Consider the following 57,671-nt stretch of genomic DNA (forward strand, 5'->3'; position numbering starts at 1 on the left):
GCCGCGCGCCCGGCAGGTGATCGCAGGCCGTGGTCGGCGGCCTGCCCGGGCCGGGGCGGTGGCGCGGAGCGTAGCGGCACGGCAGCGGGAGAACAATGGCCCGCGCGGGCGTGCGAACCCGCATGGAAGGATGGCCGGAAACACCACAAGTGACCCACTCGTCGTACCCGAGGAGATGACCGCGTGCCCGGCACCAATCTGACCCGCGAAGAGGCGCAGCAGAGGGCGAAGCTGCTGACCGTTGACTCGTACGAGATCGAGCTCGATCTCTCCGGAGCACAGGAGGGCGGCACCTTTCGGTCCGTGACCACGGTGCGCTTCGACTCCGCGGAGGGCGGCGCGGAGACCTTCATCGACCTGGTGGCCCCCGCGGTCCACGAGGTCGTCCTGAACGGCCACGCGCTGGACGTGGCCGCGGTGTTCCGCGACTCGCGCATCGCGCTGAGGCACCTGGCGGCGGGCCCCAACGAACTGAAGGTCGTCGCCGACTGCGAGTACACCAACACCGGTGAGGGCCTGCACCGCTTCGTCGACCCGGTCGACCAGCAGGCCTACCTCTACACGCAGTTCGAGGTGCCCGACGCGCGCCGCGTCTTCGCGAGCTTCGAGCAGCCGGACCTGAAGGCGACGTTCCGGTTCACGGTGAAGGCGCCGAGCGGCTGGACGGTCATCTCCAACTCGCCGACGCCCGAGCCCAAGGACGACGTCTGGTTCTTCGAGCCGACGCCGCGCATCTCCTCGTACATCACGGCCCTGATCGTCGGCCCGTACCACTCGGTGCACTCCTCGTACGAGGGCCCGAACGGCCAGTCGGTGCCGCTCGGCATCTACTGCCGGCCCTCGCTCGCCGAGTTCCTCGACTCGGACGCGATCTTCGAGGTGACGCGGCAGGGCTTCGACTGGTTCCAGGAGAAGTTCGACTACGCGTACCCCTTCGCGAAGTACGACCAGCTCTTCGTGCCGGAGTTCAACGCGGGCGCGATGGAGAACGCGGGCGCGGTGACCATCCGCGACCAGTACGTGTTCCGTTCGAAGGTGACGGACGCGGCGTACGAGACGCGCGCGGAGACCATCCTCCACGAGCTGGCCCACATGTGGTTCGGCGACCTGGTGACGATGGAGTGGTGGAACGACCTCTGGCTGAACGAGTCGTTCGCGACGTACACGTCGATCGCCTGCCAGGCGTACGCGGAGGGCTCGCGCTGGCCGCACTCCTGGACGACGTTCGCCAACTCGATGAAGACGTGGGCGTACCGCCAGGACCAGCTGCCGTCCACGCACCCGATCATGGCGGACATCCGCGACCTGGACGACGTCCTCGTCAACTTCGACGGCATCACGTACGCGAAGGGCGCGAGCGTCCTCAAGCAGCTGGTCGCCTACGTCGGCATGGACGAGTTCTTCCGGGGCGTGCAGGCGTACTTCAAGGCGCACGCGTTCGGCAACACGCGCCTGTCGGACCTCCTCGGCGCCCTGGAGGAGACCAGTGGGCGCGACCTGAAGACGTGGTCGAAGAAGTGGCTGGAGACGGCGGGCATCAACGTGCTGCGCCCGGTCGTGGACGTCGACACGAAGGGCGTCATCACGTCCTTCGCCGTCAAGCAGGAGGCCCCCGCGCTTCCCGCGGGCGCGAAGGGCGAGTCGACGCTGCGGCCGCACCGGATCGCGATCGGCCTCTACGACCTGGACGAGGCGTCCGGCAAGCTGGTGCGCACGGACCGCGTGGAGCTGGACGTCGACGGTGAACTGACGGCGGTGGACGCGCTGGTGGGCAAGGCCCGCCCGGCGGTGATCCTGCTGAACGACGACGACCTCTCGTACGCGAAGGTCCGCCTGGACACCGAGTCCCTGGCGTTCGTCACGGAGCACATCGGCGACTTCGAGGCGTCGCTGCCGCGCGCCCTGTGCTGGGCCTCCGCCTGGGACATGACGCGCGACGCGGAGCTGCCGACGCGGGACTACCTCTCCCTGGTCCTGTCCGGCATCGGGAAGGAGTCCGACATCGGCGTCGTGCAGTCGCTGCACCGCCAGGTGAAGCTGGCGCTCGACCTGTACGCGGCGCCGGCCCGCCGCGAGGAGGCGCTGACCCGCTGGACGGAGGCGACCCTCACCCACCTCCGCTCGGCCGAGCCGGGCAGCGACCACCAGCTGGCGTGGGCGCGGGCCTTCGCGGCGACGGCCCGCACGGACGCCGAACTCTCGCTCCTCGAACGCCTGCTTGACGGCTCGGAGTCGATCGAGGGCCTGGCCGTGGACACCGAGCTGCGCTGGGCGTTCGTGGGCCGACTGGCGGCGACGGGGCGTCTCGACGAGGCGGGGATCGCGGCGGAGCTGGAGCGGGACAGGACGGCCGCGGGCGAGCGCCACGCGGCGTCGGCGCGGGCGGCGCGGCCGACCGCGGAGGCCAAGGCCGCGGCGTGGGCCTCGGTCGTCGAGTCCGACACCCTGCCCAACGCGGTCCAGGAGGCGGTGATCGGCGGCTTCGTCCAGACGGACCAGCGGGAGCTGCTCGCCCCCTACACGGAGAAGTTCTTCGCCTCGGTCAAGGAGGCGTGGGACTCCCGCTCCCACGAGATGGCCCAGCAGATCGCCCTCGGCCTCTACCCGTCCCTCCAGGTCTCCCGGGCCACGCTGGACGCCACGGACGCCTGGCTCGCCTCGACGAACCCGTCGGCGGCCCTGCGCCGCCTGATCACGGAGTCGCGGGCGGGCGTGGAGCGGGCGCTGCGGGCGCGGGACGCCGACGCGTAGCCCTCGGGCCGGGCGGGGGGCGGGCGTCTGGGCCCCCTGCCGGGCGGGGCGGGCCTCGCCGGCCTGGCGGGGGCCCGCCTGCCCGGCGGGGGCCCGCCTGCCCGGCGGGGGCCCGCCTGCCCGGCGGGGGCCCGCCTGCCCGGCGGGGGTCTCGCCGTCGTCGCCTGCGGGCCGTCCCCGCATGTCCGCCGCTTCGCGGCGGGTACCCCCACCCACCCACCCGTATACCCCGCGTCTCCCACACAACGGGCCAGCCCCGTCAGGCCCCGCCCGGGCGGGGGTCTCGCCTGCCCGGCGGGGTCTCGCCGTCGTCGCCCGCCGCGCGTCCCCGTATGCCCGCCGCTTCGCGGCGGGGCCCCCCACCCACCCACCCGTTCACCAGCCCCGTCAGGCCCCGCCCGGGACCGAGTCCCGGAGGGCGCCCAGGACTCGCGAGACCGCTGCCCCGCCTGCCGCACCCCTGCGGACCGCCGCCACCACATGCCGCCGAGGCTGGTCCGCCGTGAGTTCTCGCATGACGACGCCGTCACGGCGTACCGCCGCCATCCGCGGGACCAGCGCCACCCCCATCCCCGCCTCCACCATCGCGAGGATCGCCGTCCAGCCGGACGCGGAATGCGCCTGCTCGGGCGTGAATCCGGCGCCCTCGCACGCCGCCCGGGTGATCTCCGACCACGGTCCGCTGCCGCCGAAGATCCACGGCTCCCCCGCCAGGTCGGCGAGGCGCAGTCCCTCCATCGTCGCCAGCGGGTGGTCGACGGGCAGCGCCACGTCCAGGGGGTCCGCGACGAGGGACTCCCTGGTGAAGCGCGTGTCCGCGTCGGGCGAGGCGGGCGCCTGCACCGCGAGGGACAGGGCGAGGTCCACCTCCCCGGCGGCGAGGAGTTCGTACGCCTTCGCCGCCTCGGTCTCCCGGACGCGTACGAGGATGCCGGGCGCCGCCTCCCGCAGGGCCCGCACCGCCGGCACGACGAGCGCGGGCACGGCGGTGGAGAACGCCCCGACCCGCACCTCCCCGGCCTCGCCCTGCGCATACGCGGCCAACTCGGCGTCCGCCTGCTCCAGTTGGGCGAAGACGGCTTCCGCGTGCCGCAGCACGAGATGTGCCGCGTCGGTCAGCCGCACCCGGCGGCCGTGCGCCTCCAGGAGCGGTACGCCCAGCTGCTTGGCGAGGTTGGACAGCTGCTGCGACACGGCCGACGGCGTCATCCGCAAAGCCCCCGCCGTCGCCGTGACGGTCCCCCGCTCGCTCAACGTACGCAGGATCGTCAGCTTCTTGATGTCCCACTCGCTCATGGCATCAACGTACCGAGTGACCTGCACCCCTACCTCGCGCGGGCCGCGCCGAGCACGAGCCCGCCGAGGATCAGCCCCATGCACAGGACCCGCAACCATCCCATCGCCTCGCCGAGAAGCGCGAAGGAGAGCAGGGCCACGCAGACCGGCTGGAGGTAGTAGACGACTCCGGCACGGGCGGCGCCGATGATCGAGACGGCCTTGTTCCAGGCGAAGAAGGCGACCGCCGACGAGACCACACCCACGTACAGGAGCGGGGAGACCGTGCCGGCGGTCGGCTCGAAGCCGCCCTGCACCGCGTAGCTGACGACGAACACCGGCAGCAGCATCAGGGCGCCGAGCACGAACGTCGAGAAGAGGAAGGGGAGTCCGCCGATCCCGGCGGGCTTGCGCTTGAGGAGTGCGCTGTAGGAGCCGAAGGAGAGCGCGGCCGCGATCACCCACAGGTCACCGACCGCGAGGTCCATGGTGAGGGAGCCCTTGCTGACCAGGAGCAGGACGCCCGCGCAGGCGACGAGCATGCCCGTCACGCGGCGCGCGCCGAGCCGGGTGCCGCCGACGCGTTCGCAGACGGCCATCAGGACGGGCGAGGCGGCCATGATCATGCCCATGTTGCCCGCGGTGGTCGTCATGCCCGCCTGGTTCACCAGGGTGTTGTAGAGGGTGACGCCGAGCAGGGCGGCGAGGAGCAGGAACCGCAGGTGCGCGCGGAGCGCTTTCCGCTGCCGCCAGGTCTCCCGTGCCGCGAAGGGCGCCACCGCGGCGATCGCGATGATCCAGCGCCAGAAGGCGTGCTGGACGGGCGGAACGGCGTCGTGCAGGGCGCGGGAGGTGACGAAGCTGCCGGACCAGACGACCGTGGCGAGGAGCGCGAGGGCGAGCCCGACGCCGAGGGGCCGGGCGGCGCTCGCCGGGGCGGGCGGCGCGCCGCGGGTGGGGGTGGGGGTCCGGTCGAGGACTGTCACGAGGTATCCCTTGACTCTCTCCCCGGCTCGGCGGGGGGTCGCTGCCGTGCGATCTCTGTCGTGTGCGGGACAACCGTGACACCCCCTCACCCATCACGTCCATCGAATCTTTCCGGCGTTACTTTAAAGCTGAGCTGAACGTTCCAGCGCCGCCGTCACCGTCGCCGCGTCCGCCTCCTCCGCCGCCCACGCCACGTACCCGTCGGGCCTGACCAGGAGCGTCGTACGCCGGTCGCTCGACCAGTGCGCGACCACCGCCCGTCCCGCCTCACGCTGCACACCGTCCGGCGCGACGAGGACGAACTCGCCCGCCCGCAGGGCCTCGTAGAGGCGCCCCTCCTTGAGCGCCACATCGGGGGCCCGGCGCCCCACCAGGGGGTGGGCACCTCTCGGGGCGGGGTAGGCGAAGCCGATTCCGGTGATCTGGCCGACCGCCTTCTTCCGCACCGGGCCCACGCGGTTCACGACGGCGGCGAGCCCCGCCCGCGCGGCCAGTGTCCACGGGCGCTTGGCCATCGCGAGCCTGACGAGCCCGCCGCTGCTGCGCAGGACCGCCTTGCCGACCGGGTGCCGCTCGGTCTGATACGTGTCCAACAGGCCTTGCGGAGCACGGCCGTTGACGGCGGCCGCCAGTTTCCAGCTCAGGTTCGCGGCGTCCTGGAGACCCGTGTTCATGCCCTGACCGCCCGCCGGGGAGTGGACGTGGGCCGCGTCCCCGGCCAGGAAGACCCGGCCCACGCGGTACGCGGGCACCTGCCGTTCGTCGCTGTGGAAGCGGGACATCCAGCGGGCGTCACGCATCCCGAAGTCGCGGCCGAGCGCCTGCCGGACGATGTCCTTGACCTCGTCGAGGGCGAGCGGCTCGCTGTCGGGGACGTCGCGGGTGCGGTCCCAGCCGATGACGCGGTAGTAGCCGTCGGCGAAGGGCGCGATGAAGGCGAAGGCGTCACCGACGGCGTCGACGGTGAGCAGGGTCGGGGGCTTCTCCGCGAGCCTGACGTCGGCGAGGACGAGCGAGCGGATGACGGACCTGCCGGGGAAGGGCAGCCCGACCGCCTCGCGCACGCCGCTGCGCAGGCCGTCCGCGCCGACGACGTAGGCGGCGCGGAGGGTACCCGGCTCGCCGCCCGGCCCTCGCACCGCGAGCGTCACGCCGTCCGCGTCCTGGGTGAGCCCCGCGACCTCGGTCTCGTACGCGAAACGCACCCCGGCACCGGCCGCCCGCCGCTCCAGGACCCGCTCGACCTCGTACTGCGGCAGCACGAGCACGTGGCGGAAGCGGGAGGGCAGGTCCGCGAGGTCGAGTGAGAGGCGGTCGTACAGGCGGAGCTTGTCCAGTGGCTCCCCCTTGGCCTCCAGCTCGTCGGCGAGACCCCGCGCGTCGAGCTGCTCCAGCGTGCGGGCGTGCACGACCATCGCGCGGGAGAGGTTGCTGATGCCGGGCGCCCGCTTCTCGACGAGGGTGACGGGGACGCCGGCGGCGGCGAGGTCCCCGGCGAGCAGCAGGCCGGTGGGTCCGGCACCGACGACCACGACGCCGCGGTCGTACGTGCCCTCGGTGATGCCGTCGTACTCGGCGGTCGTACCGTTCATGGTCGCCTCCTGATGCCAACGCCTGTTGGTCAACGCTTGTTGGCAAACGTAGGGCTGCCGCTATGGACTGTCAACAGGTGTTGGCCTACGTTTGTTGGCATGACCGAGAACGCCCTCCCGTCCCCCGCGTCCACCGCGCCCCTGCCGTCCCCCGCGTCCCCCGCGTCCGGCTCGTCGCCCCGCCGCTCCGACGCCACCCGCGCCGGCATCCTCGCGGCGGCCCGCGAGCGGTTCGCGACCGACGGGTACGAGCGCGCCACGATCCGCGCCATCGCCAGGGACGCGAACATCGACCCGTCGATGGTCATGCGCTACTACGGCAACAAGGAGGGCCTCTTCGCGGCCGCCACCTCGGTGGACCTGCGGATCCCGGATTTCGGGCCGGTGGCGCGCGAGGACGTGGGACGGGTGCTCGTGGCGCACTTCCTGGACATGTGGGAGGACGCGGACGCGCTCACCGCGCTGCTCCGCATGGGCATGACCCATCAGGCGGGTGCCGAGCGCATGCGGGAGGTGTTCGCCGAGCAGGTGCTGCCGGTCGCGCGGGCGGTCTGTCCGGACCCGGCCGAGGCGCCGACGCGTGCCGCGCTCTGCGCCGCACAGCTGCTGGGCCTCGCGCTGACCCGGTACGTGCTGCGGTTCCCGCCGTCGGCCGCGCTGACGCGGGAGGAGATCACCCGCTGGCTGGCGCCGACCGTCCAGCGCTATCTGACGGCCGAGCGGCCGTGAAGGCTCCCGAACGCACGCCGAGGGCTCGGTTCACCCGCATACGCGTGACGTGCGTACGGCAGTGAACCGAGCCCTCGGATGAAGCCGACGGGGCCGCGGAAAGTCCGCGTCAGCCCTGCTTCTGCTGCTTGCGGGACTTGTCGCCGACCATCACGAGGCCCGCGATCACCAGGAACAGCACGATGGGCGCGGCGACATAGAGGCCGAGCGTGTCGATGACACTCAGGCCGGGGCCCGGGTCGTCGCCGTCGTCGCGCGTGAGCGCGAGCGCGGGGGACGACATGAGCAGCATCATCAGCGTCGTGCCGGAGGCCAGGGCGCCGGCGCGCAGAGCGTTCTTCTTGTCCACGGTGCAAACGTAGCGAACTCCTAAACGGGGTGCGCGCCCGGGGGTGCCGTACGAGCCGTGTCGCCCTTCTCGCCGGTCCGCGCACCGGCCTGCCGGAAGACCGCCATGAGCGCGTGCAGGCGCGGGGAGGCGGCGAGGTCCTCCAGGGTGACGGGGCGTCCGGTGGCGTCGGCGATCGGCAGGCGCCAGTTGGGGTACTGGTCCCAGGTGCCGGGGAGGTTCTGCGGGCGGCGGTCGCCGACCGTGTCCGGGAGCCAGATGCCGAGCATGCGGGCCGGCGTGGCGAGCAGGAAGCGGTGCACGGCGCGGATCTCGTCCTCCTCGCAGCCCATGCCACCGGGCAGCATGCCGAGCCGCGAGAGCAGGCCGAGCCACTCGCGTACGTCGGCGGCGGCCGCGGACCTCTCCTCGGCCAGGGGGCGGGTCAACAGGCCGAGGTCGTGACGGAGTCGGACGTGTTCGCCGGTGAGGCGGGCGGCGGTCGGCGGCAGGTCGTGCGTGGTCGCGGTGGCCACACAGTCCGCGCGCCAGTGCGCGGCGGGCAGGGGGCGGCCCGTGCCCGCCCAGTCCCGTTCGAACCAGAGGACGGAGGTGCCGAGCACGCCGTGCTCGCGCAGCTTCTCGCGCACGCCGGGCTCCACGGTGCCGAGGTCCTCGCCGATGACGAGGGCGTCCGCGCGGTGCGCCTCCAGGGCGAGGACGGCGAGCATGGCCTCGGCGTCGTAGTGGACGTACGTCCCCTCGGTCGGCTCGCGGCCCTCGGGGACCCACCAGAGGCGGAACAGGCCCATGACGTGGTCGATGCGCAGGGCGCCCGCGTGCCGGAGCAGGCCGCGGACGAGGGCGCGGTAGGGGGCGTAGCCGGACTCGGCGAGGCGGTCGGGGCGCCAGGGCGGCAGGCCCCAGTCCTGGCCGCGCGCGTTGAACGCGTCCGGCGGGGCGCCGACGGTCATGCGCGCCGCGAAGTGCCGCCGCTGGGCCCAGGCGTCGGCGCCACCGGGGTGCACGCCGACCGCGAGGTCGTGCACCAGGCCGATGTCCATGCCCGCCTCGCGGGCGGTGCGCTGGGCGGCGGCCAGCTGGGTGTCGGTGAGCCAGGCGAGGCGGCAGTGGAAGTCGACGCGGTCCATCAGCTCGCGCCGGGCGCGGGCGGTCGCGGGCGAGGACGGGTCGCGCAGGGGGGCGGGCCAGGAGTTCCAGTCGGGGCCGTAGGACTCGGCGAGGGCGTACCAGGTGGCGTGGTCCTCCAGGGCGGGGCCCTGTTCGGCGAGGAAGGCGCTGTAGGCGGCGCGGCGGCCAGGGCCGAGGGGGACCTCGTGGAGCAGTTCGAGTGCCTCGCGCTTCAGGGCCCAGACGGCGTCGCGGTCGATCAACTCGCCCTCGTGGAGGACCCCTTCGCGCAGCCGGTCGGCATCGCGGCGCAGCGCTTCGACGCGGTCGCGGGCCTCGCCCGTCAGATGGGCGAACTCCGGGACGGCCTCGATGCGCAGGTGTACGGGGTCGGGGAAGCGGCGGGAGGAGGGGCGGTACGGGGAGGGGTCGCCGCCGGGGCTTCCCGGCGGGCTCGGTACGGCGGCGTGCAGGGGGTTGACCTGGATGAACCCGGCGTCCAGGGCGTGCCCGGACCAGGCGGCCAGCTCGGCCAGGTCACCGAGGTCGCCCATACCCCAGGAGTGGCGGGAGAGGAGGGAGTAGAGCTGGACGAGGAAGCCGTGGCCGCGGTGGGCCGGGGTCTTGACCCGGCGGGGGGCGGCGATGAGGTGGGCCTCTGCGGTTTTGCCCTCGGGGCTGCGTACGAGGATCTTGTGGATGCCGGTGGGGGGCTCCGCCCGGGGTTGCGGCTCGGTCTCCCCTGGGCCCGCGTCCGGCGGCGGGGCCGCTTTCCGCTCGGCCGGGCTCTGGCCCGCGTCCGGCGGCGGGGTCTCTTTCCGCTCGGTCGTTCCGCCGCTCCGCGGCGGGGTCTCCCACCCACCCACCCGTTCACCCCGCGACAGGGGCGTTCTCCACTCGATCGACCCGCCCCCCTCCAGCTCCACCCGCACCCACGTCCCCCGCGGCAGGCCCGCGAGAGGCGCCGCGGCGGACAGGGGGGTGTCCGTCCAGGCCACCACCGTGGGGGGCAGCAGGCGTTCGGCCAGGTGGGCCTCGCGCGCGGCGAGGGCGGCGCGGGCCGCGTCGGGGGTGCTCGCGTCGACGCCCAGCGCGGCGAGGGCCGCGACGACCGCGGTGTCGGAGGCCGGGAGGGTGCGCCCCGGCGACGGGGAGTAGGAGGTGGCGACCCCGTACGAGGCTGCCAGCCGGGAAAGGGCCATCAGACCCCCGCGGAGTCCAGGCCCGAGGCCATACCGGCGGAGGTGGGCTCGCTGGTGAGCGGGGCGGCGTCGGCGAGGGGCGGCTCGCTGGTGAGCGGCGCGGCGTCGGCGAGCGGGGGCTCGCTGGTCAGGGGCGGCTCCAGGCAGCCGCAGGAGCAGGAGCCGTCGAGGCCCGAGTCGGGGCTTGAGACCTGTCCGGGGTAGCGCACGGGTGCGGGGACCCGCGCGGAGAGGGCGGGCGTCTCCTCGGCGAGGGCGGGGACCTGTTTGGAGAGGGCGGAGAGCAGAAGGTTCGCGGAAGCGGCCACGTGGGGGCTCCTTGTCAGGGGGCGGGTCACGGCAGCCCTACCCACTGCGCGGGGCCGCAGACGTATAGGTTGCCTCAACGTGACCCTGGTCACAATCGGTTCGCCCGGGGCGCAGTTGTTCTCCCGGGGGGCCGCGCGCCCCGGAGGATCCGGCTCCACCCCGCTGCCACCCGGGAAGATGTCCGCCGCCCCTCCCGCGCGAAATAACCCGGATCCCCTCCTCTCCGCGCAGGTTCGGCGAAGAATCACCCGCCTCTCCCTTACTCCCGTTGACACCCCCGCCACCTCAGTGGTGGGCTCACTGCCACACGTGGCGTCAGGGTGACGTCCGGGGCCCCAGGGGCGCGGAGAACAAGGAGAGGGCGGCGTGCAGTTGCGGCGCAGGAAGGGCGCGGTCGCCATCGCCGTCGCCGTCATCGCGGGCTCCCTCGGCGGAGCGCCCGGTGCCCTCGCGGCCCCGGGTGCGCCCGGCAGGCCCGGTGTTCCCGCCACGTCCCCGGACGCCGACGCCCGTGACGACCGCGGGAGCGACTCCGCCCTGCCGTCCGTCTGGCCGCGCCCCCAGTCGATGGACACCGGCGGGACCGCCGTCACCGTCGGAGACGACGTCGTCCTCGTGACGGCACGTGAGGCCAACGGCAGCAGCGGAAGCGGCGAGGACGGGGACTTCGACCCGTATGCCCTGGACGCCCTGCGCGCCGTACTCCGTGACGCCGGGGCCCGTCGCGTCACCGAGGTGCGCGAGGGCGACCCGCTGCCCGCCGGAAGCACCCTCGTCGTCCGGGCCGGCGGGCCCGGCGCCGACCGGACCCTCGCCGCCCTCGGCGCCCGCGAGCACGGCGACCTGCCCGCGGGCGGGTACCGCCTGGCCGTCGGCCGCGTCGGCGGGCGGGACACCGTCGCCCTCGCGGGAGCCGGCGCGGACGGCCTCTTCCACGGGGTGCAGACCCTGCGGCAGCTCACCGAGGCGGGCAGAACGGGTGCGGGCAGGGCGAACGGCTCCCGCACCCTCCCCGGCGTACGCGTCCGCGACTGGCCCGGCACCGCCGTGCGCGGCCTGACCGAGGGGTTCTACGGCACTCCCTGGACCCGCGCACAGCGCCTGGCGCAGCTGGACTTCATGGGCCGCACCAAGCAGAACCGCTACCTCTACGCCCCCGGCGACGACCTCTACCGCCAGGCGCGCTGGCGCGAGCCCTACCCGGCGGACCAGCGCGCCGGATTCCGCGCGCTGGCCGCCCGCGCGAAGGCCAACCACATCACGCTGGCCTGGGCCGTCTCCCCCGGCCAGGCCATGTGCATGTCCTCCGACAAGGACCTCAGGGACCTCACCCGCAAGATCGACGCGATGTGGGCGCTGGGCGTGCGCGCCTTCCAGTTGCAGTTCCAGGACGTCAGCTACAGCGAGTGGCACTGCGAGCGGGACGCCGAGACCTTCGGCAGGGGCCCGAAGGCCGCCGCGAAGGCGCAGGCCGAGGTGGCGAACGCCGTGGCCACCCACCTGGCGGGGCGCCACCCGGACGCGGGGCCGCTCTCCTTGATGCCGACCGAGTACTTCCAGGACGGCACGACCGCGTACCGCGCGGCCCTCTCCGATGCGCTGGACCACCGCGTCGAGGTGGCCTGGACGGGCGTGGGCGTGGTCCCCAAGACCATCACCGGGCGCGAACTGGCGGGCGCCCGCGCGGCGTTCGGCCCGCACCCGCTGGTCACGATGGACAACTACCCCGTCAACGACTTCGCGCAGGACCGCATCTTCCTCGGCCCCTACACCGGCCGCCAGCCCGCCGTCGCCACCGGCTCCGCCGCCCTCCTCGGCAATGCCATGGAGCAGCCCGCCGCCTCCCGCATCCCGCTGTTCACCGCCGCGGACTACGCCTGGAACCCCCGCGCGTACCGCCCGCACGAGTCGTGGCTCGCCGCGATCGACGACCTCGCGGCCGGTGACACGCAGGCGCGGGGCGCGCTGCGGGCCCTCGCGGGCAATGACGCCTCGTCCGTGCTCGGCGCCGACGAATCGGCGTATCTGCGGCCGCTCATGAACGACTTCTGGCGCGCGCGTACGACGACGGACCGGGCGGGGGCCGACCGTGCGGCGAAGCGGCTGCGCGCGGCGTTCGGCGTGATGCGGGAGGCGCCGCGGCGACTGGCCGGCAGCGCGCTCGACGACGAGGTGCGCCCCTGGATCGAGAAGCTCGCGCTGTACGGCGAGGCCGGTGAGACCGCCGTCGACATGCTGCGCGCGCAGTCGCTCGGCGACGGCGCCGCCGCCTGGCGGGCCTCGCGCGAGCTGACGCGCCTTGGCGAGGAGCTGGGGAAGAGCGGTGTCACCGTCGGAGAAGGCGTGCTCGACCCGTTCCTGACGCGCGCGCGAAAGGCGTACGCGACCTGGGCGGGGACCGGCACCGAGCGGGCGTCGGACCGCGCGACGGCCCGCTTCGGCCGCGACCGCGCGCTCGCGGCCGTCACCGCGCTGACCGACCCCGGCACCGAGGGCAGCGTCGAGGTGCACGTGCCGGGCAAGGGCTGGCGGCGCGTCGGCGCGCTCTCGCGGAGCGGCTTCACGGAACTCGGCCTCACCGCACCGGCCCCCAAGAACCCCGAGAACCCCGAGAACCCCAAGAACCCCAAGAACACGGAGAAGGGCACGCGCGCCGAGAAGGGCATGCGCGCCGACGCCGTCCGTGTCGCCCTCACCGACGGCACGCTCCGCCATCTCGTCCCCTGGTTCGCCGACTCCCCCGCCGCCCGCCTCTCGCTGGCCCGCACCGAGGCCGACGCGGAGATCGGCGGCGGGCCGCGGCGGGTCACGGCGAAGCTGCGTTCCCTGCGCCCGGACCATGTGCGCGGGGCGCTCAAGGTGAAGGCCCCCAAGGGCATCGAGGTGCGGGTGCCCGCGTCGACGACGCTGCCGCGCGGCACGGAGGTCGAGGTGCCGCTCGACATCACCGTTTCGGCGGGCACGCCTTCGGGGACGTACGAGATCCCCGTCACCTTCGGCGACGAGACCCGCACGGTGGCGGTCCGCGCCTTCCCGCGCACGGCGGGCCCGGATCTGGCGCGCGGCGCAAAGGCCTCGTCGTCGGGCGACGAGACGAAGGACTTCCCGGCGTCGGCCGCGAACGACGGTGATCCCTCGACCCGCTGGTCCTCACCCGCCGAGGACGGCGCGTGGTGGCAGGTGGAGCTGGCGAAGCCGGTCAGGCTGGGCCAGGTCGTGCTGCGCTGGCAGGACGCGTACGCCGCCGGGTACCGCGTGCAGACGTCTGCCGACGGCAGGAACTGGCGCACGGCGGCGACCGTGAAGGACGGCAGGGGCGGCCGCGAGGCGATCCGCATGGACGCGCGTGAGACGCGTTACCTCCGCGTCCAGGGCGATAAGCGGGCCACGCGCTTCGGGTACTCGCTCTGGTCGGTCCAGGCGTACGCGGTCGCCGAGGACTGAGGCCCGTCGGCGACCGCGTACGACACCCGGTGCGCGTCGTTCGTACGCACGTACAACAAAGGCCCGGATCGATTGCTAGGCGGAAATGCCATCGATCCGAGCCATCGCGTCGTCCGCGCCGAACGGCTGCAAATAGGGCAGCCAGCGCGGATCCCTATGGCCGGTCCCGATGATGCGCCACGCGAGGCCCGAGGGCGGCGCGGGCTTGTGCCGCAGCCGCCAGCCCAGCTCCATGAGGTGCCGGTCGGCCTTGACGTGGTTGCAGCGGCGGCAGGACGCCACCACGTTGTCCCAGGCGTGCCGGCCGCCCCGGCTCTTGGGGATGACGTGGTCGACGCTGGTTGCGACGCCACCGCAGTACATGCACCGACCGCCGTCGCGGGCGAAGAGCGCCCGTCTGGTCAGAGGAACGGGCCCCCGGTAAGGGACCCGGACGAACCGCTTGAGGCGGACCACGCTGGGTGCGGGGACGGTGCACTTCTCGCTGTGCATGAAGGCGCCGGATTCCTCGAGGCAGAGAGCCTTGTTCTCCAGGACGAGGACGAGCGCGCGGCGGAGCGGTACGACGCCAAGGGGCTCGTACGACGCGTTGAGGACCAGGACGTGCGGCACGGATGCCTCCTTGTACGCCGGCGGCGCGTGGCTCGCGCCGGGACGATCTGTTGCCAGTCTCCCCTCATGCCTGGTCGTAGCGCCAGCATGTACCGGTAACGGGCTCGAAGTGTTTTCGACCACAGCGGAGCGGCACCCCCGCGTCACCTGCTACTTGCCCAGGTGAGCACCGTCTCTCCCTCGAACATGACAACGATCCACACACAATGCCCCGTTAGTGTGGTGAGTCTGCCCGGTCCCCCCGTCCCCGCGTCGATGAAGACGCACGACATCTCTTCCGCCGGGCAGGCCGCGATACCTGGAGGTACCTGCCGTGTTCCTGTCCGTCCTTTCGGCCGCCGGAACGGACCCGGACGACACGCCGAAGCCGACGCCGAAACCGCCCACGTTCGAGGACGCCCAGGAGAGCGCCGGGAACGCGGCGAGCTGGGTCGAGCAGAACTGGTCCACGTGGCTCGGCATCGGCCTGCGCATCATGCTGATCCTCGCGATCGCGATCGTCCTGCGCATCCTGGTCCGGCGCGCCATCACCAAGCTCATAGACCGCATGAACCGCACGGCGAACGCCGTGGACGGCACGGCGCTCGGCGGGCTGCTGGTGAACGTGGAGCGCCGCCGTCAGCGCTCTCAGGCCATCGGGTCCGTGCTCCGCTCGGTGGCGTCGTTCCTGATCCTCGGCACGGCGGCCCTGATGATCCTCGGCGCCTTCGAGATCAACCTCGCTCCGCTGCTCGCCTCGGCGGGTGTGGCGGGCGTCGCGATCGGTTTCGGCGCCCGCAACCTCGTCACGGACTTCCTCTCCGGTGTCTTCATGATCCTGGAGGACCAGTACGGGGTGGGGGACTCGATCGACGCGGGCGTGGCCTCCGGTGAGGTGATAGAGGTCGGTCTGCGCGTCACCAAGCTGCGCGGCGACAACGGCGAGATCTGGTACGTCCGCAACGGCGAGGTCAAGCGCATCGGCAACCTCTCCCAGGGCTGGTCCACGGCGGGCGTCGACGTGACGGTCCGTCCGGACGAGGACCTGGACAAGGTGAAGGCGACCCTGGCCGAGGTCGGCGAGGCCATGGCCAAGGACGAGCCGTGGAACGAGCGCCTGTGGGGCCCGGTGGAGATCCTCGGCCTGGACAGTGTCCTGCTGGACTCCATGGTGATCCGCGTCTCGGCGAAGACGATGCCGGGCCAGTCCCTGGGCGTCGAGCGGGAGCTGCGCTGGCGCATCAAGCGGGCGTTCGACGAGGCGGGCATCCGCATCGTGGGCGGCCTGCCGCTCCAGCCGGCGGAGGAGGCGGGCGCCGACCCCGCGGCGGGCGTGGCGGCCCCGTCGGCGTACGCCTCGACGACGTCCCCCCAGTCGCTGGCGACGGCACCGATAACCCCGCCGCCGAACCTCTCGAAGTAGGCCCGGCGAGCGCCCCTCACGCCACACCGCCCCCGCAGGTAACGACTTGGTTGCCGCGGGGGCGTCCGCTATTGACGGCCCATTCACGCCAGCCTTACGGTCCTCACGAATTGGAAAGTTTCCTAACAGTTAGCGGCCGCTGAAGGGCAGGTGCCGTCATGGCAGCAGGGAGTACTCCGGGGGCCCCGGGGACCCCGGGCACGCCGCGCGTCCTGCGGGCCATGAACGACCGGGCGGTCCTGGATCTCCTCGTCGCCCACGGGCCCCTCACCCGCACCCGCATCGGCGAGCTGACGGGCCTGTCCAAGCCCACCACCTCGCAGCTCCTCGGGCGCCTCGAAGCCGCCGGGCTCGTGCACACCACCGGGAGCCTCAGCGGGCGCCCGGGGCCCAACGCCCTGCTGTACGAGATCGACCCGGGCGCCGGGCACGTGGCGGCGCTGTCCGCCGATCCGACCGGCATCACCGCCCTCGTCGCCGACATCACCGGTACCGTCCTCGGCCGCGAGCGCGTGGAGGCCGAAGCCGTCGCGGAGGACGTCCGCCACCGCACCGCCCAGCTCGTCGCGGAGGCCGTCGACGGGGCGCTGCGCCGGGCGGGCCTCGCCCACGACGACCTGCGGGCCGCGGTGATCGGCACCCCCGGCGCCATCGACCCGCACACCGGCCAGCTGCGCTACGCCCCGCACCTGCCCGGCTGGCACTCCCGCACCCTGCGCGACGACCTCGCCGCGGTGCTCGGCACACCGGTCGACATCGAGAACGACGTGAATCTGGCCGCGGTCGCCGAGCAGTACGAAGGCGCCGCCCAGGACCACGACAACTACGTGCTGACCTGGCTCGACGAAGGCGTCGGAGCCGCCATCGTGCTGGGCGGCACCCTGCTGCGCGGCGCCACCGGCGGCGCGGGCGAGATCGGTTACATGCCGCTGCCGGGCGCCCCGCTGGCCAAGGACGGCCCCGACGGCGACGGCGGCTTCGAGAGCCTGGTCGCCGCCGCGGTCGTCCGCGACCTCGCGGGCCCCGGCGCGACGCTCGCCGACGCCCTCGCCGACGGCGCCGTCCTCGCCGAGGTCGCCCGCCGCATCGCCACCGGCATCGCCGCGGTCGTCGCCGTGGTGGATCCGGAACTTGTCGTGCTCTCCGGCGCGGTGGCCCAGGCGGGCGGCGACAAGCTGCGGGTCCACGTCGAGGAGGAGCTGACCGGGCTCGCCCTGCCCCGCCCCCAGATCCGCATCAGTGAACTCGACGGCGACCCGATCCTCACCGGCGCGCTCCGCTCGGCGCTCACCCAGGCCCGCGACCAGGTCTTCGACACGGCCTGAGCCCGGCGCTCCCCGCACACAGCCACCCCACCCACCTCCCCTCCCCGTAAAGGAAGTCCGCCATGCCGCGATGGCGCCTGCCCACCTGCGCGTCCGCGGCGCTCGCCGCAGCCGGCCTGTTGCTCTCCGGCTGCGCCAATCCGAGCGTCGGCAGCGCGAACGACGACCCGACCAAGCCGGTCACCCTGAAGTTCTGGCACGGCTGGGCCGCGCCCGGCGAGGTCGAGGCCGTCAACGCGAGCATCGAGCGGTTCGAGCGGCTGCACCCCCACATCGAGGTGGAGTCCACCGGTAACGTCACGGACGCCACCATCAACCAGGCTCTGCGCGCGGGCGGCGACAAGGCCCCGGACGTGGTGTCCTCCTTCACCACCAACAACGTAGGGCAGTACTGCGACTCCGGGATGTGGGTCGACCTCGACCCGTTCCTGAGGAAGACGGGCATCGACAAGCGCGAGGTCTTCCCCAAGACACTGCTGGACTACACCAGCTACCAGGGCAACCAGTGCGCCCTGCCCCTCCTCGCCGACGCCTACGGCATGTACTACAACAAGGACGCCTTCAAGGAGGCGGGCATCGAACGCCCGCCGCGCACCATGTCCGAGTTCAAGCGGGCGGCGAAGAAGCTGACCGTGCGCAGCGGCAAGGACTCGTACGAGCGGGTGGGCTACATGCCCAACTTCCGGCTCTACCAGGGCAGCCCGGACCGGCTCTTCGCGCAGTGGGGCCCCCGGTACTTCGACGCCGACGGCCATGCGCGCCTCGCCGAGGAGCCCGCGACGTACGACTTCCTGAAGACCTCCCGCCAACTCGCCGACGCCCAGGGCGGCTTCGACGACCTGGAGAAGTTCCGGCTCACCTTCGGCGACGAGATGTCCAACCAGAACGCCTTCCTGACCGGGAAGCTCGCCATGCACCTGGACGGCGAGTGGCGCGGACTGATGCTCGACGAGGCGAAGGCCGACTTCGACTGGGGCGTCGCGCCGCTGCCCGTCCCCGACGACCAGAAGGACACCTACGGGCGCGGCTTCATCACCGGCACGGTCGCCGGCATCGCGCACAGCAGCAAGCACCAGAACGCCGCGTGGGAGCTGGTGAAATTCCTGACCACGAACACCAACCAGGTCGTGGACTTCGCCAACGACATCCACAACGTGCCGTCCACGTACGCGGCGCTGAAGTCGCCGCGCCTGGACGCCGATCCAAGGTTCCGCACCTTCTTCCGGATCCTGGAGAGCAAGCACAGCAAGGCCCTGCCGCCCTCCACGAACGGCGGCGCGTACGTCGTCTCGCTCCAGGACTTCTCGTACTCCTTCGAGGCCGGGCACGTGAGCGACCTGCGCGCCGGACTGAGGAAGCTCGACGACCAGATCGACGCCGACACGCTCCAGTCGAAGAGCTGAGGAGCCCCCGACCCATGGCACTTTCCCTCTCCAGATCCCTCTCGAATCCGGCGCGCCGCAGGCTCCGCACGCTCGGCTTCCTCTCCCCCTGGCTGGTCGGCTTCAGCGTCTTCTTCGCGTATCCGCTGATCGCGACCGTCTACTTCTCGTTCATGCACTACAACCAGATCAAGGAGCCCACCTTCGTGGGGCTCAGGAACTGGACGTACGTGTTCGACCAGATGCCGCTGTTCGGGCCCGCCCTGTGGAACACCCTGTGGCTGGTCGTGATCATGGTGGCCGTGCGGGTGGTCTTCGGGCTCTCGCTCGGGCTGCTCATCACGAAGATCAAGACGGGCGCCGGGTTCTTCCGCACCGCCTTCTACCTCCCCTACCTCGCCCCGCCGGTGGCCGCCACCGTCGCCTTCGTCTTCCTGCTCAACCCGGGCACGGGCCCCGTCAACGAGATGCTCGGCGCGATCGGCATCTCCGGGCCCAACTGGTTCAACGACCCGGACACCGCCAAGCCCTCGCTGGTACTGCTCTCCCTGTGGGGCATCGGCGACCTGATGGTGATCTTCATGGCCGCGCTGCTCGACGTGCCCAAGGAGCAGTACGAGGCCGCGGAGCTGGACGGCGCCGGGGCGTGGGCCAGGTTCCGGTACGTCACCTGGCCCTCGATCACGCCGATCGTGATGTTCGCGGTGGTCACGGGCGTCGTACAGACCATGCAGTACTACACGCAGGCCCTGGTGGCGGGGAAGGTCGCCTCCGGGGTCAACATCGGCCCGGGTTCGGTGATCCAGCCCGGCTACCCGGAGCACTCCACCCTGACGGTCCCCCAGCTCGTCTACTCGATGGGCTTCCAGAACTTCAACACCGGCGCGGCGTGCGTGCTCTCGCTCGTGCTCTTCGCCATCGCCATGGCCGTGACGACGCTCCTGATGCGCAAGCGCTCCGGACTGCTCGCGGCGGAGGACTGAGGACTGATGACGACCACGACTCTCCGCGCGCCCGCCGCACCCGAACGGACCGCCCCGCTCCGGGGCCCCGCGGCCGCCCGCGCCCGCCGCAAGCGGATCCTGCACTGGATCGCCGTCCACAGCGTCGCCCTCGCGGTCGCGCTGCTGTTCGTCCTGCCGTTCGTCTTCGTCTTCCTGACGTCGGTGATGAGCGACTCCCAGGCGATGAGCGGCGAGCTGTGGCCCGACTCCTGGAACTGGTCGAACTACAAGACGGTGTTCGACACCCCGGGCTTCCTGGAGTGGTGGCGCAACTCCCTGCTGTACGCGGGCCTCGGCACGCTCCTCACGGTCTGCTCGGCGATACCCGTGGCGTACGCGCTCGCCAAGTTCCGCTTCCGCGGCCGGCGCACCGCGATGCTGCTGGTCATCTCGACGATGATGCTGCCGCCGCAGGTCATCGTGATCCCGATGTACCTGGTCTGGGCGCAGCAGCTGCACCTGTCGGGCACGCTGTGGCCGCTGATCATCCCGATGGCGTTCGGCGACGCGTACTCGATCTTCCTCCTGCGGCAGTTCCTGCTGACCATCCCGAAGGAGTACATCGAGTCGGCGAAGGTGGACGGCTGCGGCGAGTTCCGTACGCTCGTCAAGATCGTCGTACCGATGGCCAAGCCGGGCATCGCCGCCATCGCGCTCTTCCAGTTCTTCTACTGCTGGAACGACTACTTCGGGCCGCAGATCTACGCGGCCCAGAACCCGGGCGCGTGGACACTGAGTTACGGCCTCGAATCGTTCAAGAGCGCCCACAGCGTCAACTGGAACCTGACGATGGCCGCGACGCTGCTCGTGATGGCGCCGGTCATCCTCGTCTTCTTCTTCGCACAAAAGGCCTTCGTCGAAGGCGTCACCCTCACCGGAGTAAAGGGCTGAGACACGTAATGAAGCTCGCAGTGGTCGGCGGAGGGTCGACCTACACACCCGAACTCATCGACGGATTCGCGCGGTTGAGGGACACCCTGCCGATCGAGGAACTGGTCCTGGTCGACCCGGCCGCCGACCGTCTGGAACTGGTGGGCGGCCTCGCGCGGCGCATCTTCGCCAAGCAGGGCCACCCGGGCCGCATCGTCACCACCTCCGACGTGGACGCGGGCGTCGCGGACGCCGACGCGGTCCTGCTGCAACTGCGCGTCGGCGGGCAGGCGGCCCGGCAGCAGGACGAGACCTGGCCGCTGGAGTGCGGCTGCGTCGGCCAGGAGACGACCGGCGCGGGCGGCCTCGCGAAGGCGCTGCGCACGGTCCCGGTCGTCCTGGACATCGCTGAGCGCGTACGCCGCACCAACCCGAACGCCTGGATCATCGACTTCACCAACCCGGTGGGCATCGTCACGCGGGCGCTGCTCCAGGCCGGGCACAAGGCGGTCGGGCTGTGCAACGTGGCGATCGGCTTCCAGCGGAAGTTCGCGAGGCTGCTCGACGTCGCGCCGGGCGAGGTGCACCTCGATCACGTGGGGCTCAACCACCTGACGTGGGAGACGGGCGTACGCATCGGGGGGCCCGGTGGCGACGACGTGCTGCCGAAGCTCTTGGAGCAGCACGGGGACGCCGTCGCCGAGGACCTTCACATGCCGCGCGAGCTGGTCGACCGGCTCGGCGTCGTGCCCTCGTACTACCTGCGCTACTACTACCAGCACGACGCGGTCGTCGAGGAGCTGCGGACGAAGCCGTCACGCGCCGCCGAAGTAGCCGCGATGGAGCGGGAGTTGCTGGCAATGTACGGCGACCCGGCACTCGACGAGAAGCCGGAGCTGCTCGCCGGGCGCGGTGGCGCGTTCTACTCCGAGGCGGCCGTGGACCTCGCGGCTTCGCTGCTGGGCAACGGCGGCAGCCCGTACCAGGTGGTGAACACCGTCAACAACGGCACGCTGCCCTTCCTCCCCGACGACGCGGTCGTCGAGGTCCAGGCGGCCGTGGACGGCTCGGGCGCCAAGCCCCTGGCCGTGCCCGCCCTCGACCCGCTGTACTCGGGCCTGATCGCGAACGTCACGGCGTACGAGGACCTGGCGCTGGACGCGGCCCTGCGCGGCGGCCGCGACCGCGTCTTCAAGGCGCTGCTCGCCCACCCGCTGGTCGGCCAGTACGCGTACGCGGAGAGGCTCACCGACAGCCTCCTCGCGCACAACCGGGAGCACCTGGCGTGGGCGTAGGCACGAGCGTGCTCGCGATCGACGCGGGCAACAGCAAGACCGACGTCGCGGTGATCGATACCGAAGGACGGATCACCGGCACGGCACGCGGCGGCGGGTTCCAGCCACCTCTCGTCGGCGTCGAGCCCGCGGTGGACGTGCTCGCGGAGGCGGTGGCGCGGGCGCTCGCCGAGGCGGGCGCCGACTCCGTGGGCCATGTGTCCGCCTGCCTGGCCAACGCCGATCTTCCGGTCGAGGAGAGGCAGTTGGCGGAGGCGCTGCGCCGGCGCGGCTGGGGCGCCTCCGTCGAGGTGCGCAACGACACCTTCGCCGTGCTGCGCGCCGGGCTCCTGGAGGACGCGGAGCCGCGGGGCGTGGCCGTGGTGTGCGGAGCGGGCATCAACTGCGTGGGCATGCTGCCGGACGGCCGCACCGCCCGCTTCCCCGCGATCGGCAGGATCTCCGGCGACTGGGGCGGGGGCGGCGGCCTCGCCGAGGAGGCGCTGTGGCACGCGGCACGGGCCGAGGACGGCCGCGGCGGGCCGACCGCGCTGCGCGAGACGCTGCCCGCGCACTTCGGCCTGCCGTCCATGTACGCGCTGATCGAGGCGCTGCACCTGGGGCGCCTCTCCCCCGCCAGGCGGCATGAGTTGACGCCGGTCCTCTTCGCCACCGCCGCCGCGGGTGACGCGGTGGCGCGCTCGCTGGTGGACCGGATGGCCGACGAGGTCGTCGCGATGTCGACCGTGGCCCTGGACCGCCTGGGCCTGCTCGGCGAGGAGGCCCCTGTCGTGCTCGGCGGCAGCGTCCTTGCGGCCCGCCATCCCCAACTGGACGACCGCGTCAGGGCGTTGCTCTCCGAGCGGGCTCCCAAGGCGGAGCCCCGGGTGGTCACGGCCCGGCCGGTCCTGGGCGCGGCCCTGCTCGGCCTCGACCAGGTGGGCGCGCCCGCGCAGGTGCACGCACGCGTGCGGGCGCATTACGAATCCGGCGTGCACCGGCGCTGACGCGCGCCCCGTCCGTCTGCCGCCCGCCCTCGTGCGCTCCCGCCCGCGCCGCGCACGCGGGCGGGAACCGAAGGCCCCTCAATCTCGTGTTCAAGGAGGGGGATCCGCGCAAGATCGGGACAAGAGCTGTGCGGATGTCCGTCCCTGGCGCAATACTTGCGGCCGTGTGTACTTCGTCCCGCGCCGCACGCGTCGGGCGGAGGTGACCGTCCGATGACCGAGGGGGAGGTCGAGGTCCAGGTGACATATCCGCCGAACGGCCGCGCGGCGCCGCCGGGCCCGCCCGGGCCGCCGGGGCCTGCCCCCGGACAGCCCGCGCCGGCGATGCCCGCCGTCCCGCCGCAGGGTCCTGGCACCCCGCCCGCGGGGCGGCAGCCGCCCCAGCAGGCCACCACCGCCCCGCGCCGCACCGCCTGGGCCGAGGGCACGGACCGGCTGCGCGCCGCGGCGACCACCGAGCCGGGCCGGCTGCGGATCATCGGCGCCGTCCTCGCGCTGCTCGTCGTCGCGTTCGGCGCGGTCACCACCTGGCAGATGACGGAGCGCTCGGCCGCCGCGGACGACGTGCTGCACCGCAGCCAGCCGCTGAGCGCCGACGCCGCGGCCATCTACCGCTCGCTGGCGGACGCCAACACCGCCGCGTCCAGCGGCTTCCTGGCGGGCGGCCAGGAGCCCGCCGCCGTCCGCGACCGCTACGAACGGGACATCGAGCGGGCCTCCCAGAAGCTCGCCACGGCCGCGTCGAACGCGGGCTCGGATGCCTCGTCGGCGGCCGCCGTCGGCAAGCTGAACAAACTGCTTCCCCAGTACACGGGCCTGATCGAGCGCGCCCGCGCCAACAACCGCCAGGGCCTGCCGCTCGGCGGCGCCTATCTGCGCTACGCCAACGACAAGATGCAGACGCAGATGCTCCCGGCCGCCGAGAAGCTCTACAAGGCGGAGAACGAACGGCTCGGCTCCGACTACGGCAAGGCGAAGCCGTACCCCTGGCTCGCCATCGCCCTCGGCGTCCTCGCGCTCGCCGCCCTCGCCTGGGCCCAGCGCCGCAACTACCGCAGGACCAACCGGGTGTTCAACCACGGACTGCTCGCCGCGACCGCCGCCACGGCCGTCGTCCTGCTCTGGCTCGTCGCCGGCCACACCTTCGCCCGCTCGGGGCTGAACGAGTCGTACGACCACGGGGTCCGTTCCCTGAACGTCCTCAACGACGCCCGCCTCAGCTCCCTGAAGGCCCGCGGCAACGAGAACCTGACACTGGTCAGCCGCGGCGCGGAGACCACCGAGGTGAACGGCGAGACCGAGGACAAGTTCGACGTCTCCTACCGCGCGCAGATGAAGCAGCTCGGCGACGGCGACAGCGGACTGCTCGGCAAGGCGGTCGCCCTCGCCGACGACCTGGCCGGGAAGCGGCCGGTCAAGCAGGCGGTCGCCAATGTGGGCGTCTGGAAGGACCGCCACAAGGAGGCCCGCTCCAGCGACGACTCCGGTGACTACCAAGGCGCCCTCGACAAGGTCATCGGCGACAAGGACGACAAGAACGCCGAGCCGACCGGCGAGTGCTTCGACAACGTGGACGCCGCCCTGGACCGGGCCCTGGCGCACGAACAGCGTGAGTTCAAGCAGGCCGCCAGGGACGGCAGGGGCGCCATGAGCGGGCTGCCGGTCGGCGCCGCCGTGCTCGCGCTCGTCGCCGCGGCGGGCGCCGTGCTCGGCATCGGCCGCAGGCTTTCGGAGTACCGGTGATGGAGTCAGAGGTGGAAGGGGGCGCGCAGACCATGCGGACACGACGTGGCACGAGGAGGCTGCGCGGCTGGGGCGGGGTCGGCGCGATGGGCGCGGCCTGCGCCCTGACGGGGGCGCTCGTGCTGGCCCTTCCCTCGCAGCAGAGCGGTGGCCGGACAGGGAGCGGCGGCTCGGGCGTGACGGTGGCCGCACCCGCGCGGGCGGACGCCGACGACTGCAACGACCAGAGCCTGCGCCCGTCCGACAAGGACGGCCCGACGATCGACGCCATCAAGAACCGCGAGGTCAAGAAGCTCATCGTCGGCGTCGACCAGAACAGCTACCGCTGGGGCTACCGCGATCCGAACAAGAAGGGCGGGGAGCTGGAAGGATTCGACATCGACCTCGCGCGGGAGATCGCCGAGGAGATCTTCGGCGACCGTGACGCCATCGTCTTCCGCGCCATACCGACCAACCAGCGCATCCCCGCGATCAAGAGCGGCCAGGTCGACATGGTCGTACGCACCATGACGGTCAACTGCGAGCGTCTGAAGGACGTCGACTTCTCCACCGGATACTTCGAGACGGGGCAGCAGGTGCTCGCCCCCAAGAAGTCCGACGACATCACGGGCTACAACGCATCGCTCAAGGGCAAGAAGGTCTGTTCCGCGGCGGGCTCCATCGCCCTGGAGGAGCTGGAGAAGGAGGACTTCGGCGCCGACATCTCCACCACCGTGCCCAACCAGCTCGACTGCCTCGTACGGCTCCAGCTCGGCGAGGTGGACGCCGTGGTGACCGACAGCGCGCTCGCCGCGGGCCAGGCCGCGCAGGACCCCACGGTCGAACTCAAGGGCGAGGAGCCCTTCACCACGGAGCACTACGGCGTGGCGATGAAGAAGGGCTCGGACGACCTGGTCCGCCGGGTCAACAAGGTCCTCGACGACTACCGCGAGGACAAGAAGAACGGCTGGCGGAAGTCGTACGACAAGTGGCTCAAGGGGGGCCTCGGCAAGGTGTCGGGCCCGCCGGACCCGGAGTACCGCGACTGACCGGCCGACCGGCCCGGTACCACTGAAGTGTCGCGGCAACGCAGAGCGGAGAGGTGATCGATGAGCGTCACGGGACCCCCTGGTCCGGTGATGGACCGGGACGAGGTGGACCGTGCGCTGGCGCGGCTCGACGCCGAGCACGAGGCGATCGAGACCTCGCTGCTCGCCCTCCAGGACCACGCGGGCCGCCGTCTCCTCGAAGGCGCCCGGCTCACCGGCGTCACCGAGGAGCGCTGGAGCGCCACGGAACAGCGCATCACGCTGCTCTGGGCCTACTTCGACGCCTACGCCGGTGCACTGAACGCCGCCCGCGAGCTGCGCGCCCGCAGGCACTGGCTCAGCCACGACGACCTGGCCGAGCTGACGGAGCTGCTGCGCGGCGAGTCCGTGACCGTCGCGGGCTCCACGTCCGGCACCTCCCCGTCGGTCATGGGGCCCGCCAAGCTCACCGAGCGCTTCACGCTCGAAGAGCTGGTGAGCCGGATGAACGACCTGTACGCGCACTCCCTCGACATGGTCGTCGCCGCCGACGCCGTGTGGTCGGCGCTGCCCGCCCGCATCGATCTGCTCGCCGCCGAACTGGCCCGCACCCGCCACCTCGCGCACTCCGTGGGCGTACGCCCCGGGGAGCATCCCGCGGGCGACGACCTGGAGCGCATCACCCGCGCCCTGACCGCCCTGCGCGAGCAGGTGATCAGCGACCCGCTCGCCTTCTGGCAGCGCGCGGAGGGCAGTTCGGCGCCCGGCGGCGGCCGCGCGCACACCGACCGGTACGACCGTGAGGCACGCGCCCTGGAGGAGGTGCGCCGCGAGATCGAGGCGGTGCTCACCGTCCGCCAGGACGCGGAGGCCCGCCTCGGCAGGCTGCGGGACGTGCTCTCCCGCGCGGACCGCACCCTCGCGGAGGCCAGGAGCGCCCGCGGCGAGGTCCTCGCGAAGATCGCCGCCTCCGAGGTGCCCGCGGTCAGCGGCCCCTCGACCGCCCTCCAGGAGCAGCTGGCGATGGCGTCGGACTTCCGCAGGCGCGCCCAGTGGCACCGCCTCTCCCCGCTCCTGGAGTCCCTGGAGGAGAAGGCCGAGGACGAACTGCTGCGCGCCCGCGAGTCGTTGACCGCCGTCACGGCGCCGCTGGCGGTCCGCGCGGAGCTGCGCGGCCGCCTGGACGCGTACAAGGCGAAGGTGGCCCGGCACGGCCACGCCGAGGACCCGCTCCTGATCGAGCGGTACGACGCGGCGCGCCGGATGCTGTGGAGCGCGCCCTGCGATCTGCGCGTGGCCGAGCAGGCGGTGCTGCGCTATCAGCAGGCGGCCGCCGAGGTGCTCGCGCCGAGGGTCCCGCAGCAGGGCGGGCCCACTGACCGGAGGGGGGACGCGTGAGCCAGCGGCAGTGTCAGCGGCCCGGGTGCACGGGGGCGTACGAGGACGTCGGCGGCGGCGAGCTGTACTGCGACACGTGCGGTCTCGCCCCGGTCGTGGCGCCGAACGGCCTGGTCGGATCGGAGCCGACCGGCATCACGGGCGGCGGCAGGGGGGCGCGGGGCTCCAGCAGTTCCAGCGCACGCTCGTCGTCGCGGTCGTCCCGTTCCTCGCGCTCGCAGTCCTCACGGAGGTCGGTGTCGGGTCGGCTCTCCCGTTCCCTGTCCGGCCGTTCGACGTCCCGTTCGGTGTCGGTGCGCAGCTCGGGCTCGTCGACCGGTTCGTCGGCGCGCGGGCGGCTCGGCGTCGGGCTCGTCACCGTGCCGGACGTGCCGCGTCCCGATCCGCGCGGGGCGGTGCAGGAGAAGCCGGAGGTTCCCGAGCGGAAGCGGTTCTGCTCGCGCTCGGACTGCGGGGCGCCGGTGGGCCGCGCGCGCGGCGACCGGCCGGGCCGCACCGAGGGCTTCTGCACCAAGTGCGGCCACCCGTACTCGTTCGTGCCGAAGCTGAACCCCGGCGACATCGTGCACGGCCAGTACGAGGTCGTGGGCTGTCTGGCGCACGGCGGCCTCGGCTGGGTCTATCTCGCCATCGACCGGGCGGTGTCCGACCGCTGGGTGGTCCTCAAGGGCCTGCTCGACACGGGCGACCAGGACGCGATGGCCGCCGCGATCTCCGAGCGCCGCTTCCTCGCCGAGATCGAGCACTCCAACATCGTGCGGATCTACAACTTCGTCGAGCACCTGGACCAGCGCACGGGCTCCATGGACGGCTACATCGTCATGGAGTACGTGGGCGGCAAGTCCCTGAAGGAGATCGCCAACGGCCGTCGTACGGCCGACGGCAAGCGCGACCCGCTGCCGGTCGAGCAGGCGTGCGCGTACGGCATCGAGGCGCTGGAGGCACTCGGCCACCTGCACAGCCGCAATCTGCTGTACTGCGACTTCAAGGTCGACAACGCCATCCAGACCGAGGGCCAGCTCAAGGTCATCGACATGGGCGCGGTCCGCAGGATGGACGACGACGAGTCCGCGATCTACGGCACGGTCGGCTACCAGGCCCCCGAAGTCGCCGAGGTGGGGCCCTCGGTGGCCTCCGACCTCTACACGGTCGCGCGCACGCTCGCCGTCCTGACGTTCGACTTCCAGGGCTATACGAACGTGTTCGTGGACTCCCTGCCCGACCCCGACAACATCGAAGTCTTCCGCCAGTACGAGTCGTTCTACCGGCTCCTCGTACGCGCCACCGACCCCGACCCGGCCCGCCGCTTCGCGTCCGCGCAGGAGATGGCCGAGCAGCTCACGGGCGTCCTGCGGGAGGTCGTGGCCCTCCAGACGGGCAAGCCGCGCCCCTCGCTCTCCACACTGTTCGGACCCGAGGTGAAGGTCACGGACACGGAGCTGTTCGCCGAACTCACGGGTGACGTGTCGGTACTCGGGGCGCGCCCGCTCGCACCGCAGGGCTCGAGCGGCCACCGGGAACCCCCGTCCGCGCCGCCCGCCGCACCGCCCGCCGCGCTCGTCCGGCCGCTGGACCCCGCCGCGACCGCGCTGGCGCTGCCGGTGCCGCGCGTCGACCCGGGCGACCCGAACGCGGGCTTCCTCGCCGGCCTGATGGCCTCCGCGCCCGCCGAGCTGATCGCCGCGCTCAAGACGGCGCCCGCCGACTCCGTGGAACTCCAGCTCCGCGCCCTGCGCGCGCGGCTCTCCATGGGGGAGTCGGCCCCCGCCGCCGAGGCCCTCGCCGACCTGGAGCGCCGTCATCCGGATGACTGGCGCGTGGTCTGGTACCGCGGCGTGGCGGCCCTGGCGAGCGGGGACTTCGAGAGCGCCGCGCTGTCCTTCGACGCGGTCTACGACGCGTTTCCCGGCGAGGCCGCGCCGAAGCTGGCGCTCGCCGTGTGCGCGGAGGTCCTCGGCCAGCTGGACAACGCCGCCGAGTACTACCGCCTGGTGTGGACTACCGACCCGAGCTATGTGAGCGCCGCGTTCGGCCTGGCCAGGGTGCAGCTCGCCGCCGACGACCGGGCCGGCGCGGTGCGCACCCTGGAGTCGGTGCCGGAGTCCTCCATCCACTACACCGCGGCCCGGGTCGCGGCGGTGCGGGCGCGCCTGCGCCGCCGTCTGGACTCGCCGACGGCCTCGCCCGGTTCCGCGTTCCTGGACGACCTGATGGCGTCCGCGGGACAGCTGGAGGCGCTCGCGGGCTTCGGTCTCGACGCGGTGCGCAGGGAACGCCTGTCGACCGAGGTACTGGGGACGGCGCTCGACTGGGTACTCTCCGGTAGGCACTCTGGTCACGTCTCCGCGCCACCGGCCACCGCCGGGACGCGGACCGTGCTGCTCGGCAGTGACCTGGACGAGCGCGGTCTCCGGTTCGGTCTGGAGCGTTCGTACCGGACGCTGGCCCGGCTCGCACAGGGTGGCGAGGAGAGGATCGAACTGGTGGAGCGGGCCAACCGCTTCCGCCCCCGGACGTGGGTGTGAGTGATGTCGCAGATGCCCCAACTGTCTGCCTGCCCCAGCTGTGAGGAGCCGCTGGAGTCGGGTGACCTGTTCTGTGGTGCGTGCGGGTACGACCTGTCGGCGGTGCCGGCCCGTCCGGCCGTCTCCCCCAACGGGTCCGCCCCGGCGGCGGGCCGACCCGCGGAGTGGCCCGTCGCGCCCGAGGCGGACAGCTCCGACACCCCGGCGCCCACCCATCTGCCCACCGACCTGCCGGGGACGGACTCCGGGGGGACGGAGCTTTCCGGAGGGGCGGGACTTCCCGGGGGGACGGAGTCGAGGGAGCCGGACGAGTACCCGCTGCCCGCGCCGGCCCCCGCCCCCGCCCCCGCCGAGGCCCCCGCGCCCGCTGACGCCGCGTCGCCCGCCGGTGTTACGCCGCCCGTTGGTGCCGCCGACGCCCCCGGGCCCGCCGACCCGCGGACCAGCGCGCCCGAACCCACCCCGCCCCCGGGCACCAAGCTCTGCGTGGCCTGCCGCTCCGGCCGCGTCGACCCGGACGGCTACTGCGAGAACTGCGGGCACGCCCAGCCGCGCGAGCGCGACCACATGGAGGAGGAGCTGGACGCGGTCGCCGCGGTCAGCGACCGGGGCCTGCGCCACCACCGCAACGAGGACGCGTTCGCGATCTCCGCCGCCGCGCTGCCCGACGGCTCCCCCGCCGTCGTCGCGATCGTCTGCGACGGCGTCTCCTCGGCGACCCGCCCCGACGAGGCCTCGCTCGCCGCCTCCCGCGCCGCCAACGAATCGCTACAGGGCTCACTGCCGCGCGGCACACACCCGCAGCAGGCCATGCACGAGGCCATCCTGTCGGCCGCCGACGCCGTCAACTCCCTGGCCACCGAGCCCGCTGCCGAGCGCGAGCACAGCCCGCACCAGAACGCGCCCGCCTGCACCCTGGTCGGCACGGTCGTCGCCGGGGGCCTGCTCGTCGTCGGCTGGGTCGGCGACAGCCGCGCGTACTGGGTCCCCGACGACCGCAGCGGCCCCGCCGTCCGTCTCACCGAGGACGACTCGTGGGCCGCGCAGATGGTCGCGGCGGGACTGATGAACGAGGCCGAGGCGTACGCCGACGACCGCGCCCACGCCATCACGGGCTGGCTCGGCGCGGACGCGTACGAACTGGAGCCGCACACCGCTTCCTTCAAACCGGACCGCGCGGGGGTCGTGGTGGTGTGCACGGACGGACTGTGGAACTACGCCGAAGCGGTCGAGGACATGGCGCGGGCCGTGCCCGCCGACGCCGCGGACCGGCCGCTGCACAGCGCCCAGGTCCTGGTCGGCCACGCGCTCGACGGCGGGGGCCACGACAACGTAACAGTGGCGGTCGTCCCGTTCCCCTACGCGCCGCAAGGGGCAGGATCGGCCTAGAGCCGGGCGGGGGGCCGTACCGGATCGTGAGGTTTTCAGGATCTGAGGGGGAGCAGTTCCATGGCCAATTTCTCGAAGTCGACCGTGCCGCAGTTCTCGGTCGACGTCTACCAGAACGAGTTCCTGCCGGAGGACGGCCGCGAGGTCAACGCCATCGCCACGGTGACCTCCACCGGGGGCGGGACGATCGGCTCCGCGGTGAGCGCCCCGCATCTCTACGCCGCGGGGCAGAGCCCGGACGCCGCCGTGGCGATCATGGTCGACTGTTCCGGCTCCATGGACTATCCGCCGACGAAGATGCGGGGTGCCAGGGACGCGACGGCCGCCGCCATCGACGCCGTGCGCGACGGCGTGCACTTCGCGGTGATCGGCGGCACGCACATCGCCACGGAGGTCTATCCGGGCAACGGCCGCCTCGCGGTGGCGGGCCCGGAGACCCGCGAGCAGGCCAAACAGGCGCTGCGCAGGCTCAGCGCGGGCGGCGGCACGGCGATCGGCACCTGGCTGCGGCTCGCCGACCGGCTGCTGGGCTCCGCCGACATCGCCGCGTCCGCGGTGCGGCACGGCATCCTGCTCACCGACGGCCGTAACGAACACGAGTCGCCCGAGGACCTCAAGGCCGCTCTCGACTCCTGCGCGGGCCGCTTCACCTGCGACGCCCGCGGCGTCGGCACGGACTGGGAGGTGAAGGAGGTCACCGGCATAGCCTCCGCGCTCCTCGGCACCGCCGACATCGTCGCCGACCCGGCCGGCCTCTCCGCCGACTTCACACAGATGATGGAGACGGCGATGGGCAAGGAGGTCGCCGACGTCAGTCTGCGGCTGTGGACCCCGGTGGGCGTGGAGATCAAGTTCGTCAAGCAAGTGGCGCCCACGGTCGAGGAGCTGACGGACCGTCGCACGGAGGCGGGGCCGCGCTCCGGGGACTACCCCACGGGGTCGTGGGGCGACGAGTCCCGCGACTACCACATCTGTGTACGAGTACCGAGCGCCGCCCTCGGCCAGGAGATGCTCGCGGCCCGGGTCTCCCTGATCGTGCCGCAGGCCGACGGCAGCACACAGACCCTGTCGCAGGGCCTGGTGCGCGCGGTGTGGACGGACGACATGGTGGCCTCCACCTCCATCAATCCGCAGGTCGCGCACTACACGGGCCAGGCGGAACTGGCGCAGGTCATCCAGCAGGGACTCGACGCCCGCAAATCGGGAGATGTCGACGGGGCGACCGCCAAACTCGGCCGCGCCGTCCAGCTGGCGGCCGCCTCGGGCAACGCGGATACGGCGAAGCTGCTTTCGAAGGTGGTGGACGTGGTGGACGCCGCGGAAGGTACTGTTCGATTGAAGGCGAAGGTCGCCGAGGCCGACGAGATGACACTCGAGACACGGTCGACGAAGACCGTTCGCGTGAAGAAGCAGTAGCGCGGCGCTCCGGCGCCGCCGACGACCAACGAAGCAGTACGTACGGCCCTCGGGCCGGAGAAGGAGAGGGGGAAGCGCCGACATGCCGACCTGCCCGAACGGACACCAGTCGGGTTCCGACGACTGGTGCGAGGTCTGCGGTCACCGCATGGCCGGTGCCGTACCGCCGCCCCCTCCCCCGCCGCCGCCCGCGGCCGGGTACGGCTATCCCCCGCCGCCCCCCGGTCAGGACCCGAACTTCCCGCAGCCCGGCCCCGGGCGCCCGCACCCGGCGTCCGTGCCGGAACCGGCGCCCGAGGCGCAGCTCTGCCCGCAGTGCCGCACGCCCCGCGAGGCGAACGCGCCGTTCTGCGAGGAGTGCCGCTGGAACTTCCTGACCAACACCGCGACGTCGTACACCCCGGCCGCGCCGAACCCGCCGCTGCCGAGCACCCAGGGCGGTCCCGGTGCGCCTCCGCAGCACCCGGGGCAGGGCTTGTACGAGTACCAGGGCTCGCGCCCCTCGCAGATGAACCGGCCCGCCGAGCCGATTCCGCCGTTCGGCAACGGCGGAGGCAACGGCGCAGGCAACGGCGGACGGCCCGGTCAGCCGGGTTACGGCGGGCAAGGTCCCGGCCAGGCCCCGCCCCCCGGCGCCCCGCAGGCGTTCCAGCAGCCCGGTCCGCCTGGTCCGCCCGCGCCGCCAGCGTTCCCGCAGGAGTCGGGTGCCCCGCAGGGGCCGCCGCCCCCGCCGCAGCCCGGCTCCGGTGGCCCGTCCTTCGGCGGAGGCGATGACGACTGGGTGATCTCGCCGCCGTCGTCCCCGGCACAGCAGCCGCAGCAGCCGTTCCAGCGGCAGGACGTTTTCCAGCAGGTTCCCCCGCAGCAGCAGGCGCCACAGCACCAGGCCCAGCAGCAGCACCAGGCGCCGCAGCCGCCACAGCAGGAGCAGCCGCAGCAGCAGCCCCCGCAGCCGCAGGCCCCGCAGGGGCCCGGCACGTGGACGGCGACGATCGGTCCCGACCGCGAGTACTTCATGGCGATGATGCAGCGCAGCGGCCCCGAGGCGTCGGGCCTGAACCTGCCCGCCTACTCCCCCGAGCAGCAGCGCCCGCTGTCCGGCAACCAGATCTCCATCGGCCGCCGCCGCCACTCCACGGGCGACACCCCGGACATCGATCTGTCGGTGCCTCCGGAGGACCCGGGCGTCTCGCACCAGCACGCGGTCCTGGTCCAGCAGCCGGACGGCAGCTGGGCGGTCGTCGACCAGAACTCCACGAACGGCACCACGGTCAACGGCGGCGAGGAGCCCATCCAGCCGTTCGTCCCGGTCCCGCTCCAGGACGGCGACCAGGTGCACGTGGGCGCCTGGACGACGATCACGGTCCGCCGCGACTGACCCCGCGCCCGCGGGCGGTCACAGCGGCCAGACGTACGGCCCCTCGGGGTCGTCCAGCCAGGCCCACTCGTACCGCCCGCGCACGCTGACCCCGAAGCGCTCGCGCACCGGACGGCCCTCGCGCTCCCACAGCGCGAGGGCTTCGTGCGGATCCAGGCTGCCCCCGGTCAGCTCGAGGAGGAAGCGGAACAGCTCGTTCTGCAAGGCCCGGCACGGCAGCCCTCCGACGTGCCGCTCAAGAGGGGCCCTTCCGCTGCCGCCGCGCAGCGGCACGAAGTAGGCGGGCGTGTGCAGGAAGCGCCCCTCGGCGTGCTCGGCGTCCCGTACGGTCAGCGCGATCAGGCCGGTGGCCAGCGGCGCGAGGACGCGGGCGCCGGGCGCGCACTGGGCGAGCCACAGCCGGGGCACCGAGGTGAGGGTGCAGGTGACGATGATCCGGTCGTAGGGCGCGCGCTCGGGACAGCCGGCCGCCCCGTCGCCGGTCACCACGGCCGGGCGGTATCCGGCGGCCGCCAGATGCCGCCGCGCGGACTCCGTGATCTCCGGGTCGAGGTCGACGGTCGTGACGTGGTCGTCGCCGAGCCGGTGGGCGAGCAGCGCCGCGTTGTAGCCGGTGCCCGCGCCGATCTCCAGGACACGGTCCGCCTCGCGCACGTCCAGTTCGACGAGCATCTTCGCCATCAGGGACGGCTGACTGCTGGAGGAGATCAGGTCCCCGTCGCGCAGGCGCGTGGCGAGCGGCGCGTCGGCGTAGGCCCCGCGCAGCCAGCGGGTGCGGCGCCCGGGGTCGGGATCCTCGCCCCACAGCCGTTCGTAGCCGCCGCCGACGGCGGCGCCCACGTAGTAGTACGGCACGAAAAGGTGCCGCGGCACGGCCTCGAACGCCGCCCGCCAGGCGGGATCGTCCCGCCAGGCCCCGCTCGCCTCGATCTCGCGCACGAGGGCGGCCCGTACCTCCGTCACGAGTGCGGGATCGGGTTCCATGTGTCCACTGTGCTGCGCGGAAGCCGCCGATGCGAGTGGCGAGGGGGTTCGAGGGGGGTGGTCCTAAGCCTTCCGTCCTCGGTCGCCCCGTCTGAGACCATGGGCGGTGTGAAAGAGATCCCGCGCGGCACGCTTCAGGAGCAGACCTACTACGAACAGGTCGGCGGCGAGGAGACCTTCCGGCGCCTGGTGCACTTCTTCTACCAGGGGGTCGCGGAGGACCCGCTGCTGCGGCCGATGTACCCGGAGGAGGACCTGGGCCCGGCCGAGGAGCGCCTCGCGCTCTTCCTGATGCAGTACTGGGGCGGCCCCCGCACCTACAGCGACAACCGCGGCCACCCGCGCCTGCGCATGCGGCACGCGCCGTTCACGGTGGACAGGGCCGCGCACGACGCCTGGCTGAAGCACATGCGGGCGGCGGTCGACCAGCTCGGCCTCTCCGAGGAGCACGAGCGGACGCTGTGGAACTACCTGACGTACGCGGCGGCGTCGATGGTGAACTCCGAGGGCTGACGGGCAGGCCCCGCGGCTAGGCCCTGCCCTAGGCGGGCGTGACCGAGAGCCCGCCGGTCCCGGCCCGCCGTACGGCGACGGACCCATAGGCCGTACGCAGCCGGAGCCACGCCCCCGAGGACAGCAGCGCCAGCGCGTCCCCCCGCAGGAACCCGAGGGACTGCGCGGCGTGCGCGGCCCGCACGGGAAGCTCGGTCCCACCGATCGTGCGGGACCAGATCTCCCGGCCCACGCGGTCCAGCTCGGTCCGCACCCGCCGCTCGGCGGGCAGTTCCTCGACACGGGCCTTGAACTCGGTGACGGCCGCCGCCACCAGACCCCGCACCGCGTCCATCACGGGAAGCGCGGGCTCCTGCCGCCAACCGCCCCGCGGCGGCAGCACGCCCGCCCAGGGCGGCCCGGTGACAGCCTCCGGCACGGCGGCGACGCCCGCCGCCGCCACCGACTGCGCCGACTCCCCGACGTACTCCAGGAACTCACCGGCGGAGACGGTGACGTCGAGCGTGGTGTCGAGCCCGTGCTCGTACGGCTTGGCGAGCCGCGCCGTACGAATGGCGAGCACCTCGAACGACGGCGGCCGCCCGAACACGGCGAGCGTGTCCCCGGCGGCCTGGAGCCGCACCGCGGCGGCCCTGTCGTAGTGGATCAGCCGGGCCAGGAAGGCGGCGAGGTCGCCCGCCTCCCCGGCATCGGCGAAGTGCAGCCGCGCGGTCATGCGGCGAGCGCCCCCGAACCGCTGTCGGAGCCGTCGTCGACGTACTCCTGGAGGAACGACCTCTCCTCCGCCGAGATCCGCCGGGGCCGCTGCGCCTCCAGGTCGAACGGCACGACCACGGTCGAGGCCCGCACATACACCTGGTCCGCGTCCTTGATCTCGTACGCGATGGTCAGCGAGGCCGCGCCGATCTTCGTCACCCACGACTCGATGGTGACCGGCTCGTGCCGGTGCACCAACGGCCGTACGTAGTCGATCTCGTGCCGGGCCACGACCGAACCGCCGGAGAACGAGGGGGACCCGTCACCCGGCGCCAGCCGGAACATGAAGTCGATGCGCGCCTCCTCCAAGTACCGGACGAAGACGGCGTTGTTGACGTGCCCGAAGGCATCCATGTCCGACCAGCGCAACGGGCACTGGTATATGTGTCGAGCCACAGCCGCCTCAGCCTCGCGTGAGCTTCTTGTAGGTGGCGCGGTGCGGACGGGCCGCGTCCGGGCCGAGGCGCTCGATCTTGTTCTTCTCGTACGCCTCGAAGTTGCCCTCGAACCAGAACCACTTGGAGTCGCCCTCGTACGCCAGGATGTGCGTGGCGACGCGGTCGAGGAACCAGCGGTCGTGGGAGACGACCACGGCCGCACCCGGGAACTCGAGCAGCGCGTTCTCGAGCGAGGACAGCGTCTCGACGTCCAGGTCGTTCGTCGGTTCGTCGAGGAGGAGGAGGTTGCCGCCCTGCTTGAGGGTGAGTGCGAGGTTCAGGCGGTTGCGCTCACCGCCGGAGAGGACGCCGGCGGGCTTCTGCTGGTCCGGGCCCTTGAAGCCGAAGGCGCTCACGTACGCGCGGCTCGGCATCTCGACCTGGCCGACGTTGATGTAGTCCAGCTCGTCCGAGACGACCGCCCACAGGGTCTTCTTCGGGTCGATGTTGGCGCGGCTCTGGTCGACGTAGGAGATCTTGACCGTGTCGCCGACCTTGATGGAACCGGCGTCCGGCTCCTCAAGGCCCTGGATCATCTTGAACAGCGTGGTCTTGCCCGCGCCGTTCGGACCGATGACACCGACGATGCCGTTGCGCGGCAGGGTGAAGCTCAGGTCGTCGATCAGGACCTTCTCGCCGAAGGCCTTCGAGAGGTTGTTGACCTCGACGACGATGTTGCCCAGGCGCGGGCCCGGCGGGATCTGGATCTCCTCGAAGTCCAGCTTCCGCATCTTGTCCGCCTCGGCGGCCATCTCCTCGTAACGGGCGAGGCGCGCCTTGGACTTGGCCTGGCGCCCCTTGGCGTTGGAGCGCACCCACTCAAGCTCTTCCTTGAGGCGCTTGGCGCGCTTGGCGTCCTTCTGCCCCTCGACCTTGAGACGGGTCTGCTTGGTCTCCAGGTAGGTGGAGTAGTTGCCCTCGTAGCCGATCGCGCGGCCGCGGTCCAGCTCCAGGATCCAGCCCGCCACGTTGTCGAGGAAGTACCGGTCGTGGGTGACGGCGACGACGGTGCCGGGGTACTTCGCGAGGTGCTGCTCCAGCCACTGCACGGACTCGGCGTCCAGGTGGTTGGTGGGCTCGTCGAGGAGCAGCAGGTCGGGGGCTTCGAGGAGCAGCTTGCAGAGCGCGACGCGGCGCTTCTCGCCACCGGAGAGGTTGGTGACGGCCCAGTCGCCGGGCGGGCAGCCCAGGGCGTCCATGGCCTGCTCCAGCTGGGCGTCGAGGTCCCACGCGTTGGCGTGGTCCAGGTCCTCCTGGAGCTTGCCCATCTCCTCCATCAGCGCGTCGGAGTAGTCGGTGGCCATCAGCTCGGCGACCTCGTTGAAGCGCCGGAGCTTGCCCATGACCTCCTTCGCCCCGTCCTGCACGTTCTCCAGGACGGTCTTGGACTCGTCGAGGGGCGGCTCCTGGAGGAGCATGCCGACGGTGTAACCGGGCGAGAGGAAGGCATCGCCGTTGGAGGGCTGCTCGATGCCCGCCATGATCTTGAGCACCGTGGACTTACCGGCGCCGTTGGGGCCCACGACACCGATCTTCGCGCCAGGAAGGAAGCTCAAGGTGACGTCGTCGAGGATCACCTTGTCGCCGTGCGCCTTGCGCGTCTTGCGCATGGTGTAGATGTACTCAGCCAAGAGAAACCGTCCGGCAATCAGTGAGTGGGCAGATACACCCCATCTTGCCGTACGGCCACCCGCCGGAGGAAACCAGCGGGGTAGGCGGTGATCACTCAGCGGGGTCCGCGGGCGAGATGTTGCTGCTCCGATCGCGCGGAGGGACGCTGAAAGAGACGTCACCGGGTCTCAGCGAGCGCGGATGAGACCGTGCCGGTCGTGGTGGCCGGAAGGAGTACCTGTGATGAGGGTCATGCTACGAGCGCGGCTGGACACCCAGGCGTCGAACGAAGCCATCAGGAGCGGCGCTCTGCCGAAAATCATGCAGGCGCTGACGGAGACGCTCAAGCCCGAGGCGGCTTACTTCGGCCCCTCCGACGGCGCGCGGTCCTGCACCTTCGTCTTCGACATGCAGGACAGCTCGCAAATGCCCACCATCGCCGAGCCGCTCTTCGAGCAACTCGGCGCGGAGATCGACATCCACCCGGTCATGAACACCGAGGACCTCCAGAAGGGACTTGCCGCCCTACAGAACAGCTGACTCCGCGGACCTGACTCCGCTGGGCGGCCGCCCCCTCGTTCACTTCTCCGTGGACGTCTCCTCGGGCGCCTCCGCCGGGTCCTTCTTGGCACGCAGGAGGAAGACCGCCGCCCCGCCGAGCAGGACGAACCCGACGGCGATCCCGGCTATCAGCGGCGTGTTGCTCGAACTGCCGGTCTCGGCCAGGTCGCCGCCGCCGGAGGTGCCGCCCGCCGACGCGGGGCTCGGCTCGTTGGCAGGCTGCGCCTTGTTCTCCGTCGCGGTGCCCTCGGTCTCGCAGTCGAGGACGCCCTTGAAGCGCTTCTCGACGCCGTTCGGCCCCTTGATCGTGAAGTCGTAGGGCTGGTCCTCCTGCAACGGGATCGTCACCGTCTGCGACGCACCCGCCTCGATCGAGTGCTTGAAGCCCATCAACCGGAAGGTGAAGGGCTCGTCTCCCTCGTTGCTCGCGGTGATGTCGACGCCGCCCTTGGCGCAGTTCTTCTCCGCCGACAGCGCCGGCACCGCACCCTCGGCCGCCCAGTCCGCCGTCGCCGTCGCGGACACCGTCGACTCGCTGGAGCCCGCGAGGATCTGCGTCTGGCTCCTGGTCTCGGAGGTGAAGGCCCGGCCCACCGGCACGGTCGTCGACGCCTGGACCGAGAGCGCGGCCGAGCCGTCCGGCGCCTCCTCCGGGACATCGAAGTAGAGCCTGCTGCCGTCGCCCGCGGACTTCACGGGCTTGCCGTCCTTGCCGACGACCTTCACGCCGCTCGCCACGGAGTCCGCGGGCGGTGTCACCGTCACCGCTTCCGCGTCGGTCCGCACGGTGACCGGGCCGAGCCGGTCACCGGCCTGCCCGGACACGGCGGGCGGCTCCAGCGTCAGCGAGGCCTTGGGCTCCGCGCTGTCGCGCGCGCTCTTGTGCAGATAGTCGGCGAGCTTCTCGGCCTGCGGGTCGACGGCGTCGACCCGCGCGCCGTCCGAGTACCGCCAGATCGCCACCTGGGTGCCGGCCGCGGCGGACTGCTCGGTGAGGGAGGTCGCGCCCGCCTTCTTGGCCAGCGCCGCCAGGTCGTTCACCTGTGGGTAGGAGTGCTGGAGGATCCAGCGGATCCGGCCCGCGTCGCGATTGCCGTCGAGCGAGGTGCCGCTCCAGGGGGTCTCCTGGTACCTGGCGTCGTTCTGCGTGGGGTTGTGGATGTCGACGCAGTACGTCTGGAGCGTGCCGCCGCCCTCGACGGACATCTCGAAGAGCCCGGCGGGGACCTGCTGCGAGCTGCCGTCCTCGCGGACGACGGCCTGGCCGTACGTCTGCAATCCGCCCAGCGTCGCGGTCGCTCCGCCCCGGTGCTGCGGGGCCGCGTCCGCCGCCGCCGCGCCCGCGGCGGCCACCGCTCCCGCGGCGACGAGCCCCGTCGCCGCGGACACGGCGGCGAGGCGGGCGGCGCCTCGACTACGTATGGACAACGCAGAAAACACTGAATTCCCCTCCGGGCGGGACCCGTTCACAACGGTGGGGGGTGGTCCCGCCAGCAGATTGAAAGGGGCAGGATGCCCTGCCACCTGCGTGGCATCTCCTGCCAACTGCCCCGTGAGCTACGTCCGGCATCCTAGGGAAGCGGCACACCACGCCCCTCAGTCATACCGTCGTATCACCGATCCGACTCGGAATCGTTATCCCCAACACCCCTCCCGAGCTGGGCTTATCGACAAATCAACGGCATTCAAGGGCATCCGCCCGACCGATGTGGACGTCATCCGACCGGCTCCGTCTCCCTCAGGGAGGCGGGATCCGTCAGCGACGCGTCTCCCTTGAGCACCCGCCGGAACGCCGCGGTGCCGCGCGACAGATCGTGGCCGATGGCCTGCGCATCGATGTCCGCGGAGGTCCAGTGCTGCCCGCCGCGCTCCTCGTCCCGCACCTTCAACCGGCCCTGCACGATGACCGGTTCACCCACCGACAGCGATCCCTGCACGTTCTTGCCGAGCGACCGATTGGCCCACACCGTGAAGAAGTTGGTGTGTCCGTCGTTCCACGTGTTCTTCACCGCGTCGAAGTACCGCGACGTCACCGCGAGCCGGAACCGCGCCACCGGTCCCGACGGCAGCTCCCGGTACACCGGCGTCGTCGCGACGTTCCCCACCACCGTCACCATCGTCTCGTTCATGCCCTTCCCCTCCCGTGCGTCCGTCCGCGCCGCCGCGCCTTCCGCGGCCGCGATCTCAGACTGCACCGGTCGGGCCGAGCCCGCTGAGCCCTGTGCGCTACCCGCCGGTTGTGGAAAACTCCGTCACCCCGAAGGGGCTTCCCGGCGTCACCCCAAAGGAGCTCCCCCGGCCCGCGCCCCCGTCACCCGCACGTACTGCTCCCGGACCTCCCGGTACCGCAGCAGCTCGGCCGCCACCGGATCGAGGACCCTGGCCCGCCCGCACCCGGCCGCCGCCTCCCGAAGCCGCCGTTCCGCCTCCTGCCCGTAGCGGCGCGCGGGCCCCCGCGCCGCCATCCTGCTCGCCCACTCCACACACGGGCCGCCCACGATGCCCGCCAGCATCAGCAGCACCGGAACGCCGAGATTGGGCTCGCAGATCCCGATGATCTGCCCCACGAGCCAGAGGCCGCCCACGACTTGGAGCATCGTCATCGCCGCCTGCGCGAGGACCGCGACCGGCCACCAGCCGGGCCGCGGCGGGCGCCCGGTCGGCACGCCCGCCGTCACCGACAGCTCGTCGAGCGCCTCGGGCAGCCCCTCGGCGCCGCGCGCCGCGGCCTCCCGCACGGCCTGCGCCCAGGGCACGGGAAGTCCCGCCGCCGCCTCGTCGGCCACCGTGCGCACGGCGAACTCCACGCGCTGGCGCGCCGTCGCCTCCTCGTCCACCGGGACCGGTACGAGGGACAGCGTGTCGCTGTGCGGCGAGCGCTGACCCTCGTACCACCGCCACAGCCTCAGCCAGGGGTCGCCGCACGCCCTGCCCGCGTGCCTGCGCCAGGCCCGCTCCGCCGCGTCCCCGGCGGCCGCGGCGCCCACCGCGTCGGCGAGGCGGTCGGCGAACTCCTCGCGGGCCTCTTCGCTGAGCCCGATCCGCCCGCGGTTGCGGCCGCGGGGCGACCCGGCGACGTACACCGGACGCAGCCGTTCCGCGGCGGCGTCCAGATCGGCGGAGATCCGGCGTGCCGCGGCGCCCCGCTCCTGGGTGAACTGACCGAGCGCCTCGCGCAGTTCCCCGAGGCCGTCGCCGGTCAGCGCGGAGATCGCGAGCACCGTGGCGCCCGGTTCCCCGTGCTCGCCGAGCGCGATGCCGTCCTCGTCGAGGAGGCGTCGCAGGTCGTCGAGGACCTGGTCGGCGGCGTCGCCCGGGAGCCGGTCGATCTGGTTCAGCACGACGAAGGTGACCTCGGCGTGGCCCGCCATCGGCCGCAGATAGCGCTCGTGGACCATCGCGTCGGCGTACTTCTCGGGGTCCACGACCCAGATGACGGCGTCGACGAGCGCCAGGATCCGGTCGACGTGCTCCCGGTGCTCGCCGACCGCCGAGTCGTGGTCGGGCAGGTCGATCAGTACGAGCCCCTGGAGCTCGTCGGCGCCGGGCCCCTGGAGGGGGCGGCGGCGCAGCCGGCCCGGGATGCCGAGCCGGTCGAGCAGCCCCGCGGCGCCGTCCGTCCAGCTGCAACCGATCGGCGCGGCCGTGGTCGGCCTGCGTACGCCCGTCTCCGAGATCATCACCCCGGCGAGGGCGTTGAAGAGCGTGGACTTGCCGCTTCCGGTGGCTCCCGCGATGGCGACGACGGTGTGCCGTTCGGAGAGCCTGCGCCGGGCGGCGGCCTCGTCCAGGACCCGGCCCGCCTCGGCGAGCGTGCCGCTGTCCAGGCGGGTGCGGGAGAGCCCGACGAGTTCGCGCAGCGCGTCGAGCCGCTGGCGCAGGGGTCCTTCGTACGACGTGGGCGCCCCCGTGGGCACGTAGGCGCGGACCTCGGTGGTCGGGGGCTGCTGCCCTTCGGCGACGCGGCGGGCGATGAGGCCGTCGTCCCAGGCCTCTTCGGAGCCGTCGGGTGCCCGGCGGGAGCCGTCGGGTGCCTGGCCCGAGCCGTCGACCGCCCGGCCGGGGCGGTCAGGTGTCCTGCCGGGGCCACCGGGGGAGCGTCCGGGGCCATCGGGGGACCGTACGGAGCCATCGGGCGACGTGCCAGAGCCGTCGGGTGACCTGCCAGGGCCCCCGGAACACTCCCCACGCCCCTCCCGCTTCTCCCGCTTCTCCCGGTCCTCCCGCTCGTCGCGTTCGGTGTGATCAGTGACGGCAGTCACCGCGTTCACCTCTCCTTCTGAAGTAGGGACAGGGCGGCGATCAGCTCTGCCTGGGGATCGGGGTGCACCTCAAGGGCGTCCAGAGGGGCGAGTCGCCGTTCGCGCTCGGTGGCCAGGACCTTCTCCAGGTAGTCGGTCAGCAGGCGCCCGCCGCGGTCGCGCAGCCGGACAGCGCCCGGGGCGCCGATCCGTTCGGCGAGGATCTCCCCGGCCGCGCGGGCCCGGTGCCCGCCGAGCAGGGCGGTGGCGAGCAGCGCGGCGACGACCTCGGGGTCGGGCAGCGGGGTCTTGTCGACCCTCTCCATGCCTCGCACCTCGTCCTCGGCGTACTCCTCCAGGACGCGCCGCCATCTGCGTACGGCCATCCCGATGCGGTGCTCGGCGCTCTCCGCCTGGGGGTCGCGGCCGGCGAGCCCGGCGACATCGGCGGCGGGTTCGCGCCGCCAGGCCTCGTCGATGCGTTCGTCGGCGGCGGTGACGGCGCACAGCAGCAATGCCTCCAGGCTCTCGGCGATGGCGTCGAGCAGCTCGCCGGGCCCGCAGTCGAGCGGATAGCTGCGCCACCGCTTCAGGGCGTCCCCCGCGAGGACGCCGCCGGCCTGCAAACGATCCGCCACGCGCGCGTGCTCGTTGTCGTACGCCTCGTCGACGGCGGAGGTGAGCCGTAGGGCGGCGGCGTACTGGGCGGCGACGGCGCCCGCGAGTTCGGGCAGCCGGGAGTCGAGCGAGCGGAGGACGCCGTGTGCCGTGCGTGCGATGGCGTGGGCGCGGGCCGCGGGTTCCTGGACGCGGTGGGTGAGCCAGGCGCGCAGCGGAGCGACGGCGGTGGCGGGCAGCAGCCCGCCGCCGCCCGCGGACTCGGGCAGCTCGGGCACGGTGAAGCGCGGCACGTCGCCGAGCCCGGCCTTCGCCAGCAGGGCGCCGAACTGCCGTGACACCTCGCTCACGACCTGGTGGGGCACGCGGTCGAGGACGGTGACGAGGGTGGCGTCGTGCTCCTTGGCGGTACGCAGCAGATGCCAGGGCACCGCGTCCGCGTACCGCGAGGCGGTGGTGACCATGACCCACACGTCGGCCGCGGAGATCAGCTCGGCGGCCAGCACCCGGTTGTCGGCGACGAGCGAGTCGACGTCGGGCGCGTCGAGCAGGGCGAGCCCACGCGGCAGGCTGTCGGCGGTCTCGATCCGCAGGGCGCGTTCCTGCTCGTCACCGGGCCCCGGCGACTCGTCACCGAACCCCGGCAGATCGTCACCGGCATCCCCGTCGTCCTCTCCCTCTCCTCCCTCCGTGCTCTCCTGACGGGGCATCCACACGCGCGTGAGGTCGGGCAGTACGCGCATCCCGGCGAACCAGTGATGATCGTCCGGATGGCAGACGAGCACCGGCGTACGCGTCGTGGGCCGCAGCACACCCGCTTCGCTGACCTGACGCCCCACCAGGGAGTTCACCAGCGTGGACTTGCCCGCTCCGGTGGATCCTCCGATGACGGCGAGCAGGGGCGCTTCGGGCGCCTTGAGCCGGGGCACCAGATAGTCATCGAGCTGTGCGAGCAACTCGTCCCGGTTGGCACGCGCGCGTGGCGCCCCCGGCAGGGGGAGCGGAAAGCGTGCGGCGGCGACACGCTCGCGCAGGGCGGAGAGTGCGTCAAGCAATTGAGGCCGTACGTCCAAGGTCACCACATGCGAAGAATGCCCAATTTTGGCGGCTTTCTGAAGCATATGAGAGCCTCTGCGCGCCGATCGGACACAGGGGATGGAAGGGGCGACTGCGGGCGCAGGCATAACGAGTGCACAACACCCGGGACGTGAGGCGTCAAAAGCGATGCGCGATTCGCACCTACCTGCGATTATCGGGATCGCTTCACCGAACCTCCACATCGTGGCGCGGAGGCGAAGCACCAGGGGCAGGGACCCGGGAGCCCTATCCTTGTCCCCGGCAAGGTCACGGATCTTCCCCGCATCCGCCCCGTGCCACCCGGCCCCCGTAGCTCAGTGGATAGAGCAGGCGCCTTCTAAGCGCTTGGCCGCAGGTTCGAGTCCTGCCGGGGGCGCACACAGCCTCTCACCTGTGGAAACGCGTGAGGGGCCCTTTCATGTCCGGAGGCACTTCGCTGTGACGCCAAGCGCCTTCGCCCGGCCGCGATCGTCAACCGGCGCCGGTTCGTTCCCCCGTGCCGAGTTCGCGGCCACGTCACGCGCCGCCCCCGGGGGCCTCGACGACCTGATCACCATCGTGCCCGTAACCCGGCCCGAGATCCCGTACGACCGGTAGCACCGCACGACCGGTAGCCACGTGCGCGTTGGTTCCGGTCGGCATCCGGTCCCTGAGACCGGGTGGCTCGCGGCCCCCTTCCGGACGGGGATGGGGACTACCCTGAGGTATGGACGTCCCGGACCCCGGCGGACCTGTTGTTGCTCGACGCAGATGGCTGTGGGGAGCGGGCTCTCTTCGTCCGGTCGCCCGGCGCATCCCTCTGGAGGGAGACGGGACGGGCCCCTTGTTCCGGTGGGCACATCGCCGGGCCGTCCGTTCGCTGCCTCCGCCGAATGTCTGCCCGTGCCGGGAGACCGGCCGTATTCCACGGCTCCGCCCGGCAGGTCTCTGGAACGAGGCTTCATGCCCCTACCGCAGTTGAACGTCTACCGGCACGACAGAAGGACCCGGGCCCTGGTCACCCTCGCCGGTGAGATCGACCTACAGACGGTGCCGCTGGTGCGTGCCGCCCTTGAGCGGTGTCTGCGCGACGGCATGCGCACCATCGACGTCGACCTCACTCCCGTCACCTTCTGTGAGTGCTGCGGTCTGAACGCCTTCATCGAGATGTTCCTGCGCACCGCCGCGACCGGCGGAACGCTGCGCCTGCACTACCCGCCTCCCCTGCTGGCGTGGATGATCGAGCTGACCCGTTGCGACTTCCTGCTCAAGGAGCCCGCGGCCGCACCCGGGAGGTGCGCCGCGACGGCCTCCCGGCCGCGGCGGGAACCGGAGGGGATCGACCGTCGCGTCGGGGCCGGGCGGGCCGGGTGATGTCCGACAGGCGGTCGTTCCGGATCCGGCTTCTCGTCGCCGAGCAGGCCGCCCGGCGCGGCGCCGGCGTCGGCATGGTGGACGTGTGCACCGCTGCGGTGGCCTCGCTGCCGGTCGGCGGGGCCGGGGTGTCCGCGATGTCCCGCACCGCGGCGAGCCATCCACTGTGCAGTACCGATGACGTCAGCGAGCAGCTGGAAGAGCTTCAGCTGACCCTGGGCGAGGGGCCGTGCGTGGATGCCTTCACCCACGGCTCGGCCGTCCTGACGCCCGACCTGCGGACCGATGAACTCCAGGGCTGCTGGCCCGTGTTCGCGGAAGCGGCCCTGGAAGCCGGTGCCCTCGCGGTCTTCGCGCTGCCCCTACAGATCGGCGCTATCAACCCCGGAGTCCTGGATCTCTACGCTCGGGCCCCGGGCCGGTTGGACGCGGAGGATCTGGCCGACGCACTGGCCTTCGCCGACCTCGCGACGCTGGTCCTGCTGGACGCCCGGATCGACGCGACGGGCGTGCCGCCGAAGGACGCGGCGGCGCGGAGGCGCTGCGAGGACCTGGGCGGGTACCGGGCGGAGATCTCCCAGGCCACCGGCATCCTGACCGTCCAGCTCGGTGTCGGTATCGACGAGGCCTTCGTCCGGCTGCGCGCCTACGCCTACGCCCAAGGGCGCCGACTCACCGCCGTGGCCGCCGACGTGGTGGCCCGTCGGCTCCGCTTCTCTCCGGGCGCGGAGCCGATCCGGACCGACGAGGGCGCCTGATGTCCTCGGCCGGTCCGAGCAGCGCTGCGCTGCCACCACAGTGCGGCGCGGTCCGGCCCGCGACGCACTCCCCTGCTCCATCCCACAGGACTAGTCTCCACAAAGGGTGTTGACGATGAATGAGCGGCTCTTGGCCAAGACCTTCGTCGAGTTGGCGGACAATCTCGTCGCCGACTTCGACCTGATCGACTTCCTGCGGCTGCTGACCGACCGCTGCGTCGGGATGCTCGGCGCCAGTGCCGCCGGGGTGCTGCTCGCGGACCGGGACGGTGAACTCCGCGTGATGGCCGCCTCCGACGAACAGGTACGCCTCCTCGAACTCTTCCAGTTGCAGAACGACGAGGGCCCCTGCCTGGACTGCTTCCGCACGGGCGCCCCGGTGTCCGTACCCGACCTGCGCGCGGAGAGCGCCCGCTGGCCGCGGTTCGTGGCGCAGGCCCAGCTTCACGGGTTCGGCGCGGTCCAGGCCCTGCCGATGCGGCTGCGGGACGAGGTCGTCGGCGCGCTGAATCTCTTCCGGGCCACTCCCGGCCCCTTCGACCCGGTCGGTACGCCCATCGCGCAGGCCCTGGCCGACGTCGCCACCATCAGCCTCCTCCAGCAACGGTCCATCCACCGCTCCACGGTCCTCAACGAGCAGTTGCAGACCGCGCTGAACAGCCGGGTGCTGATCGAACAGGCCAAGGGGAAGCTCGCCGAACGCCACGACATCGACATGGAGCAGGCGTTCACCGCCTTGCGCCGCTATGCCCGCGCCCACAACCGCCGCCTGTCCGACGTGGCCCGCGCCTTCATCGACGACTCCGAGCCCCTCCCCGGCCTGGTGCGCTGAGAGACGGCCATTCGCGGGCGGCGCCCCCGCACAGGCGCTTCCCGTTCACAAGCGGCGCCAGCGGGCCGAGGCGAAGGAGAAGGCTCCGAAGAGGATCAGCCCAATCGCCACGGCGACCAGGAGCCAAGGGCCCGCCGGGGTCTGCGTGAAGCTGCGGAGCGTGGCGTCCACGCCCTTGGCCTCGTCCGCGTCGAACTGGACGGCCGCGATCAGGATGAAGATCCCGGCCGCCGCGAACACCGTGCCCCGCGCCACGCCGCCGCCCACTCCCAGGCCGGTCACGATCTGCCGGGTGCGGTGGCTCATCGCGCCCACGTCCAGCTGTTTCAGGAACTTGCGCAGGGCCGCCCGTACCGCGAGTACGGCACCGATGCCGATCAGGAGGCAGCCCCCGGCCCCCACGATGACCTGGCCGTACGGCAGTTTCAGCACCGACGCGGTCCAGTCCTTCGACTGCGCGTTGCCGCTTGAGCCCTGGCCACCGCCCGCGGCGAACGTGGCCGTCGCCCAGCAGACCGACGCGTAGAAGACCGCCCGACCGCCGTCCAGCAGCCGCGAGGCGGCCTTCCGGTCGGGGCCCCTGCTGAGCACCGCGCGGGAGCCCCGCCACAGCGCCATGCAGCCGAACCCGACGGCCAGCGTCCACAGCATCGCCTTCCCGAAGGGCTGCTCGGCGACCTGGTCGAGCGCGCCCTGGCGGTCCGCCGACTCCCCACCGCTGCCGAGGGCCATCTGGATCGCCAGGGCGCCGATGAGGACGTACACGACCCCACGCGCCATGAAGCCCGCCCGGCCCGCGGCCGTGAGCGTCTCCTCCTTGGCGGCGTGGGCGGCGGAGCCTCCGTCCCGGCCCGTTCCTTGTGCGTGAGACGCGGTCACTGGTCCTCCCCGAGGCCATGGAGCGCACGATGCGCGTCCCGGCTCACGACTTTCCCTCCGCCTTGTGCAGGCGCCGCAGCGCGCCGCGCAGCGCATGGTCCAGGTGCTCGGGGAACGGGCTTCCTTCGGAGGTGGCGACGAGAGCGACAGCCACCTCGCGGCGCGAGAGGCCGCAGCGCCGCGCGACGTCCATCAGCAGGTCACCTGCCTGTTCATGGGGGCACGGCACCAGGGCCATCATCATCCCGAGGGCCTGGTCGATCACCGCCCGGTCGCTCAGTCCCCGGCGCAACCGGGCGATCTCGGCGCGCAGTTCGACGACAGCCGGGTCCAGGAGGTCGTCGCCCCAGGCCACCTCGCCCGCCCTCATCCACCGGTCTTCCTGGATCGTCACCTTCTGCTCCATGACACCTGCCTCACCACGCACTGCGTGCGCCCGCCCCGCGAAGTCGCCGGGGAACGCTCTGGCACCGGAGACCGAACCGGTCACCGGCGGTGCTGCTCGTCGCCTTCAGCGCGGACCTGGCACCTCCAGAGCCCCTGGCGCTGTCGCCGGTAGCGGCGGTCCCGCCGGTGCTCGCGGTCTCTGCGGTCCCGGTCGTCGCGGTACTCGTAACCGTCGCCCCGGTGTTGGCCGCCCGCGCCCCTCCGGCCGTAAACGCACGGCCACGAAGATCAGCACGCCCCCCGGGCGGAACGGAACCTCGCTGCCGGGGACTGGGGCCTCGCTTCGCAGCATAGCCCTGCCCCGAGGCAATGGATACGCTCGCTCGCCGCACAACCCCGCTGTGGACAAAGGACGTTGACAGGGAGTCAGGACAGGCGTTGACTTACGGTACGGCGTAGGGCCATGCCAATCCGAACCCTTCGGACAACGCATTCCGCCTACCCGCTTCGCCCGGACCCCGCGGAAACCAGGAAACGCTCCGCGCGATCTGGAGGTCCGGCGACGCTCACGTGGATTCTCCTTCCTTCTGCTGACCTTGGCGCTTCTCGGGTTCAGCTTCACCGGAAAAACAACAAAGTCAGTAAGGACAGCCATGAATGCTGGGAACACGCTCAGGAACAAGGCACAGGCCTTCAAGGGCCGTATCACCGAACGCATCGGCCGGAACACCCGCAACAAGCGAATGCAGCGTGAAGGCAGGACCGACCGGGTCTCCGGAAACCTGAAGCAGTCCGGCGGCAAGGCCAAAGACGCCTTTCGCCGCTGACCCATACGCCCCGGATGGTGCGCACGAAACGTGGACGCCATCCGGCCGGCACCATGCCCAGGGAAGTGGGACTTCATGACGTACGACATCGAACGCGCGCGGCAGCCGGCAGACACCGAGAGCCCGGACCTCGCCCCCAGCAGTCACCAGACCGCGCTGCTCTCGAAGGGCGACCGCGACAGGCTCACCCTGCGTCTCCAAAAGGCCCTCAACCTCTTCGTCGAAAGCCCGCGCCAAGCGGTCCAGGAGGCCGACGGCGCCTTCGAGGAAGCCGTCACCCAGCTGACCACCGCCCTCACGGAGCGGCGCCGTACCCTGCGCACCGACTGGCAGGATCTGGGCACCGAAGCGCAGACCGAGGAACTGCGGCTCGCGCTGCGGCAGTACAGGGAGACCACGGAACGGCTGCTGCGTATGTAAGCCCGATCAGCTCCTGGTCCCCGCCCCGCCGGCGCCGCCGTAAAGCTCCTCGATCTCCCGCGCGTACGCCGCCGTCACCGCATGCCGCTTGATCTTCAGGGACGGGGTGAGCAGGCCGTTGGCCTCCGAGAACTCGCCCTCCACCAGCGCGAACCTGCGGATGGACTCGGCCTTGGATACCGCCGCGTTGGCGTGGTCCACGGCGCGTTGGACCTCCGCGATCACCTCCGGGTCGCGGGCCAGCTCCGCGAGCGGCGTGTCCAGGGGGCGTTTGCGTACGGCCAGCCAGTGGTCGACGGCCTCGGGCTCCAGGGTGATCAGCGCGGCGACGTACGAACGGTTGTCCCCCACCACGATGCACTGGCCCACGAGCGCGCGGCTGCGGAGGCGGTCCTCCAGGACGGCGGGCGAGACGTTCTTGCCGCCGGAGGTGACGATGATGTCCTTCTTGCGGCCGGTGATGGTGAGGTATCCGGCCTCGTCCAGGGCCCCCAGGTCACCGGTGGCGAGCCAGTCGCCGGTGAGCACGGCGTCCGTCGCCGCCGGGTTGTTCCAGTAGCCGTTGAAGACGATGCCGCCCTTGAGCAGCACCTCCCCGTCGTCCGCTATGCGCACGGCCGTGCCGGGCACGGGCAGGCCGACGGTGCCGGGGCGCGGGCGCAGCGGCGGGGTGATCGTGGCGGCGGCCGTGGTCTCGGTGAGGCCGTAGCCCTCGTAGATGATGATTCCGGCGGCGTAGAAGAAGAGGTTGAGGTCGCGGTCGAGGGGGGAGCCGCCGCTGATCGCGTAGCGCAGGTTGCCGCCGACCTCCTTGCGGATGCGGCGGTAGACGAGGAGTTCGTACAGGGCCCAGCCGAGGCGCAGGCCGAGCGAGGGGCCGGGGCGGCTCGGGTCGAGGAACCTGTCCAGGTACGCCTCGCCGAACCGCACCGCGATCCGCTCGGCCCGGTCGAAGGACGCGGCGCGGCCGAGCTTCTCCGCGGTCGCCCGGCCGGTGTCGTGGATCTTCTCGAAGAGGTACGGGACGCCGACGAGGAAGGTCGGTCTGAACGCGCGCAGTTCGGGGCGGAGTTCGTCCGGCTTGACGCTCGGACAGTGGCCCAGTTCGATGCGGGCCAGCATGCAGGCGATCTGCAAGGAGCGGCCCAGGATGTGGGCGAGCGGCAGGAAGAGGAGCGTGGAGGCGACCTGCCCGGTGATCTCCTTGAAGACGGGGTGCAGCAGGTCGACCGTGTTGGCGGCCTCGGCGTGCAGGTTGCCGTGGGTGAGGACGCAGCCTTTGGGGCGGCCGGTGGTGCCGGAGGTGTAGCAGAGGGTCGCGATGGAGTCGGGGGTCAGCGCGGAGCGGCGCTTGGTCACCTCCTCGTCGGACAGTTCGCGTCCCAGCGCGGTCAGTTCCGCCATCGCGCCGCCGTCGATGTGCCGGATGCGGGGCGGGTCGACGTGGGTACGGAGGGCCTCCTCCGCCGTCGCCGCGTTCTCGGCGGTCTCCGCGATCAGGAGGCGGGCGCCCGAGTCCCGGACTATCCACTCGATCTGCTCCGCCGAGGACGTCGCGTAGACGGGGACGGTCTGGCCGCCCGCCGCCCAGATCGCGAAGTCCAGGACCGCCCATTCGTAGCGGGTACGCGACATCAGCGCGACCCGGCCGCCGGGCTCCAGGCCCGCCGCCAGCAACCCCTTGGCGATATCGGTGACTTCGCGCGCGAAGGCCGCCGCGGTCACCGGGCGCCAGCGGCCGCCCTCCTTGCGTCGCAGCACCACCGCGTCGGGGGCCTCGGCGGCGTTGGTGAACGGTATGTCGGCGGTGCTGCCCTCGGTGGCCCTCGCCACGAGCGGGGCGGTGCGGGCCTCGCGCACGGTGCCGCGCGCGTCCCTGACCAGCTCGACCTTGGCGCGCTCCGCGAGGTCGCCGCGGCGCTGGGCCCTTTTCAGATCCTTGCGTACGCCCATGACGGCTCCCCGGCTTCGACTTCGGCTACGACCTCGTACGTACGTCCGGACTTTCGGGGCAACTTACTCGCGCGTAAGAAAAATGCAATGCCCCCGTCACGGAGGCGTCGGCACGGGCGGCCGCTCAAGCCGCGCCGGGGCCACGCCGATCTAGGGCCCATGACCTCTACGTACTCCCCTGGTGTCCGTGAAGCGGAACCCCGGCCGGCCGTCGACGCCCCGCGAGGGTCCTGGCGGGGCCGCGCACGGGTCGGGGCCGCCCTCCTGCCCGCCCTCGTCATCGCCGTCGCCGGCTTCCGGCGGCGGTGGATGTCCGACGACGGTCACATCTACGTGCGGACGGTCCGCCAGGTGCTCGCGGGGAACGGGCCCGTCTTCAACCCCGGGGAGCGCGCCGAGTCGTCCACCGGAACCCTGTGGCAGTGGCTGCTCGTGGGGGCCGGGGCGCCGGGCCTCGACATCGCCACGGCCGCGATGTACGGCGGGCTGCTGCTGACCGCCGCCGGCTTCGCGCTCGCCGGACTCGCGGCGCTCCGCGTACACGGCGGCGGCGGGTTCCTGCTGCCCTGCGGAGCCCTGGTGCTGCTCGCGCTGCCGCCCGTCTGGGACTTCGCGACCTCCGGTCTGGAGACGGGGCTCGCCACCTGCTGGCTCGCGGGGGCCTGGCTGGCGCTCGTCGCACGGCCCCGGACCCTGGTGACCTGCGCGGTGCTGGGCCTCGGCCCCCTCGTACGGCCGGACCTGGCGCTGGTGTCGGTGGTCTTCCTGGCCGCCCAGTGGGCCGTGGCACGCCCCTCGTGGCGCGGGGTCCTCGCGGGCGCCGGTGTCGCCGGGGCGCTCCCCGTCTCGTACGAGATCTTCCGCATGGGGTACTACGGACATCTGATGCCGTTGCCGGGCGTCACCAAGGAGGCCTCGCGCAGCCTGTGGGGGCGGGGGGCGGACTACTTCTGGGACTTCGCCGGGCCCTACGTGCTGTGGCTGCCGCTGCTGATGACCGTCGCGGCGGTCCTCGCGTCCGGCCAGGCACGGGAGGGGGGCCTCGCATCCGGCTGGGCACGGAAGCGGGTCCCCGCCTCCGGCCGGATCCGCAAGCGGGTCCTCATGCCCGGTCAGGCCCAGAAGCAGGGCCGCACATCCAGTCAGGCCCAGGGGCCCGCCCCCGCCCCCGCCCCCGACCGCCTGCGCCGACGCCTCCTCGTGGCCGCCCCCGTGACCGCGGGCGCCCTGTGCTGGCTCTACGTCATCAAGGTCGGCGGCGACTTCATGCACGGGCGGATGTTCCTGCCGGGGCTGCTGCTGATGCTGCTGCCCGCCTTCCTCGTGCCCGTCACGCGCGCGTGGACGATCGTCGTCGCCGGGATCGCGGTGTGGGCCGTGGCGTGCGCATCGGTGCTGCGGGTGCCGTACGAGGGGCGGATCGGGCCGGCCGGCGTCGCGGACGAGCGCGGGGTGTACGTACACCAGAACGCCGCCCCGCACCCCGTGCACCACGACTTCGCGGGGCAGCCGGGCAACAGGGCGTACGCCGGGCTCGTACGCAAACGGGTGCGGTCCGGCGCGCCCACGCTGCTGCTCGCCCACACCCCCGTTCCCGCCGCCCGGCCCGGGGTGACGGGGATCTACAACACGCTCGGCTTCAGCGGGTCCGTCGTCCCGCTGTCCGGCGCGGCCCTCGATCCCATCGGGCTCGCCTACCCCCTGGCGGCGCACTCGGAGGGCTTCAACGGCCGCGTGGGGCACGACAAGCGGCTGCCGGACGAGTGGATCGTCGCCGAACGCGGTGTCGCCGACGGCCTGCCCCCGGGGCTGGACCCCGCCCGCGTCGACGCGGCCCGCCGCGCCCTGCGGTGCGAGCCGTTCGCCGAGCTGCGGGCGGCGACGAGCGCGCCGATGACGGCCGGGCGGTTCTGGCGGAATCTGACGGGCGCGGTGGGGCTCACGTCGTTCCGTTTTCCGAATGATCCGGTGCGGGCGGAGAAGGAGCTGTGCCGGTAGCGGGTCACGGCCCGGCCGCTCGCCGCGGTCAGCTCGCGTACCGGCACCGCACGATCACCGCACGCTACGCTCGCCCCATGAGCCTGGAATGGGAGCAAGTCGTAGTCGACGCGGCGGACCCGGGGGCGCTGGGGCGGTGGTGGGCCGGGGCTCTCGGTTGGGTGGTCGTCGACGACTCCGCCGACGAGTGCGAGATCAGGCCGGAGCCCGACCGGCTTCCGGGCCTGCTCTTCGGCCGGGCGGCGGAGAAGGAGACGGTGAAGCGGACGGAGAAGAACCGGCTGCACCTGGACTTCCGTCCGGACGACCGGGACGCCGAGGTCGCCCGCCTCCTGGCCCATGGGGCCCGGCACGCCGACGTCGGCCAGACCGGCGACGAGCCGTGGGTCGTACTAGCGGACCCCGAGGGCAACCAATTCTGCGTGCTCGGCCCGCGCCGGCCCTGAGGCCGGCGCGGTCGTCCGAAGCGTCCCTCAGCTCACCGCGTCCCTCAGCTCACCACGTCCTTCCGCGCGAACCCCCGGAACGCCAGCGCGAACAGCACCAGCGCGTACGTCACCGAGACCGCCGCCCCCTGGATCATGCCGCCCCACTCGGGGCGCGGCTGGATGACGTCCGCCCAGGCGAACTGCCAGTGCGCGGGCAGGAAGTCGCGCCAGTCGCCGAGCGCGGTGACGGCGTCCAGGACGTTGCCGACGATCGTGAGGCCGACCGCGCCGCCGACCGCGCCGAGCGGGGCGTCGGTCTTCGTCGACAGCCAGAACGCGAGGCCCGCGGTGACCAGTTGGGAGACGAAGACGTACGCGACGGCCATCAGCAGGCGCTGCGCCGCCGTGCCCGCGGGCAGCTCGCCGCCGGTGGGGATCTCCAGCGGCCCCCAGCCGTAGGCCATCGTGCCGATCACCAGCGCGATGAGCGGGAGCAGCACCATCGCGGCGGCGCTCAGGGCGAGCGCCACGACGAGCTTGGACCACAGCAGGCGGGCCCGCGGCACGGGCGCCGCCAGCAGATAGCGCAGGGACGACCAGCTCGCCTCGGAGGCGACCGTGTCCCCGCAGAACAGGGCGACGGGGATGACGAGGAGGAAGCCCGCCGAGACGAACAGGCACGTCGCCGCGAAGTTGGCGGCGGACGCCGTGGCCGTGTCCATCAGCGTCACCTCGCTGTTGCGCTCCCCCGGTGAACCGGCGACGGCGAACGCGATCACGAGGACGACGGGCAGCAGCGCCATGACCCCGCCCATCACGAGCGTGCGACGGCGCTTCAGCTGGCGGACCGCCTCGACCCGCAGCGGCAGGGTGCGTCCGGCGCGGTAGCCGGGCGCGGTGGGGCGCTCCAGGGTGGGGGCGCTCATGCGGTGCCTCCGATCAGGGTCAGGAACGCGTCTTCGAGGCGGCGGTGCGGGCCCATGGACTCCACGGGCACTTCCAGGCGCACCAGTTCGGGCAGGAGGCGGGCGGCGCTCCCGCTCGGCGTGCCGTCGAGGCGTATCAGGAGGCCGTCGTCGGCGCGCACCGCGGAGGCGACGCCGGGCAGCGCGGCGACCTTGTCGAGCAGCGGGTCGGAGATGCCCGCCGCGAGCCCCACGAGCAGCGTGTCCCCGGAGCCGACGATCTCCGCGACCGGGCCCGCCTGGACGAGGCGGCCGCGGTCCATGACGACCAGGTGCGTGCAGGACTGCTCGACCTCGGCGAGGAGGTGGCTGGAGACGATGACCGTGCGGCCGCCGCGGGCGTAGCGGATCATGACCTCCCGCATCTCGCGGATCTGCGGCGGGTCCAGGCCGTTCGTCGGCTCGTCGAGGATCAGCAGGTCCGGCAGGCCGAGCATGGCCTGGGCGATGGCGAGGCGCTGCCGCATGCCCTGGGAGTACGTCCGTACCGCGCGGGCCAGGGCGCTGCCGAGTCCGGCGATCTCCAACGCCTCGTCCAGGTGGGCGTCTTCGGCGGGGCGGCCGGTCGCCTTCCAGTACAGCTCCAGGTTCTCCCGGCCGCTGAGGTGCGGCAGGAAGCCGGCGCCCTCGACGAACGCGCCGACCCGGGAGAGGACGGGCGCCCCCGGCACGATCGCCTGCCCGAAGACGCGGATCTCGCCCGCGTCGGGCCGGATCAGGCCCATCAGCATGCGCAGGGTCGTCGTCTTGCCCGCGCCGTTGGGCCCCAGGAGGCCGAGGACCTGGCCCTTCTCGACGCGGAAGGAGACGTCACGGACGGCGTACCGGTCGCTGGACTTGGCGTACCGCTTGCTCAAGTCGGTGATCCGGAGCGGCACTTCGGCGAGGGCGGGGTCGGGGGCGGGCGCCGTCGTCCTGCGGCGGCCGGTGATCAGCAGGCCGAGGGCGATGACGGCTCCCGCGGCCGGCAGCCACCACACCCAGGAGGGCAGGGGCGCGGCGCCGGTCTTCAGGCCGGGAGCCGTCGGCACCTCCAGGTCGCTCTTGAGCGAGACGGTGTACGAGGCGGGGTCGGCGGGTGACGCGTACCCGAGGTCGGTGGAGGCGAGGGCGAGGCGCAGGCGGTGGCCCTTGCGCACCTCGTGGTCGATGGCGGGCAGGCGCAGCTCGACGTCCTTGCCGTCCTTGGCGCCCTCGATCCGCACCGGGGCGACCAGCTGGGAGGGCAGGACCTGCTGCTTCCCGCCGGGCCCGACGTCGTACACCTTGGCGAAGAGCACCGCGTCCTCGCGGGAGGACTTCACATGGGCCCGGACCGTCGGCGTACCGGTGATCCGCAGGTCCTCGCTCAGCGGCTTCGACATGAACGTGGCGTTCTGTCCGGGGATGTCCAGGGAGACGCCGACACCGAGGGAGGTGAGCCGGGAGAGGCCCCTGCCGCCGAGGCCGGGGAGGGTGGAGACGGCGGGCGGGCTCGCGCCCGCGGGGTTGTCGAACGTCCGCTCGCGCCCGCCGAGCGGCACCGTGCGCCGGGCGCTCTCCAGGCCGGGGTACGTGTCTGCGCTCGCGCCCCGCAGCCGGGCCGCCCCGTCGGTGGAGTCGACGCCCCCGGTGCGGGTGACGCGGAACGCGGGGCCGGTGTCGGCGCTCTTGTCGCCCTTCAGATAGCGGTCGAACCACGCGCCGACGCGCCTTTCGACGCGCGCCCGCTCGGGGTCGCCGCCGTCGTGGCCGCCCGCGATCCAGTCGACGGCCACGGGCGCGCCGTTGGCCCGGACCGCTCGGGCGATGGCGTCGCCCTGGCCGAGCGGGAAGAGGGAGTCGGTCTGGCCCTGGGCGAGGAACGTCGGCACCTTGATCCGGTCGCCGACGGCGGCCGGGCTGCGCGCGGCGAGCAGCTCGCGCGCCTTCGCGTCGGGCTTCCCGGCGACGGCGACCCGGTTGTACATGTCGCACAGCCGCTTCTCGAACCGGTCGCAGCCGCCCCCGGTGTTGATGAACGAGCCGGCCCACAGCTTCTTGAAGACGCCGTCGGGGAACAGCGCGTCCGCGAGGTTCCAGTAGGTGATCTGGGGGGCGATCGCGTCCACCCGCCGGTCGGTCCCGGCGGCGAGCAGCGACACCGCGCCCCCGTACGACGCCCCGGTGACGCCTACGCGCGGGTCGCCGTCCTTGTCGAGCCGCACCTCCGGCCGCTTCGCCAGCCAGTCGATCAGCTTCGAGACGTCGGCGACCTCGCCCTCGGGGTCGTTCAGCCCGATCTTTCCTGTGGACTTCCCGAAGCCGCGCGCGGACCAGGTCAGTACGGCATAGCCGTCCGCCGCGAGGTCCTCGGCCTGCTCGCGCACGTCGTTCTTGCTGCCGCCGAAGCCGTGGCCGATGAGGACGGCGGGGCGCTTGGCGGCGGGGTCCCCCGCGGTGAAGAAGGAGGTGTCGATCTTCGCGCCGTCGGCGTCGAGCGTGCCGTCGGAGCGGTGCACGGACGGGCCGTCGTCCGAGGCGACCGCCGTCCAGGTGCCCGCCCCGGCGAGCACCACGACGGCGGCCGCGGCGGCGAGCAGCCGACGTGGCCCGCGCGGTCCGGGGAGCCTGG

The 57,671-nt window shown here is 72.5% G+C and carries 47 protein-coding genes and 1 tRNA gene (1 of these 48 only partly in view); 27 read left to right on the top strand and 21 right to left on the bottom strand.

All coding sequences use genetic code 11. The annotated features are described in order from the left end of the window. The first annotated feature begins 183 nt into the window (after positions 1-183). On the top strand, positions 184-2,751 hold the full coding sequence (gene pepN / locus CP975_RS11995) for an aminopeptidase N (protein ID WP_150476853.1): 2,568 nt from the start codon (positions 184-186) through the stop codon (positions 2,749-2,751). Positions 2,752-3,138: 387 nt separating this feature from the next. Here pepN and CP975_RS12000 read toward each other — a convergent pair whose 3' ends face one another. The 3 genes from CP975_RS12000 to CP975_RS12010 form a co-directional block, all read right to left on the bottom strand. Further along, positions 3,139-4,047 (bottom strand): LysR family transcriptional regulator, encoded by a 909-nt coding sequence (locus CP975_RS12000; protein ID WP_150476854.1) that lies wholly within the window; start codon positions 4,045-4,047, stop codon positions 3,139-3,141. 29 nt (positions 4,048-4,076) lie between these two features. Continuing rightward, entirely contained in the window at positions 4,077-5,012 is a 936-nt protein-coding gene (locus CP975_RS12005) for a DMT family transporter (RefSeq protein ID WP_150476855.1), read from the bottom strand. A 123-nt stretch (positions 5,013-5,135) separates the two neighbouring features. Continuing rightward, positions 5,136-6,605, bottom strand: coding sequence for an FAD-dependent monooxygenase (locus tag CP975_RS12010; RefSeq protein WP_055536488.1), 1,470 nt, complete (start codon positions 6,603-6,605; stop codon positions 5,136-5,138). Positions 6,606-6,704: 99 nt separating this feature from the next. Here CP975_RS12010 and CP975_RS12015 point away from each other — a divergent pair, with 99 nt between their 5' ends. Continuing rightward, positions 6,705-7,334, top strand: coding sequence for a TetR/AcrR family transcriptional regulator (locus tag CP975_RS12015; protein WP_150476856.1), 630 nt, complete (start codon positions 6,705-6,707; stop codon positions 7,332-7,334). A gap of 109 nt (positions 7,335-7,443) precedes the next feature. Here CP975_RS12015 and CP975_RS12020 read toward each other — a convergent pair whose 3' ends face one another. The 3 genes from CP975_RS12020 to CP975_RS12030 are packed head-to-tail and all read right to left on the bottom strand — an operon-like array spanning position 7,444 to position 10,303. Then, positions 7,444-7,683: a hypothetical protein gene (locus tag CP975_RS12020; RefSeq protein ID WP_030791007.1), complete on the bottom strand. Its 240-nt coding sequence runs from the start codon at positions 7,681-7,683 to the stop codon at positions 7,444-7,446. A 20-nt stretch (positions 7,684-7,703) separates the two neighbouring features. After that, positions 7,704-9,995 carry a 4-alpha-glucanotransferase gene (gene malQ, locus CP975_RS12025; RefSeq protein WP_150476857.1) on the bottom strand — a complete coding sequence of 764 codons (2,292 nt, stop codon included), beginning with the start codon at positions 9,993-9,995 and terminating at the stop codon, positions 7,704-7,706. Continuing rightward, on the bottom strand, positions 9,995-10,303 hold the full coding sequence (locus CP975_RS12030) for a hypothetical protein (protein WP_055535521.1): 309 nt from the start codon (positions 10,301-10,303) through the stop codon (positions 9,995-9,997). The genes malQ and CP975_RS12030 overlap by 1 nt, the downstream gene beginning before the upstream one ends. Positions 10,304-10,670: 367 nt before the next feature. On the opposite strand from CP975_RS12030, the gene CP975_RS12035 reads away from it, so the two are divergent. Next, the gene (locus CP975_RS12035) at positions 10,671-13,748 is read left to right on the top strand and encodes a glycoside hydrolase family 84 protein (protein WP_055535519.1); all 3,078 of its coding nucleotides are present in this window, start codon (positions 10,671-10,673) and stop codon (positions 13,746-13,748) included. A gap of 75 nt (positions 13,749-13,823) precedes the next feature. Here the strand turns inward: CP975_RS12035 and CP975_RS12040 are convergent, their stop codons facing one another. Then, on the bottom strand, positions 13,824-14,360 hold the full coding sequence (locus CP975_RS12040; RefSeq protein WP_030790995.1) for an HNH endonuclease: 537 nt from the start codon (positions 14,358-14,360) through the stop codon (positions 13,824-13,826). Positions 14,361-14,673: 313 nt separating this feature from the next. Between CP975_RS12040 and CP975_RS12045 the strand changes: the two genes are divergently transcribed. The 10 genes from CP975_RS12045 (at position 14,674) to CP975_RS12090 (ending at position 26,772) form a co-directional block, all read left to right on the top strand. Further along, entirely contained in the window at positions 14,674-15,762 is a 1,089-nt protein-coding gene (locus CP975_RS12045; RefSeq protein WP_055535517.1) for a mechanosensitive ion channel family protein, read from the top strand. 158 nt (positions 15,763-15,920) lie between these two features. Further along, a complete protein-coding gene (locus CP975_RS12050) occupies positions 15,921-17,087 on the top strand; it encodes an ROK family transcriptional regulator (protein WP_055535515.1) in 1,167 nt (388 codons plus the stop codon). Between the two features lie 62 nt (positions 17,088-17,149). Continuing rightward, positions 17,150-18,490, top strand: a complete 1,341-nt coding sequence (locus tag CP975_RS12055; RefSeq protein WP_055535513.1) for an ABC transporter substrate-binding protein — start codon at positions 17,150-17,152, stop codon at positions 18,488-18,490. A gap of 14 nt (positions 18,491-18,504) precedes the next feature. Further along, positions 18,505-19,452: a carbohydrate ABC transporter permease gene (locus CP975_RS12060; RefSeq protein ID WP_055535511.1), complete on the top strand. Its 948-nt coding sequence runs from the start codon at positions 18,505-18,507 to the stop codon at positions 19,450-19,452. 6 nt (positions 19,453-19,458) lie between these two features. Next, entirely contained in the window at positions 19,459-20,364 is a 906-nt protein-coding gene (locus CP975_RS12065; RefSeq protein ID WP_055535509.1) for a carbohydrate ABC transporter permease, read from the top strand. An 8-nt stretch (positions 20,365-20,372) separates the two neighbouring features. Continuing rightward, positions 20,373-21,638, top strand: a complete 1,266-nt coding sequence (locus CP975_RS12070) for a 6-phospho-beta-glucosidase (protein ID WP_055535508.1) — start codon at positions 20,373-20,375, stop codon at positions 21,636-21,638. After that, positions 21,629-22,624, top strand: a complete 996-nt coding sequence (locus tag CP975_RS12075) for an N-acetylglucosamine kinase (RefSeq protein ID WP_055535506.1) — start codon at positions 21,629-21,631, stop codon at positions 22,622-22,624. Before CP975_RS12070 ends, CP975_RS12075 begins: the two co-directional genes overlap by 10 nt. A gap of 240 nt (positions 22,625-22,864) precedes the next feature. Next, on the top strand, positions 22,865-24,367 hold the full coding sequence (locus tag CP975_RS12080; protein ID WP_150477859.1) for a hypothetical protein: 1,503 nt from the start codon (positions 22,865-22,867) through the stop codon (positions 24,365-24,367). Positions 24,368-24,399: 32 nt separating this feature from the next. Further along, on the top strand, positions 24,400-25,395 hold the full coding sequence (locus CP975_RS12085) for a glutamate ABC transporter substrate-binding protein (protein ID WP_055532500.1): 996 nt from the start codon (positions 24,400-24,402) through the stop codon (positions 25,393-25,395). Positions 25,396-25,455: 60 nt separating this feature from the next. Continuing rightward, positions 25,456-26,772 carry a coiled-coil domain-containing protein gene (locus tag CP975_RS12090; RefSeq protein ID WP_055532498.1) on the top strand — a complete coding sequence of 439 codons (1,317 nt, stop codon included), beginning with the start codon at positions 25,456-25,458 and terminating at the stop codon, positions 26,770-26,772. A gap of 13 nt (positions 26,773-26,785) precedes the next feature. Here CP975_RS12090 and CP975_RS36590 read toward each other — a convergent pair whose 3' ends face one another. Continuing rightward, the gene (locus CP975_RS36590; protein ID WP_425474246.1) at positions 26,786-27,130 is read right to left on the bottom strand and encodes a hypothetical protein; all 345 of its coding nucleotides are present in this window, start codon (positions 27,128-27,130) and stop codon (positions 26,786-26,788) included. 10 nt (positions 27,131-27,140) lie between these two features. Here CP975_RS36590 and CP975_RS12095 point away from each other — a divergent pair, with 10 nt between their 5' ends. The 4 genes from CP975_RS12095 to CP975_RS12110 all read left to right on the top strand — a co-directional run bounded on the left by CP975_RS12095 (position 27,141) and on the right by CP975_RS12110 (position 33,480). Continuing rightward, entirely contained in the window at positions 27,141-29,297 is a 2,157-nt protein-coding gene (locus CP975_RS12095) for a serine/threonine-protein kinase (protein WP_425474247.1), read from the top strand. Between the two features lie 3 nt (positions 29,298-29,300). Continuing rightward, the gene (locus CP975_RS12100) at positions 29,301-30,686 is read left to right on the top strand and encodes a PP2C family protein-serine/threonine phosphatase (protein WP_150476858.1); all 1,386 of its coding nucleotides are present in this window, start codon (positions 29,301-29,303) and stop codon (positions 30,684-30,686) included. 60 nt (positions 30,687-30,746) lie between these two features. Beyond that, positions 30,747-32,102, top strand: a complete 1,356-nt coding sequence (locus CP975_RS12105) for a vWA domain-containing protein (protein ID WP_055535893.1) — start codon at positions 30,747-30,749, stop codon at positions 32,100-32,102. A gap of 82 nt (positions 32,103-32,184) precedes the next feature. Then, the gene (locus CP975_RS12110; RefSeq protein WP_055531658.1) at positions 32,185-33,480 is read left to right on the top strand and encodes an FHA domain-containing protein; all 1,296 of its coding nucleotides are present in this window, start codon (positions 32,185-32,187) and stop codon (positions 33,478-33,480) included. A gap of 18 nt (positions 33,481-33,498) precedes the next feature. Here CP975_RS12110 and CP975_RS12115 read toward each other — a convergent pair whose 3' ends face one another. Then, entirely contained in the window at positions 33,499-34,464 is a 966-nt protein-coding gene (locus tag CP975_RS12115) for a methyltransferase domain-containing protein (protein ID WP_055531656.1), read from the bottom strand. A gap of 99 nt (positions 34,465-34,563) precedes the next feature. Between CP975_RS12115 and CP975_RS12120 the strand changes: the two genes are divergently transcribed. Further along, positions 34,564-34,977: a globin gene (locus CP975_RS12120; protein WP_150476859.1), complete on the top strand. Its 414-nt coding sequence runs from the start codon at positions 34,564-34,566 to the stop codon at positions 34,975-34,977. A 28-nt stretch (positions 34,978-35,005) separates the two neighbouring features. On the opposite strand, the gene CP975_RS12125 is transcribed toward CP975_RS12120, so the two are convergent. Genes CP975_RS12125 through ettA form a run of 3 tightly spaced genes read right to left on the bottom strand, consistent with a single transcriptional unit; the run spans position 35,006 to position 37,801 of the window. Next, complete coding sequence (locus CP975_RS12125) at positions 35,006-35,692, bottom strand: DUF8185 domain-containing protein (protein WP_055531654.1); 687 nt, start codon at positions 35,690-35,692, stop codon at positions 35,006-35,008. After that, a complete protein-coding gene (locus tag CP975_RS12130) occupies positions 35,689-36,129 on the bottom strand; it encodes an acyl-CoA thioesterase (RefSeq protein ID WP_055531652.1) in 441 nt (146 codons plus the stop codon). Before CP975_RS12130 ends, CP975_RS12125 begins: the two co-directional genes overlap by 4 nt. A gap of 7 nt (positions 36,130-36,136) precedes the next feature. Beyond that, on the bottom strand, positions 36,137-37,801 hold the full coding sequence (gene ettA, locus CP975_RS12135; RefSeq protein ID WP_030790919.1) for an energy-dependent translational throttle protein EttA: 1,665 nt from the start codon (positions 37,799-37,801) through the stop codon (positions 36,137-36,139). Between the two features lie 223 nt (positions 37,802-38,024). Here ettA and CP975_RS12140 point away from each other — a divergent pair, with 223 nt between their 5' ends. Next, positions 38,025-38,321 carry a DUF3303 family protein gene (locus CP975_RS12140; RefSeq protein ID WP_055531650.1) on the top strand — a complete coding sequence of 99 codons (297 nt, stop codon included), beginning with the start codon at positions 38,025-38,027 and terminating at the stop codon, positions 38,319-38,321. Positions 38,322-38,360: 39 nt separating this feature from the next. On the opposite strand, the gene CP975_RS12145 is transcribed toward CP975_RS12140, so the two are convergent. From CP975_RS12145 to CP975_RS12160, 4 genes are all read right to left on the bottom strand, one after another. Beyond that, positions 38,361-39,770 carry a Cys-Gln thioester bond-forming surface protein gene (locus CP975_RS12145; RefSeq protein ID WP_246201474.1) on the bottom strand — a complete coding sequence of 470 codons (1,410 nt, stop codon included), beginning with the start codon at positions 39,768-39,770 and terminating at the stop codon, positions 38,361-38,363. Positions 39,771-40,057: 287 nt separating this feature from the next. Next, positions 40,058-40,471 carry a single-stranded DNA-binding protein gene (locus CP975_RS12150; RefSeq protein ID WP_055531667.1) on the bottom strand — a complete coding sequence of 138 codons (414 nt, stop codon included), beginning with the start codon at positions 40,469-40,471 and terminating at the stop codon, positions 40,058-40,060. Between the two features lie 147 nt (positions 40,472-40,618). After that, on the bottom strand, positions 40,619-42,604 hold the full coding sequence (locus CP975_RS12155) for a YfjP family GTPase (protein WP_055531665.1): 1,986 nt from the start codon (positions 42,602-42,604) through the stop codon (positions 40,619-40,621). A 5-nt stretch (positions 42,605-42,609) separates the two neighbouring features. Further along, a complete protein-coding gene (locus tag CP975_RS12160; protein ID WP_055531648.1) occupies positions 42,610-44,322 on the bottom strand; it encodes a dynamin family protein in 1,713 nt (570 codons plus the stop codon). Between the two features lie 259 nt (positions 44,323-44,581). Here CP975_RS12160 and CP975_RS12165 point away from each other — a divergent pair. From CP975_RS12165 to CP975_RS12180, 4 genes are all read left to right on the top strand, one after another. Next, positions 44,582-44,654 (top strand) — tRNA-Arg (locus CP975_RS12165). Between the two features lie 566 nt (positions 44,655-45,220). After that, positions 45,221-45,631, top strand: coding sequence for an STAS domain-containing protein (locus tag CP975_RS12170; protein WP_055531646.1), 411 nt, complete (start codon positions 45,221-45,223; stop codon positions 45,629-45,631). Further along, complete coding sequence (locus CP975_RS12175) at positions 45,631-46,389, top strand: ANTAR domain-containing protein (RefSeq protein WP_055531663.1); 759 nt, start codon at positions 45,631-45,633, stop codon at positions 46,387-46,389. Before CP975_RS12170 ends, CP975_RS12175 begins: the two co-directional genes overlap by 1 nt. A gap of 115 nt (positions 46,390-46,504) precedes the next feature. Continuing rightward, on the top strand, positions 46,505-47,221 hold the full coding sequence (locus CP975_RS12180) for a GAF and ANTAR domain-containing protein (protein ID WP_055531644.1): 717 nt from the start codon (positions 46,505-46,507) through the stop codon (positions 47,219-47,221). A gap of 45 nt (positions 47,222-47,266) precedes the next feature. On the opposite strand, the gene CP975_RS12185 is transcribed toward CP975_RS12180, so the two are convergent. Then, positions 47,267-48,100 carry a DUF1206 domain-containing protein gene (locus CP975_RS12185; RefSeq protein WP_030790896.1) on the bottom strand — a complete coding sequence of 278 codons (834 nt, stop codon included), beginning with the start codon at positions 48,098-48,100 and terminating at the stop codon, positions 47,267-47,269. Between the two features lie 43 nt (positions 48,101-48,143). Then, entirely contained in the window at positions 48,144-48,494 is a 351-nt protein-coding gene (locus CP975_RS12190) for an ANTAR domain-containing protein (protein ID WP_246201476.1), read from the bottom strand. Positions 48,495-49,140: 646 nt separating this feature from the next. On the opposite strand from CP975_RS12190, the gene CP975_RS12195 reads away from it, so the two are divergent. Next, the gene (locus CP975_RS12195) at positions 49,141-49,314 is read left to right on the top strand and encodes a CsbD family protein (RefSeq protein ID WP_078594633.1); all 174 of its coding nucleotides are present in this window, start codon (positions 49,141-49,143) and stop codon (positions 49,312-49,314) included. Between the two features lie 75 nt (positions 49,315-49,389). Next, positions 49,390-49,734: a hypothetical protein gene (locus CP975_RS12200; protein ID WP_055531642.1), complete on the top strand. Its 345-nt coding sequence runs from the start codon at positions 49,390-49,392 to the stop codon at positions 49,732-49,734. A 6-nt stretch (positions 49,735-49,740) separates the two neighbouring features. Here CP975_RS12200 and CP975_RS12205 read toward each other — a convergent pair whose 3' ends face one another. After that, entirely contained in the window at positions 49,741-51,687 is a 1,947-nt protein-coding gene (locus CP975_RS12205; protein ID WP_055531640.1) for an AMP-dependent synthetase/ligase, read from the bottom strand. A gap of 159 nt (positions 51,688-51,846) precedes the next feature. Here CP975_RS12205 and CP975_RS35020 point away from each other — a divergent pair, with 159 nt between their 5' ends. Beyond that, positions 51,847-53,685 carry an arabinofuranosyltransferase AftB family protein gene (locus CP975_RS35020; protein WP_167532687.1) on the top strand — a complete coding sequence of 613 codons (1,839 nt, stop codon included), beginning with the start codon at positions 51,847-51,849 and terminating at the stop codon, positions 53,683-53,685. A gap of 77 nt (positions 53,686-53,762) precedes the next feature. Continuing rightward, on the top strand, positions 53,763-54,131 hold the full coding sequence (locus tag CP975_RS12215; RefSeq protein ID WP_055536448.1) for a VOC family protein: 369 nt from the start codon (positions 53,763-53,765) through the stop codon (positions 54,129-54,131). A gap of 44 nt (positions 54,132-54,175) precedes the next feature. Here CP975_RS12215 and CP975_RS12220 read toward each other — a convergent pair whose 3' ends face one another. Both CP975_RS12220 and CP975_RS12225 read right to left on the bottom strand, forming a co-directional pair. Further along, entirely contained in the window at positions 54,176-55,039 is an 864-nt protein-coding gene (locus tag CP975_RS12220; RefSeq protein WP_055536445.1) for an ABC transporter permease, read from the bottom strand. Next, on the bottom strand, positions 55,036-57,671 hold the 3' portion of the coding sequence (locus CP975_RS12225; RefSeq protein WP_055536444.1) for an alpha/beta fold hydrolase. 22 nt of this gene lie beyond the right edge of the window; only the last 2,636 of its 2,658 coding nucleotides appear in the window; its start codon lies beyond the right edge, outside the window — the gene reads right to left on this strand; the stop codon is at positions 55,036-55,038. Before CP975_RS12225 ends, CP975_RS12220 begins: the two co-directional genes overlap by 4 nt.

The organism is Streptomyces alboniger (genome assembly GCF_008704395.1).
Taxonomy (GTDB): domain Bacteria; phylum Actinomycetota; class Actinomycetes; order Streptomycetales; family Streptomycetaceae; genus Streptomyces; species Streptomyces alboniger.

Bases quoted from the DNA above. Each gene is read 5' to 3' on its own strand.
- CP975_RS12180 (WP_055531644.1), top strand. From the start codon at position 46,505: ATGAATGAGCGGCTCTTGGCCAAGACCTTCGTCGAGTTGGCGGACAAT.
- CP975_RS12200 (WP_055531642.1), top strand. From the start codon at position 49,390: ATGACGTACGACATCGAACGCGCGCGGCAGCCGGCAGACACCGAGAGC.
- CP975_RS12050 (WP_055535515.1), top strand. From the start codon at position 15,921: ATGGCAGCAGGGAGTACTCCGGGGGCCCCGGGGACCCCGGGCACGCCG.
- CP975_RS12215 (WP_055536448.1), top strand. From the start codon at position 53,763: ATGAGCCTGGAATGGGAGCAAGTCGTAGTCGACGCGGCGGACCCGGGG.
- CP975_RS12140 (WP_055531650.1), top strand. From the start codon at position 38,025: ATGAGGGTCATGCTACGAGCGCGGCTGGACACCCAGGCGTCGAACGAA.
- CP975_RS12160 (WP_055531648.1), bottom strand. From the start codon at position 44,322: ATGCTTCAGAAAGCCGCCAAAATTGGGCATTCTTCGCATGTGGTGACC.
- CP975_RS12150 (WP_055531667.1), bottom strand. From the start codon at position 40,471: ATGAACGAGACGATGGTGACGGTGGTGGGGAACGTCGCGACGACGCCG.
- malQ (WP_150476857.1), bottom strand. From the start codon at position 9,995: ATGGCCCTTTCCCGGCTGGCAGCCTCGTACGGGGTCGCCACCTCCTAC.
- CP975_RS12000 (WP_150476854.1), bottom strand. From the start codon at position 4,047: ATGAGCGAGTGGGACATCAAGAAGCTGACGATCCTGCGTACGTTGAGC.
- CP975_RS12085 (WP_055532500.1), top strand. From the start codon at position 24,400: ATGCGGACACGACGTGGCACGAGGAGGCTGCGCGGCTGGGGCGGGGTC.
- CP975_RS12125 (WP_055531654.1), bottom strand. From the start codon at position 35,692: ATGACCGCGCGGCTGCACTTCGCCGATGCCGGGGAGGCGGGCGACCTC.
- CP975_RS12100 (WP_150476858.1), top strand. From the start codon at position 29,301: ATGTCGCAGATGCCCCAACTGTCTGCCTGCCCCAGCTGTGAGGAGCCG.
- CP975_RS12220 (WP_055536445.1), bottom strand. From the start codon at position 55,039: ATGAGCGCCCCCACCCTGGAGCGCCCCACCGCGCCCGGCTACCGCGCC.
- CP975_RS12065 (WP_055535509.1), top strand. From the start codon at position 19,459: ATGACGACCACGACTCTCCGCGCGCCCGCCGCACCCGAACGGACCGCC.
- CP975_RS12090 (WP_055532498.1), top strand. From the start codon at position 25,456: ATGAGCGTCACGGGACCCCCTGGTCCGGTGATGGACCGGGACGAGGTG.
- CP975_RS12195 (WP_078594633.1), top strand. From the start codon at position 49,141: ATGAATGCTGGGAACACGCTCAGGAACAAGGCACAGGCCTTCAAGGGC.
- CP975_RS12175 (WP_055531663.1), top strand. From the start codon at position 45,631: ATGTCCGACAGGCGGTCGTTCCGGATCCGGCTTCTCGTCGCCGAGCAG.
- CP975_RS12010 (WP_055536488.1), bottom strand. From the start codon at position 6,605: ATGAACGGTACGACCGCCGAGTACGACGGCATCACCGAGGGCACGTAC.
- CP975_RS12110 (WP_055531658.1), top strand. From the start codon at position 32,185: ATGCCGACCTGCCCGAACGGACACCAGTCGGGTTCCGACGACTGGTGC.
- CP975_RS35020 (WP_167532687.1), top strand. From the start codon at position 51,847: ATGACCTCTACGTACTCCCCTGGTGTCCGTGAAGCGGAACCCCGGCCG.
- CP975_RS12115 (WP_055531656.1), bottom strand. From the start codon at position 34,464: ATGGAACCCGATCCCGCACTCGTGACGGAGGTACGGGCCGCCCTCGTG.
- CP975_RS12060 (WP_055535511.1), top strand. From the start codon at position 18,505: ATGGCACTTTCCCTCTCCAGATCCCTCTCGAATCCGGCGCGCCGCAGG.
- CP975_RS12120 (WP_150476859.1), top strand. From the start codon at position 34,564: ATGGGCGGTGTGAAAGAGATCCCGCGCGGCACGCTTCAGGAGCAGACC.
- CP975_RS12205 (WP_055531640.1), bottom strand. From the start codon at position 51,687: ATGGGCGTACGCAAGGATCTGAAAAGGGCCCAGCGCCGCGGCGACCTC.
- CP975_RS12070 (WP_055535508.1), top strand. From the start codon at position 20,373: ATGAAGCTCGCAGTGGTCGGCGGAGGGTCGACCTACACACCCGAACTC.
- CP975_RS12105 (WP_055535893.1), top strand. From the start codon at position 30,747: ATGGCCAATTTCTCGAAGTCGACCGTGCCGCAGTTCTCGGTCGACGTC.
- CP975_RS12015 (WP_150476856.1), top strand. From the start codon at position 6,705: ATGACCGAGAACGCCCTCCCGTCCCCCGCGTCCACCGCGCCCCTGCCG.
- CP975_RS12170 (WP_055531646.1), top strand. From the start codon at position 45,221: ATGCCCCTACCGCAGTTGAACGTCTACCGGCACGACAGAAGGACCCGG.
- CP975_RS12055 (WP_055535513.1), top strand. From the start codon at position 17,150: ATGCCGCGATGGCGCCTGCCCACCTGCGCGTCCGCGGCGCTCGCCGCA.